The 53,036-nt window shown below is 49.6% G+C and carries 73 protein-coding genes and 3 tRNA genes (1 of these 76 running past the window's edge); 48 read left to right on the plus strand and 28 right to left on the minus strand.

Annotated elements, in window-relative coordinates; all coding sequences use genetic code 11:
- Position 1 precedes the first annotated feature (1 nt).
- A tRNA-Val gene (locus NA330_RS17370) sits at positions 2–77 on the minus strand.
- A 258-nt stretch (positions 78–335) separates the two neighbouring features.
- Here NA330_RS17370 and gltX point away from each other — a divergent pair.
- A complete protein-coding gene (gene gltX / locus NA330_RS17375; RefSeq protein WP_000695623.1) occupies positions 336–1,751 on the plus strand; it encodes a glutamate--tRNA ligase in 1,416 nt (471 codons plus the stop codon).
- 53 nt (positions 1,752–1,804) lie between these two features.
- Here the strand turns inward: gltX and NA330_RS17380 are convergent, their stop codons facing one another.
- Both NA330_RS17380 and NA330_RS17385 read right to left on the minus strand, forming a co-directional pair.
- A complete protein-coding gene (locus tag NA330_RS17380) occupies positions 1,805–2,197 on the minus strand; it encodes a MerR family transcriptional regulator (RefSeq protein ID WP_000826514.1) in 393 nt (130 codons plus the stop codon).
- 1 nt (position 2,198) lies between these two features.
- Positions 2,199–2,561, minus strand: coding sequence for a MerR family transcriptional regulator (locus NA330_RS17385; RefSeq protein ID WP_000472034.1), 363 nt, complete (start codon positions 2,559–2,561; stop codon positions 2,199–2,201).
- A gap of 221 nt (positions 2,562–2,782) precedes the next feature.
- Between NA330_RS17385 and NA330_RS17390 the strand changes: the two genes are divergently transcribed.
- From NA330_RS17390 to NA330_RS17400, 3 genes are all read left to right on the plus strand, one after another.
- Positions 2,783–2,858, plus strand: a tRNA-Ala gene (locus NA330_RS17390).
- A gap of 42 nt (positions 2,859–2,900) precedes the next feature.
- Positions 2,901–2,976, plus strand: a tRNA-Ala gene (locus tag NA330_RS17395).
- A gap of 190 nt (positions 2,977–3,166) precedes the next feature.
- Positions 3,167–5,356, plus strand: coding sequence for an EAL domain-containing protein (locus tag NA330_RS17400; RefSeq protein WP_023241539.1), 2,190 nt, complete (start codon positions 3,167–3,169; stop codon positions 5,354–5,356).
- A 52-nt stretch (positions 5,357–5,408) separates the two neighbouring features.
- Here the strand turns inward: NA330_RS17400 and nupC are convergent, their stop codons facing one another.
- Complete coding sequence (gene nupC / locus NA330_RS17405; protein ID WP_000376343.1) at positions 5,409–6,611, minus strand: nucleoside permease NupC; 1,203 nt, start codon at positions 6,609–6,611, stop codon at positions 5,409–5,411.
- A gap of 305 nt (positions 6,612–6,916) precedes the next feature.
- Here nupC and NA330_RS17410 point away from each other — a divergent pair, with 305 nt between their 5' ends.
- On the plus strand, positions 6,917–6,961 hold the full coding sequence (locus NA330_RS17410; RefSeq protein ID WP_418338175.1) for a hypothetical protein: 45 nt from the start codon (positions 6,917–6,919) through the stop codon (positions 6,959–6,961).
- Positions 6,954–8,195: an Nramp family divalent metal transporter gene (locus NA330_RS17415; RefSeq protein WP_000131734.1), complete on the plus strand. Its 1,242-nt coding sequence runs from the start codon at positions 6,954–6,956 to the stop codon at positions 8,193–8,195. The genes NA330_RS17410 and NA330_RS17415 overlap by 8 nt, the downstream gene beginning before the upstream one ends.
- Positions 8,196–8,255: 60 nt before the next feature.
- Here NA330_RS17415 and ypeC read toward each other — a convergent pair whose 3' ends face one another.
- A complete protein-coding gene (ypeC, locus tag NA330_RS17420) occupies positions 8,256–8,582 on the minus strand; it encodes a DUF2502 domain-containing protein YpeC (RefSeq protein ID WP_000490091.1) in 327 nt (108 codons plus the stop codon).
- 113 nt (positions 8,583–8,695) lie between these two features.
- Entirely contained in the window at positions 8,696–9,694 is a 999-nt protein-coding gene (gene mgrA / locus NA330_RS17425; RefSeq protein ID WP_020899059.1) for an L-glyceraldehyde 3-phosphate reductase, read from the minus strand.
- A gap of 179 nt (positions 9,695–9,873) precedes the next feature.
- On the opposite strand from mgrA, the gene NA330_RS17430 reads away from it, so the two are divergent.
- A complete protein-coding gene (locus NA330_RS17430) occupies positions 9,874–11,526 on the plus strand; it encodes an alpha-keto acid decarboxylase family protein (RefSeq protein WP_001180856.1) in 1,653 nt (550 codons plus the stop codon).
- Between the two features lie 19 nt (positions 11,527–11,545).
- Here the strand turns inward: NA330_RS17430 and NA330_RS17435 are convergent, their stop codons facing one another.
- Complete coding sequence (locus NA330_RS17435) at positions 11,546–12,781, minus strand: ion channel protein (RefSeq protein WP_000468920.1); 1,236 nt, start codon at positions 12,779–12,781, stop codon at positions 11,546–11,548.
- Positions 12,782–12,984: 203 nt separating this feature from the next.
- Between NA330_RS17435 and glk the strand changes: the two genes are divergently transcribed.
- Positions 12,985–13,950 (plus strand): glucokinase, encoded by a 966-nt coding sequence (glk, locus tag NA330_RS17440; protein WP_000170380.1) that lies wholly within the window; start codon positions 12,985–12,987, stop codon positions 13,948–13,950.
- 722 nt (positions 13,951–14,672) lie between these two features.
- Positions 14,673–15,911, plus strand: a complete 1,239-nt coding sequence (gene alaC, locus NA330_RS17445; protein WP_000763118.1) for an alanine transaminase — start codon at positions 14,673–14,675, stop codon at positions 15,909–15,911.
- Between the two features lie 49 nt (positions 15,912–15,960).
- Here the strand turns inward: alaC and ypdK are convergent, their stop codons facing one another.
- Entirely contained in the window at positions 15,961–16,032 is a 72-nt protein-coding gene (gene ypdK, locus NA330_RS17450; RefSeq protein ID WP_010723117.1) for a membrane protein YpdK, read from the minus strand.
- Positions 16,033–16,434: 402 nt separating this feature from the next.
- A complete protein-coding gene (gene lpxP / locus NA330_RS17455; RefSeq protein ID WP_000484431.1) occupies positions 16,435–17,355 on the minus strand; it encodes a kdo(2)-lipid IV(A) palmitoleoyltransferase in 921 nt (306 codons plus the stop codon).
- A gap of 521 nt (positions 17,356–17,876) precedes the next feature.
- Here lpxP and NA330_RS17460 point away from each other — a divergent pair.
- Positions 17,877–18,119 (plus strand): YfdY family protein, encoded by a 243-nt coding sequence (locus NA330_RS17460; RefSeq protein ID WP_000639889.1) that lies wholly within the window; start codon positions 17,877–17,879, stop codon positions 18,117–18,119.
- A 275-nt stretch (positions 18,120–18,394) separates the two neighbouring features.
- On the opposite strand, the gene pgtP is transcribed toward NA330_RS17460, so the two are convergent.
- Positions 18,395–19,786: a phosphoglycerate transporter PgtP gene (gene pgtP, locus NA330_RS17465; RefSeq protein WP_000955747.1), complete on the minus strand. Its 1,392-nt coding sequence runs from the start codon at positions 19,784–19,786 to the stop codon at positions 18,395–18,397.
- 435 nt (positions 19,787–20,221) lie between these two features.
- Between pgtP and pgtC the strand changes: the two genes are divergently transcribed.
- The 4 genes from pgtC to pgtE all read left to right on the plus strand — a co-directional run bounded on the left by pgtC (position 20,222) and on the right by pgtE (position 25,861).
- Positions 20,222–21,415: a phosphoglycerate transport regulator PgtC gene (pgtC, locus tag NA330_RS17470; RefSeq protein ID WP_000467985.1), complete on the plus strand. Its 1,194-nt coding sequence runs from the start codon at positions 20,222–20,224 to the stop codon at positions 21,413–21,415.
- Positions 21,412–23,418 carry a two-component system sensor histidine kinase PgtB gene (gene pgtB / locus NA330_RS17475; protein ID WP_000678493.1) on the plus strand — a complete coding sequence of 669 codons (2,007 nt, stop codon included), beginning with the start codon at positions 21,412–21,414 and terminating at the stop codon, positions 23,416–23,418. Before pgtC ends, pgtB begins: the two co-directional genes overlap by 4 nt.
- On the plus strand, positions 23,408–24,655 hold the full coding sequence (pgtA, locus tag NA330_RS17480) for a two-component system response regulator PgtA (RefSeq protein WP_000930843.1): 1,248 nt from the start codon (positions 23,408–23,410) through the stop codon (positions 24,653–24,655). The genes pgtB and pgtA overlap by 11 nt, the downstream gene beginning before the upstream one ends.
- A gap of 267 nt (positions 24,656–24,922) precedes the next feature.
- Positions 24,923–25,861 (plus strand): omptin family outer membrane protease PgtE, encoded by a 939-nt coding sequence (gene pgtE / locus NA330_RS17485; RefSeq protein ID WP_000716007.1) that lies wholly within the window; start codon positions 24,923–24,925, stop codon positions 25,859–25,861.
- A 261-nt stretch (positions 25,862–26,122) separates the two neighbouring features.
- Here pgtE and NA330_RS17490 read toward each other — a convergent pair whose 3' ends face one another.
- The 18 genes from NA330_RS17490 to NA330_RS17575 all read right to left on the minus strand — a co-directional run bounded on the left by NA330_RS17490 (position 26,123) and on the right by NA330_RS17575 (position 33,956).
- Entirely contained in the window at positions 26,123–26,326 is a 204-nt protein-coding gene (locus tag NA330_RS17490; RefSeq protein WP_001749406.1) for a helix-turn-helix transcriptional regulator, read from the minus strand.
- Between the two features lie 96 nt (positions 26,327–26,422).
- Positions 26,423–26,773: a hypothetical protein gene (locus NA330_RS17495; protein WP_016049827.1), complete on the minus strand. Its 351-nt coding sequence runs from the start codon at positions 26,771–26,773 to the stop codon at positions 26,423–26,425.
- A gap of 71 nt (positions 26,774–26,844) precedes the next feature.
- A complete protein-coding gene (locus tag NA330_RS17500) occupies positions 26,845–27,129 on the minus strand; it encodes an ASCH domain-containing protein (RefSeq protein WP_016049828.1) in 285 nt (94 codons plus the stop codon).
- Positions 27,122–27,757: a DUF551 domain-containing protein gene (locus tag NA330_RS17505; RefSeq protein ID WP_023241538.1), complete on the minus strand. Its 636-nt coding sequence runs from the start codon at positions 27,755–27,757 to the stop codon at positions 27,122–27,124. The genes NA330_RS17500 and NA330_RS17505 overlap by 8 nt, the downstream gene beginning before the upstream one ends.
- Positions 27,754–28,167, minus strand: coding sequence for a hypothetical protein (locus NA330_RS17510; protein ID WP_023241537.1), 414 nt, complete (start codon positions 28,165–28,167; stop codon positions 27,754–27,756). The genes NA330_RS17505 and NA330_RS17510 overlap by 4 nt, the downstream gene beginning before the upstream one ends.
- On the minus strand, positions 28,164–28,556 hold the full coding sequence (locus NA330_RS17515; protein WP_023241536.1) for a hypothetical protein: 393 nt from the start codon (positions 28,554–28,556) through the stop codon (positions 28,164–28,166). The genes NA330_RS17510 and NA330_RS17515 overlap by 4 nt, the downstream gene beginning before the upstream one ends.
- Complete coding sequence (locus tag NA330_RS17520; protein ID WP_001214452.1) at positions 28,553–28,717, minus strand: DUF2737 family protein; 165 nt, start codon at positions 28,715–28,717, stop codon at positions 28,553–28,555. The genes NA330_RS17515 and NA330_RS17520 overlap by 4 nt, the downstream gene beginning before the upstream one ends.
- A 16-nt stretch (positions 28,718–28,733) precedes the next feature.
- Positions 28,734–29,048 (minus strand): hypothetical protein, encoded by a 315-nt coding sequence (locus NA330_RS17525; protein WP_000753555.1) that lies wholly within the window; start codon positions 29,046–29,048, stop codon positions 28,734–28,736.
- 11 nt (positions 29,049–29,059) lie between these two features.
- Positions 29,060–29,542: a siphovirus Gp157 family protein gene (locus NA330_RS17530; protein ID WP_080164356.1), complete on the minus strand. Its 483-nt coding sequence runs from the start codon at positions 29,540–29,542 to the stop codon at positions 29,060–29,062.
- Positions 29,526–30,428 (minus strand): RecT family recombinase, encoded by a 903-nt coding sequence (locus NA330_RS17535; protein WP_006786550.1) that lies wholly within the window; start codon positions 30,426–30,428, stop codon positions 29,526–29,528. The genes NA330_RS17530 and NA330_RS17535 overlap by 17 nt, the downstream gene beginning before the upstream one ends.
- On the minus strand, positions 30,425–30,733 hold the full coding sequence (locus NA330_RS17540) for a hypothetical protein (RefSeq protein WP_000604102.1): 309 nt from the start codon (positions 30,731–30,733) through the stop codon (positions 30,425–30,427). The genes NA330_RS17535 and NA330_RS17540 overlap by 4 nt, the downstream gene beginning before the upstream one ends.
- An 84-nt stretch (positions 30,734–30,817) precedes the next feature.
- Complete coding sequence (gene kil / locus NA330_RS17545) at positions 30,818–30,970, minus strand: host cell division inhibitory peptide Kil (protein WP_001191777.1); 153 nt, start codon at positions 30,968–30,970, stop codon at positions 30,818–30,820.
- The gene (locus NA330_RS17550) at positions 30,955–31,089 is read right to left on the minus strand and encodes a hypothetical protein (protein ID WP_000983400.1); all 135 of its coding nucleotides are present in this window, start codon (positions 31,087–31,089) and stop codon (positions 30,955–30,957) included. Before NA330_RS17550 ends, kil begins: the two co-directional genes overlap by 16 nt.
- 207 nt (positions 31,090–31,296) lie before the next feature.
- Positions 31,297–31,497 (minus strand): DUF7167 family protein, encoded by a 201-nt coding sequence (locus tag NA330_RS17555; protein WP_001539177.1) that lies wholly within the window; start codon positions 31,495–31,497, stop codon positions 31,297–31,299.
- A gap of 68 nt (positions 31,498–31,565) precedes the next feature.
- The gene (locus NA330_RS17560) at positions 31,566–32,333 is read right to left on the minus strand and encodes a DUF7666 domain-containing protein (RefSeq protein ID WP_369546130.1); all 768 of its coding nucleotides are present in this window, start codon (positions 32,331–32,333) and stop codon (positions 31,566–31,568) included.
- Between the two features lie 81 nt (positions 32,334–32,414).
- Complete coding sequence (locus tag NA330_RS17565; RefSeq protein ID WP_080164338.1) at positions 32,415–32,723, minus strand: regulator; 309 nt, start codon at positions 32,721–32,723, stop codon at positions 32,415–32,417.
- A 20-nt stretch (positions 32,724–32,743) separates the two neighbouring features.
- Positions 32,744–32,926 carry a hypothetical protein gene (locus NA330_RS17570; protein ID WP_125866875.1) on the minus strand — a complete coding sequence of 61 codons (183 nt, stop codon included), beginning with the start codon at positions 32,924–32,926 and terminating at the stop codon, positions 32,744–32,746.
- Between the two features lie 367 nt (positions 32,927–33,293).
- Positions 33,294–33,956, minus strand: coding sequence for a LexA family protein (locus tag NA330_RS17575; protein WP_023135942.1), 663 nt, complete (start codon positions 33,954–33,956; stop codon positions 33,294–33,296).
- 118 nt (positions 33,957–34,074) lie between these two features.
- Between NA330_RS17575 and NA330_RS17580 the strand changes: the two genes are divergently transcribed.
- The 34 genes from NA330_RS17580 to NA330_RS17745 all read left to right on the plus strand — a co-directional run.
- Positions 34,075–34,290, plus strand: a complete 216-nt coding sequence (locus NA330_RS17580; protein ID WP_000067726.1) for a helix-turn-helix transcriptional regulator — start codon at positions 34,075–34,077, stop codon at positions 34,288–34,290.
- A gap of 107 nt (positions 34,291–34,397) precedes the next feature.
- Positions 34,398–34,676 (plus strand): lambda phage CII family protein, encoded by a 279-nt coding sequence (locus tag NA330_RS17585; protein ID WP_000424167.1) that lies wholly within the window; start codon positions 34,398–34,400, stop codon positions 34,674–34,676.
- Between the two features lie 34 nt (positions 34,677–34,710).
- The gene (locus NA330_RS17590) at positions 34,711–34,857 is read left to right on the plus strand and encodes a DUF2740 family protein (protein WP_001125981.1); all 147 of its coding nucleotides are present in this window, start codon (positions 34,711–34,713) and stop codon (positions 34,855–34,857) included.
- The gene (locus NA330_RS17595; protein WP_001531205.1) at positions 34,850–35,683 is read left to right on the plus strand and encodes a replication protein; all 834 of its coding nucleotides are present in this window, start codon (positions 34,850–34,852) and stop codon (positions 35,681–35,683) included. The genes NA330_RS17590 and NA330_RS17595 overlap by 8 nt, the downstream gene beginning before the upstream one ends.
- Complete coding sequence (locus tag NA330_RS17600; protein WP_057951302.1) at positions 35,680–37,056, plus strand: replicative DNA helicase; 1,377 nt, start codon at positions 35,680–35,682, stop codon at positions 37,054–37,056. The genes NA330_RS17595 and NA330_RS17600 overlap by 4 nt, the downstream gene beginning before the upstream one ends.
- Positions 37,053–37,331, plus strand: coding sequence for a hypothetical protein (locus NA330_RS17605; RefSeq protein WP_000158322.1), 279 nt, complete (start codon positions 37,053–37,055; stop codon positions 37,329–37,331). Before NA330_RS17600 ends, NA330_RS17605 begins: the two co-directional genes overlap by 4 nt.
- A gap of 72 nt (positions 37,332–37,403) precedes the next feature.
- Positions 37,404–37,610 carry a hypothetical protein gene (locus tag NA330_RS17610; protein WP_023241528.1) on the plus strand — a complete coding sequence of 69 codons (207 nt, stop codon included), beginning with the start codon at positions 37,404–37,406 and terminating at the stop codon, positions 37,608–37,610.
- 12 nt (positions 37,611–37,622) lie between these two features.
- A complete protein-coding gene (locus NA330_RS17615) occupies positions 37,623–37,949 on the plus strand; it encodes a hypothetical protein (protein WP_000796282.1) in 327 nt (108 codons plus the stop codon).
- Entirely contained in the window at positions 37,946–38,146 is a 201-nt protein-coding gene (locus NA330_RS17620) for a hypothetical protein (protein WP_000049638.1), read from the plus strand. The genes NA330_RS17615 and NA330_RS17620 overlap by 4 nt, the downstream gene beginning before the upstream one ends.
- Positions 38,147–38,157: 11 nt before the next feature.
- Positions 38,158–38,427 carry a hypothetical protein gene (locus tag NA330_RS17625; RefSeq protein ID WP_023241527.1) on the plus strand — a complete coding sequence of 90 codons (270 nt, stop codon included), beginning with the start codon at positions 38,158–38,160 and terminating at the stop codon, positions 38,425–38,427.
- 42 nt (positions 38,428–38,469) lie between these two features.
- Positions 38,470–38,880, plus strand: a complete 411-nt coding sequence (locus NA330_RS17630; RefSeq protein WP_000814600.1) for a recombination protein NinB — start codon at positions 38,470–38,472, stop codon at positions 38,878–38,880.
- Positions 38,877–39,053 (plus strand): NinE family protein, encoded by a 177-nt coding sequence (locus NA330_RS17635; RefSeq protein ID WP_001254255.1) that lies wholly within the window; start codon positions 38,877–38,879, stop codon positions 39,051–39,053. The genes NA330_RS17630 and NA330_RS17635 overlap by 4 nt, the downstream gene beginning before the upstream one ends.
- Before the next feature lie 2 nt (positions 39,054–39,055).
- Positions 39,056–39,415, plus strand: a complete 360-nt coding sequence (locus tag NA330_RS17640) for a phage protein NinX family protein (protein ID WP_001363895.1) — start codon at positions 39,056–39,058, stop codon at positions 39,413–39,415.
- Complete coding sequence (locus NA330_RS17645) at positions 39,408–39,584, plus strand: protein NinF (RefSeq protein ID WP_023241526.1); 177 nt, start codon at positions 39,408–39,410, stop codon at positions 39,582–39,584. Before NA330_RS17640 ends, NA330_RS17645 begins: the two co-directional genes overlap by 8 nt.
- Positions 39,577–39,795: a hypothetical protein gene (locus NA330_RS17650; RefSeq protein ID WP_001283993.1), complete on the plus strand. Its 219-nt coding sequence runs from the start codon at positions 39,577–39,579 to the stop codon at positions 39,793–39,795. Before NA330_RS17645 ends, NA330_RS17650 begins: the two co-directional genes overlap by 8 nt.
- Positions 39,796–40,086 carry a DUF1364 domain-containing protein gene (locus NA330_RS17655; protein WP_023241525.1) on the plus strand — a complete coding sequence of 97 codons (291 nt, stop codon included), beginning with the start codon at positions 39,796–39,798 and terminating at the stop codon, positions 40,084–40,086.
- The gene (locus tag NA330_RS17660; RefSeq protein ID WP_023241524.1) at positions 40,083–40,445 is read left to right on the plus strand and encodes a RusA family crossover junction endodeoxyribonuclease; all 363 of its coding nucleotides are present in this window, start codon (positions 40,083–40,085) and stop codon (positions 40,443–40,445) included. Before NA330_RS17655 ends, NA330_RS17660 begins: the two co-directional genes overlap by 4 nt.
- Positions 40,442–40,630 (plus strand): protein ninH, encoded by a 189-nt coding sequence (locus NA330_RS17665; RefSeq protein WP_000994516.1) that lies wholly within the window; start codon positions 40,442–40,444, stop codon positions 40,628–40,630. Before NA330_RS17660 ends, NA330_RS17665 begins: the two co-directional genes overlap by 4 nt.
- Positions 40,627–41,250 carry an antitermination protein gene (locus NA330_RS17670; protein WP_001235461.1) on the plus strand — a complete coding sequence of 208 codons (624 nt, stop codon included), beginning with the start codon at positions 40,627–40,629 and terminating at the stop codon, positions 41,248–41,250. The genes NA330_RS17665 and NA330_RS17670 overlap by 4 nt, the downstream gene beginning before the upstream one ends.
- A gap of 436 nt (positions 41,251–41,686) precedes the next feature.
- Positions 41,687–41,890 carry a phage holin family protein gene (locus NA330_RS17675; protein WP_000286100.1) on the plus strand — a complete coding sequence of 68 codons (204 nt, stop codon included), beginning with the start codon at positions 41,687–41,689 and terminating at the stop codon, positions 41,888–41,890.
- The gene (locus NA330_RS17680; RefSeq protein WP_023241523.1) at positions 41,868–42,365 is read left to right on the plus strand and encodes a lysozyme; all 498 of its coding nucleotides are present in this window, start codon (positions 41,868–41,870) and stop codon (positions 42,363–42,365) included. The genes NA330_RS17675 and NA330_RS17680 overlap by 23 nt, the downstream gene beginning before the upstream one ends.
- Positions 42,362–42,829, plus strand: coding sequence for a lysis protein (locus NA330_RS17685; protein WP_023241522.1), 468 nt, complete (start codon positions 42,362–42,364; stop codon positions 42,827–42,829). The genes NA330_RS17680 and NA330_RS17685 overlap by 4 nt, the downstream gene beginning before the upstream one ends.
- 216 nt (positions 42,830–43,045) lie before the next feature.
- Complete coding sequence (locus tag NA330_RS17690) at positions 43,046–43,576, plus strand: KilA-N domain-containing protein (protein ID WP_023241521.1); 531 nt, start codon at positions 43,046–43,048, stop codon at positions 43,574–43,576.
- A 256-nt stretch (positions 43,577–43,832) separates the two neighbouring features.
- A complete protein-coding gene (locus tag NA330_RS17695; protein WP_000807788.1) occupies positions 43,833–44,075 on the plus strand; it encodes a DUF2560 family protein in 243 nt (80 codons plus the stop codon).
- A 3-nt stretch (positions 44,076–44,078) separates the two neighbouring features.
- Positions 44,079–44,468 carry a hypothetical protein gene (locus tag NA330_RS17700; protein WP_023241520.1) on the plus strand — a complete coding sequence of 130 codons (390 nt, stop codon included), beginning with the start codon at positions 44,079–44,081 and terminating at the stop codon, positions 44,466–44,468.
- The gene (locus tag NA330_RS17705) at positions 44,468–44,872 is read left to right on the plus strand and encodes a hypothetical protein (protein ID WP_024149211.1); all 405 of its coding nucleotides are present in this window, start codon (positions 44,468–44,470) and stop codon (positions 44,870–44,872) included. Before NA330_RS17700 ends, NA330_RS17705 begins: the two co-directional genes overlap by 1 nt.
- Before the next feature lie 12 nt (positions 44,873–44,884).
- The gene (locus tag NA330_RS17710) at positions 44,885–45,343 is read left to right on the plus strand and encodes a hypothetical protein (RefSeq protein WP_001629224.1); all 459 of its coding nucleotides are present in this window, start codon (positions 44,885–44,887) and stop codon (positions 45,341–45,343) included.
- Positions 45,343–46,803: a hypothetical protein gene (locus tag NA330_RS17715; protein ID WP_023217188.1), complete on the plus strand. Its 1,461-nt coding sequence runs from the start codon at positions 45,343–45,345 to the stop codon at positions 46,801–46,803. The genes NA330_RS17710 and NA330_RS17715 overlap by 1 nt, the downstream gene beginning before the upstream one ends.
- Entirely contained in the window at positions 46,803–48,980 is a 2,178-nt protein-coding gene (locus tag NA330_RS17720) for a portal protein (protein WP_023241519.1), read from the plus strand. Before NA330_RS17715 ends, NA330_RS17720 begins: the two co-directional genes overlap by 1 nt.
- Positions 48,981–48,993: 13 nt before the next feature.
- Positions 48,994–49,905, plus strand: a complete 912-nt coding sequence (locus NA330_RS17725) for a scaffold protein (RefSeq protein WP_000433856.1) — start codon at positions 48,994–48,996, stop codon at positions 49,903–49,905.
- Positions 49,905–51,197, plus strand: coding sequence for a P22 phage major capsid protein family protein (locus NA330_RS17730; RefSeq protein WP_023241518.1), 1,293 nt, complete (start codon positions 49,905–49,907; stop codon positions 51,195–51,197). The genes NA330_RS17725 and NA330_RS17730 overlap by 1 nt, the downstream gene beginning before the upstream one ends.
- Before the next feature lie 40 nt (positions 51,198–51,237).
- Positions 51,238–51,798, plus strand: a complete 561-nt coding sequence (locus NA330_RS17735) for a WDGH domain-containing protein (RefSeq protein WP_023241517.1) — start codon at positions 51,238–51,240, stop codon at positions 51,796–51,798.
- Entirely contained in the window at positions 51,782–52,282 is a 501-nt protein-coding gene (locus NA330_RS17740; RefSeq protein WP_023241516.1) for a packaged DNA stabilization gp4 family protein, read from the plus strand. Before NA330_RS17735 ends, NA330_RS17740 begins: the two co-directional genes overlap by 17 nt.
- Positions 52,242–53,036 carry the 5' portion of a packaged DNA stabilization protein gp10 gene (locus tag NA330_RS17745; protein WP_023241515.1) on the plus strand. The gene runs 624 nt beyond the window's last position, so the window shows 795 of its 1,419 coding nt (coding positions 1–795); it begins with the start codon at positions 52,242–52,244; its stop codon lies beyond the right edge, outside the window. The genes NA330_RS17740 and NA330_RS17745 overlap by 41 nt, the downstream gene beginning before the upstream one ends.

The following is a 53,036-nucleotide window of genomic DNA, read 5'->3' on the forward strand; positions in this document are numbered from 1 at the left end:
GTGGTGGGTGATGACGGGATCGAACCGCCGACCCCCTCCTTGTAAGGGAGGTGCTCTCCCAGCTGAGCTAATCACCCCCGCTGTGTGGAGTCGCATTATAGGGAGAGTTGAAAATGAGTCAACGCATTTTCTAAAGTTTTTGTTTGTTCGTCGTAAAATTAAACAAAACGATCGTGAATTACCCCGCACTGCATGATTTCTATACGGAAATAGCAAAGCGCAGCGTTCTGACCGGATCAACATTGAGGAATCAAGCCACAGTGATAGAATACAAGGCTATTCATCTTTCCAGGATTTGCCGGTTGTCGGCATCTTTATAAACGTAAGGCCATTTCATGAAAATCAAAACTCGCTTCGCGCCTAGCCCGACAGGTTATCTGCACGTCGGCGGCGCGCGTACTGCTCTTTATTCCTGGCTTTTCGCACGTCACCACGGCGGTGAATTCGTGCTGCGTATTGAAGACACCGATCTTGAGCGTTCCACGCCGGAAGCCATTGAAGCCATCATGGATGGTATGAACTGGCTGAACCTGGAATGGGACGAAGGCCCATATTTCCAGACCAAACGTTTTGATCGCTATAACGCGGTGATTGACGAGATGCTGGAGGCGGGAACAGCCTATAAATGCTACTGCTCTAAAGAGCGTCTGGAGCAACTGCGTGAAGATCAGATGGCGAAAGGCGAGAAGCCGCGTTATGACGGGCGTTGCCGTCACAGCCACGAACATCATGCCGACGATGAGCCATGCGTGGTGCGCTTTGCCAACCCGCAGGACGGTTCCGTTATTTTTGATGATCAGATCCGTGGCCCGATCGAATTCAGCAATCAGGAGCTGGACGATCTGATCATTCGTCGTACCGACGGTTCCCCAACCTACAACTTCTGTGTGGTGGTGGACGACTGGGATATGGAAATTACCCATGTGATTCGTGGCGAAGACCATATCAACAATACTCCGCGCCAGATTAACATTCTGAAAGCGTTAAACGCGCCGGTGCCGATGTACGCACATGTGTCGATGATTAACGGCGACGACGGTAAAAAGCTGTCTAAACGTCACGGTGCGGTGAGCGTGATGCAGTATCGCGATGACGGTTATCTGCCGGAAGCGTTGCTGAACTATCTGGTGCGTCTGGGCTGGTCCAGCGGCGATCAGGAAATCTTCACCCGCGAAGAGATGATCAAGCTGTTCTCCCTCGGTGCGGTGAGCAAGTCTGCGAGCGCGTTCAACACCGATAAACTGCTGTGGCTGAACCACCACTATATCAATACGCTGGCGCCGGAATATGTGGCGACGCATTTGCAGTGGCATATCGAGCAGGAAAATATCGACACCCGTAACGGCCCGCAGCTTGCTGAACTGGTGAAGTTGCTGGGCGAACGCTGCAAAACTCTGAAAGAGATGGCGCAGAGCTGCCGCTACTTCTATGAAGACTTCAGCGAGTTTGACGCCGATGCGGCGAAAAAACACCTCCGCCCGGTGGCGCGTCAGCCGCTGGAAGTGGTGCGCGACAAGCTGTCGGCGATTACGGACTGGTCAGCAGAAAACGTCCACCACGCGATTCAGGCCACGGCGGATGAGCTGGAAGTGGGGATGGGTAAAGTAGGGATGCCGCTGCGTGTGGCTGTGACCGGTGCCGGGCAGTCCCCTGCGCTGGATGTCACCGTACATGCGATTGGTAAAACCCGCAGCATTGAGCGTATCAACAAAGCGCTGGGCTTTATCGCCGAGCGTGAAAGTCAGCAGTAACGCCAGCTGAAACAGAATAAACGGCAGGGCAGACGCCTGCCGTTTATTCTTTGTTAGTCCGCCTCATTGATACCTAAACGCGTCAGAAATCCGCGAATACCTTCCCGTGATAAAAACAGCGCCAGTTTTTCCTGTTCCTGAGCAGACATATTTTCAACGGCATCAATAATTTGTCGATAAGCGTGACTGTGCGCCGCGTTCGCATATTCTGCGAAAGCCTCTTCCGCCTGATAAAACGCAGGCAGTTTGCGAAAAGCCGGAATATTGAGAATAAACTCCCGCACGCTGGCATCAATATGGATGAGTCTTGCGCGTCCGCCTTTGACGCCGGGAAATTTTTCGGTTTTCCAGTGTTGTTCTCTGATCCAGCGATTGACGGTTTGTCTGGCCACGCCGAGGCATTCAGCCAGCTCTTCAGTGGTCATTTTACTGCGTAATCTTTTCATATTATTTGCTATCGCGTATCCCTAAGCGTTGTAACAAACCGGTAATCCCTTCACGCACGAGGAGAGAGGTAAATTGTTTCTGCTCGGATGAGGTCATCTCTTTGGCAAGCGTCATGAGCAGCGCTTCAAGCGATGCGTTGCTGGCAGGCGTGAATGTGTCTGCGTGATGGTCAACTGAACGTTCAGCGCTGCGGATATATTCACGAACCTGTTCGTTTACATGAACCAGACGGGCTTTACCGCCCTGGACGCCAGGTTTGGGCGATGTTGCCCAGCCTTCTTTCCGTACCCATTTATTGATGGTTTGTCGGCTGTAACCGGTGAGATTAGCGAGTTCTTCTGGCGTCATCCGTTCCTTGAACATAACGATTCCCTGAATAGTCGTGGGGTTAATTAGTGGTTCATTTTATAGCACCATTTTAGTCGAAACCGTGACGTGTTTAACTACTGAATGCGAGTTGTGCCGCAATGTCCTTTATTTGAATGCTTTTTCAGCGATTGAATTCGGCAAGTTCATTTTGCCGTTGACACATGCCGAGGGAATTCATATGATGCCGCCCGTCAACTCGACAAGCTTTACGTAGTGGGGCTATAGCTCAGCTGGGAGAGCGCTTGCATGGCATGCAAGAGGTCAGCGGTTCGATCCCGCTTAGCTCCACCAAATTTACTCCCGATAAATTTGGCGTATACGTAAAAGCACTATGGGGCTATAGCTCAGCTGGGAGAGCGCTTGCATGGCATGCAAGAGGTCAGCGGTTCGATCCCGCTTAGCTCCACCAACATTCAAACCCTCGCTGAAAAGCGGGGGTTTTTGCTTTTTGTCACAAAATTTATGGCCTCTGATCTGCTCTTCAGGTGCGTTTGTTTGCCGCTGCTTTTGCGGTCAATATGAGCTTTTGTTAGATTGCTTCATAATGCGAATATACTTATTATTCATGCGCCTTATATAATGATGTGAGCATTAAAGCAATGCCGGATAAGTGTAACGTATTAAAAAATATAAAAATATTCTTACTGGCCTTCTGCCTGACCGTTCCGGCTATTCTGCTATCTCGTCTCATTTCTCCCCGCGCCACAATTGATTCCAGCTATATCTTTCTGGCCTGGCTACCGCTCTGCGTCATGTTTTCCGTGCTGTTTTTATTTGGCCGCCGTGGCGTCGCGCCGATGGTAGGCGGAATGATGTTGACTAATGAATGGAATTTTCATTTACCTCTGCCACAGGCGATGGTGCTGCTATTTTGCCAGACGTTTCCCGTGTTGCTGGTTTGCGCTATCGTACGCTGGCAGCTGGGCGCGCGCTGGCGCTACGGAATACCCAACCAAGGCATCTGGCTACGCGTTTTCTGGTTAGGGTTAATGACGCCGTTTGGCATAAAAATCAGTATGCATCTGGCGGGGCACTACCTGGCTTTCCCGGTGACAATCTCTACCTTCTTTGGCACCGGCACCGCTATTTTCTCGATTGTTGATTTATTGAGTCTGATTTCTGCCGCGCTTATTTTTACCCTCTTTTTCTATTATCCGCTGCGGATGATAGTCAGCCCGCACTATATTCGTATTTTCTGGCGGAGGGATGTCGCTCCTTATCTCGCCAAAGAAAAACGCCTGTTTACGCTTCTCTGGTTTGCCACTCTGGCGACGCTATTAGCGGTGCTGTGTACGCCTTTCGAGACAAAGTATATTGCTGGCTATCTGGTGCCAGTTCTGTTCATTGGATTTACAATCGGCGTGGGGAAAATCAGCTATCCGCTGTTGAATTTTAGTTGGGCTCTCACTGCGCTATTCCTGCTTAGCTATAACCGCAATTTTCTGCAGGGCGTGGGCTCAGAATATTCGCTGGCATTTATCCTTTCAGTTCTCATTTCTTTTAGTATTTGTTTGTTGTACATGGCGCGGATTAATCAGCGCAGCGAATGGTTGAATCGACAGTGGCACTCGCAGGCATTGACCGATCCGTTGACGCAACTGCCTAACCTGCGTGCGCTGGAGCAGTTTCTTTTACAGGATGCCGGGCAAAGCGTGTGTTATCTACGCATGGAAAACCTGGAATTTCTGAGCCGTCATTACGGTATGCAGATGCGCGTGCATTGCGAACGCGAGGTGTTTCGCGTGTTGCAGCCGCTGCTGCTGGAAAAGGAGAAAATTTTCCATCTGCCGGGCAGTGAATTATTGCTGGTATTGACGGGACCGGAGACGGAAGCCCGCCTGCAATATATGCTCAATGTGCTTAATAACCGCAAAATTTACTGGAACAATACCGGTCTGGACATGGAATACGGCGCATCGTGGGGAACATTCGATGGTCGCCAGGAAACCTTGCAACCGCTGTTGGGGCAATTAAGCTGGCTGGCGGAGCAATCCTGCTCGCATCGTCGGGTGCTTGCACTGACCCAGAGTATTGAAGCCGCTTCCGGGCAGACGACGGAACGGGTGCTGCGGTTGCAGAAAATCCGTCAGGCGCTGGAGCGCGGCGCGCTGGTTTTGTATGCGCAACCCATTCGCGACGCGCAGGGAAAAGGGTATGACGAAATTCTGACGCGGCTTCGGTGCGACGACGGTATCATGATGCCCAATCAGTTCATTCCGCTTATCGCCCAGTTTAACCTGAGCGTACGGTTTGATATGCAGGTGATGGAAGCGCTCCTGCAATGGTTGTCCGCGCATCCTTCGGCGGAGCAGGGGGCGCGTTTCTCGGTTAATTTGATGCCGCTGACGCTGCTGCAAAAAGAGACGGCGTCGCGCATTATGCAGCTTTTTAAACGCTATGGCGTCCCGCCTGCTTCGGTCATCATCGAAATTACTGAAGAACAGGCCTTCTCTCATTCCGAAATCAGTATGCACAATATCAACCAGTTGCGTAAGTTTGGCCTAAAAATCGCCATTGATGATTTCGGCACCGGCTATGCAAACTATGAACGGCTAAAACGCCTCAAGGCGGACATCATTAAAATCGACGGTTGTTTCGTAAAAGATATTCTGACGGACTCCCTGGATGCGATGATCGTGAAATCCATCACTAATTTAGCGAAAGCGAAATCGTTGAGCGTCGTGGCTGAGTTTGTTGAAACGCCTGCGCAGCGCGATCTGCTATTGCAGCTTGGCGTACACAGTTTGCAGGGATATCTGATTGGCCGCCCGCGCCCGTTAGGTAAATAAGCGGCATAAAAAAACCGGGGATAGCTCCCCGGTTTCTACATTAAACCCAGACTTACAGTACCAGCGCCGCGATAGAGGCGGACAGTACGCTCACCAGCGTAGAACCGTAAACCAGTTTCAGACCAAAACGGGAAACCACGTTGCCTTGCTCTTCGTTCAGGCCTTTAATCGCACCCGCAATAATACCGATGGAAGAGAAGTTCGCGAAGGACACCAGGAAGACGGAGATAATGCCTTCAGCGCGTGGAGAGAGGGTAGAGGCGATTTTCTGCAGATCCATCATCGCCACGAATTCGTTGGAAACCAGTTTGGTCGCCATGATACTTCCTACCTGCAGCGCTTCACTGGACGGTACGCCCATTACCCATGCGACCGGGTAGAAGATGTAACCCAGAATGCCCTGGAAGGAGATGCTGTAGCCGAACCAACCGGTAACCGTTGCGAACAGCGCATTCAGCGCCGCGATCAGCGCGATGAAACCGATCAGCATCGCCGCGACGATAATCGCCACTTTAAAACCTGCCAGAATGTACTCGCCCAGCATTTCGAAGAAACTTTGGCCTTCATGTAGGTTCGACATCTGAATATTTTCTTCGCTGGCATCAACGGTATAGGGGTTGATCAGCGACAGAACGATAAAGGTGCTGAACATGTTCAGAACCAGCGCTGCGACCACATATTTAGGGTCCAGCATGGTCATATACGCGCCCACAATAGACATGGAAACGGTCGACATCGCCGTTGCAGCCATGGTGTACATGCGGTTACGGGACATTTTGCCGAGGATATCTTTATAAGCGATAAAGTTCTCAGACTGGCCGAGGATCAGCGAGCTGACGGCGTTAAAAGATTCCAGTTTGCCCATACCGTTTACTTTGGACAGCAGGAAACCAATAGCGCGGATGACCACTGGCAGAACACGGATATGCTGGAGAATACCGATCAACGCGGAAATAAAGACGATCGGGCACAATACTTTCAGGAAGAAGAACGCCAAACCTTGATCGTTCATACTGCCGAAGACGAAGTTTGTCCCTTCGTTGGCAAATCCGAGCAGTTTTTCAAACATCTCGGAGAAACCTTTTACGAAGCCAAGGCCAACATCAGAGTTCAGGAAGAACCAGGCCAGTAATACTTCGATAACAAGTAACTGAATGACATAACGAATGCGAATTTTTTTACGGTCACTGCTAACCAGCAGTGCGAGTACCGCAACAACGGCAAGCGCCAGGACAAAATGAAGGACGCGGTCCATATTTGCTCCAAATATGAGGCAGGTTTAATTTTCGTGCACATTCTATGCAACAGCCGTAAAGAAAACGAGATCCAACACACACTATAATAAGGACCTGTGACGAGATTCAAAATTAGTGATCTGTAATACACTTTTACTGTACTGAATATGAAAATGAAAAGTTATATCAGTGTGCTAATCTTGTAATGTTAAGCCAAACTGTTCTGATACAGGTCGTCATCGTATCGGTCTATCGTTTCACACTATCAAAGTAATCACCCGTACCCATTGAAATGCACTTGATAATCATTATCAATAAACATAGCATGAAACATAGCAAAGGCTATGTTTTTGAGGCAAAAGATGACTGACAATCGCGTAGAGAATAGCAGCGGACGGGCGGCGCGCAAGCTAAGGCTCGCATTAATGGGACCTGCGTTCATTGCCGCGATTGGTTATATCGATCCCGGTAACTTCGCGACCAATATTCAGGCCGGCGCCAGCTTTGGCTACCAGCTACTCTGGGTGGTGGTCTGGGCGAACCTGATGGCGATGCTGATTCAAATTCTCTCGGCAAAACTCGGAATCGCCACGGGCAAGAACCTGGCGGAGCAAATTCGCGACCATTATCCGCGCCCGGTAGTCTGGTTTTACTGGGTACAGGCGGAAATCATCGCGATGGCCACCGATTTAGCTGAATTTATCGGCGCAGCAATAGGTTTTAAGCTGATCCTGGGCGTCTCTTTATTACAAGGCGCGGTATTGACCGGTATCGCGACGTTTCTGATTTTAATGTTACAGCGCCGCGGTCAAAAACCGCTTGAAAAAGTCATCGGCGGTTTACTGCTTTTTGTCGCCGCTGCTTACATTGTGGAGCTGTTTTTCTCTCAGCCTGATATGGCGCAGCTCGGCAAAGGAATGGTTATCCCGGCGCTACCGAACCCGGAAGCCGTATTCTTAGCCGCCGGCGTGCTTGGCGCGACGATTATGCCGCACGTGATTTATCTGCACTCGTCATTAACACAGCATCTGCACGGCGGAACGCGGCAACAACGGTACTCAGCAACGAAATGGGATGTCGCTATTGCTATGACGATTGCCGGTTTTGTCAATCTGGCAATGATGGCGACCGCCGCGGCGGCGTTTCATTTTAGCGGCCACACCGGCATCGCCGACCTCGATCAGGCATACCTGACGCTGGAACCGTTACTAAGCCATGCGGCGGCAACGGTGTTTGGTCTTAGTCTGGTAGCGGCAGGGCTTTCCTCCACTGTGGTAGGGACTTTGGCGGGGCAGGTGGTGATGCAAGGGTTTGTCCGTTTTCACATTCCGCTGTGGGTACGGCGCACCATTACCATGCTGCCCTCATTTATTGTGATTTTGATGGGGCTGGACCCTACCCGAATTCTGGTGATGAGTCAGGTGCTGCTGAGTTTTGGTATTGCGCTGGCGCTGGTGCCGCTCCTGATTTTCACCAGTAACGCTACGCTAATGGGCGAGCTGGTGAACACGCGGCGGGTAAAACAGATTGGCTGGATAATTGTCGTGCTGGTCGTCGCCCTGAATATCTGGTTGCTGGTTGGAACGGTAATGGGATTGTCATAAAGACAGAAAGATAGCAGGCCCGATGCGTGGGTGTCATCGGGCTATTATTCAGCAGGAGGCTTAGTGATGATGTTTGTGACCCCGGCCTCGCCCGCGATGATCGTCGCGATCGCGCCAGCCTTCCCGATAACCACGTTCATACGCTTTACGCTTATCCCAGCCGCGATGATAGCCGTTGTCATGGCGCCACCAGCGATTTTTACGCCATTCATAATGGTTGTGCCAGTAATCACGGTCGCGCCAGCGACCACCGTCCCAGTAGTTGCCGTAATCATCGCGATCGCCAATCTGTAATTTTATTGAGGGCAACAGGGTGATTTCGCCCGCATTCGCGGCAAGCGGTGTAAAAGCCAGCAAGGCTGCCGCCAGAATCAGTGACCTGAACATACTTTCTCTCCTTCACGATCGAGCCGTCGCCGGCCTGTTAATGCAATATTACAAAGCAGTAAAGATTTGTTTCATCGCCTTAACTCTTAAATCATGAAGGAGAGCATTTTTTGCTAAAACCGGCCCTCCAGAATAGCGTCAATTTCTGCACATTCCGCCGCCGAAAAACGGCGATTGGCCAGCATTCCTACGGCGTCTTCGATTTGCGACGGTTTGCTGGCGCCAATCAGTACCGAGGTAACGTTATCGTTACGCAGCACCCAGGCGAGCGCCATCTGAGACAATTTTTGGCCCCGTCGTGCAGCCAGTTCATTCAACCGGCGAACTTTTTCCAGTTTGTCGGCGGTAATCTGTTCTGGTTTAAGGAAACGGCTTCCGCTCGCCGCGCGGGAATCTTCCGGAATACCATTCAAATAACGGTCAGTGAGCTGCCCGCCCGCCAGCGGCGAGAAGGCAATACTACCGACGCCTTTTTCCTGCAACAGCGCCAGCAGCCCGTCCTCTACCCAACGCTCAAAAAGCGAATATTTAGGCTGATGAATCAGGCAAGGCGTGCCGAGATCCTCCAGAATATCGATAGCTTGTCTGGCCAGATCGGCAGGATAGTTAGAGATCCCCACGTACAACGCTTTGCCCTGGCGCACAAGGTGATCTAACGCTTTCATCGTCTCTTTAAGCGGCGTTTCGGGATCGGGACGATGGTGATAAAAGATATCGACATACTCCAGCCCCATACGTTTCAGGCTTTGATCGAGGCTGGCGATAAGGTATTTCCGTGAACCCCAGTCGCCATAAGGGCCATCCCACATGGTGTAGCCCGCTTTGGTGGAGATGACTAACTCATCGCGCCACGGTAAAAAATCTTCCTGCAGAATGCGGCCAAAATTGCATTCTGCGGAGCCCGGCGGCGGCCCATAATTATTGGCGAGATCAAAGTGGGTAATGCCCAGATCGAACGCGCGTTGCAGCAGCGCCCGGCTATTTTCTATCCGTGTCGCATCGCCGAAGTTGTGCCATAACCCCAGCGAAATAGCGGGAAGTTTGACGCCGCTACGCCCGCAGCGACGATACTCCATTGTGTGATAACGATTTTCATCGGGCTGATAAATCATGACCTTTCCCCCTGTGGCGTGAATAAATAGTGTATACGGTTACACTCGCCAGGCGGTATCCGGATTTTACTGTTTGCCGCTGTAAACATTGTTTTCCAGGCTTTCATCCCCACCGTGCTGGACAGCCATCGGCATTCCTTAATACTCAACATAATGTCAACGTCAGAAGGAAAGCTGTCATGCAAAACCCCTATACCGTGGCCGACTATTTGCTGGACAGACTGGCAGGATGCGGCATTGGCCATCTTTTTGGCGTACCGGGCGATTATAACTTGCAGTTTCTTGACCATGTGATTGACCACCCGACCTTGCGTTGGGTGGGATGCGCCAATGAGCTGAACGCCGCTTATGCCGCGGACGGTTATGCGCGCATGTCGGGCGCTGGAGCGCTACTCACCACCTTTGGCGTGGGAGAACTTAGCGCTATTAACGGTATCGCGGGCAGTTACGCGGAATATGTACCGGTCTTGCATATCGTCGGCGCGCCCTGTAGCGCTGCGCAGCAGCGTGGCGAATTGATGCACCATACCCTCGGTGACGGCGATTTTCGTCATTTTTATCGCATGAGTCAGGCGATATCCGCTGCCAGCGCAATATTGGATGAACAGAACGCCTGTTTCGAGATTGACCGCGTATTGGGTGAAATGCTTGCCGCACGCAGGCCAGGATACATCATGTTGCCCGCCGACGTGGCGAAAAAAACGGCCATCCCGCCTACGCAGGCGCTGGCGTTGCCCGTGCATGAAGCGCAAAGCGGCGTGGAGACGGCTTTTCGTTACCACGCCCGTCAGTGCCTGATGAACAGTCGGCGCATTGCGCTATTGGCCGACTTTCTTGCCGGGCGTTTTGGTTTACGACCACTGTTGCAGCGCTGGATGGCGGAAACGCCCATCGCTCATGCGACACTACTGATGGGGAAGGGGCTTTTTGATGAACAGCACCCGAACTTCGTTGGCACCTATAGCGCAGGCGCCAGCAGCAAAGAAGTGCGTCAGGCCATAGAGGACGCCGATAGGGTTATCTGCGTCGGCACCCGTTTTGTCGATACCCTTACGGCCGGATTCACCCAACAATTGCCGGCGGAACGCACGCTGGAGATTCAGCCTTACGCGTCGCGCATCGGTGAAACCTGGTTCAACCTCCCGATGGCGCAGGCGGTGTCTACGCTGCGCGAACTGTGCCTGGAATGCGCTTTTGCGCCGCCGCCGACGCGTTCCGCCGGACAGCCAGTGCGGATTGATAAGGGAGAACTGACCCAGGAAAGCTTCTGGCAAACCTTACAGCAGTATCTCAAACCCGGCGATATTATCCTTGTCGACCAGGGGACTGCAGCTTTTGGCGCTGCCGCGCTGTCGCTTCCTGACGGCGCGGAAGTTGTGGTTCAGCCGCTGTGGGGGTCTATCGGCTATTCCTTGCCCGCCGCGTTTGGCGCGCAAACCGCCTGCCCCGATCGGCGGGTAATTCTGATTATTGGCGATGGCGCGGCGCAGCTCACGATTCAGGAGATGGGCTCGATGTTACGCGACGGGCAGGCGCCGGTCATCCTGCTGCTCAACAATGACGGCTATACCGTAGAGCGCGCCATTCACGGCGCGGCCCAGCGGTATAACGACATCGCGAGCTGGAACTGGACGCAGATACCACCGGCGCTAAACGCGGCGCAACAGGCGGAGTGCTGGCGGGTGACGCAGGCTATCCAACTGGCGGAGGTCCTCGAACGGTTGGCGCGCCCACAACGTCTGTCATTTATTGAAGTGATGTTGCCAAAAGCCGATCTGCCGGAATTACTGCGTACCGTGACCCGGGCGCTGGAAGCCCGCAACGGGGGATAATAGCCCCCGCTGCGCCGGATTAGGGTTCGTGACGGTTGGCGGCCAGCAACGGTTTTCCCGCCAGCAATAGCCAGGCGGGGAGCATCACAATGCAGAGCAGCGGCAGCAGATTGGTATCCGGTACGACGACTGCCGCCATAAACAGACTGAGCCAGCCGTCACGCGTCACTACCAGCACTAAGCCAAGAATCGCGCAGGAGACGGTAATCGCCGCGGGTACGGCCTCAACATGGGCATGGAGCATGAGCCCCAGCGCCGCGCCGATAAACACAGCCGGAAAAATGCGCCCGCCGCGAAAGCCGCTCGCCGCCGCGATGACCAGCGCGGCGAGTTTGACGACGGCTAAGGTAAAATAATCTCCCGCGCCCAACGTCTGGCTAAACGCCATTTGTTGCATTTCGTCCAGGCCTTTAAACAGGGTAAGCGGCCCGCCAATGACGCCCAGAATACCCAGTATAAAACCGCCAATGCCGAGAATCAGGACCGGATTTTTCAGGCGGTGCAGCAACTCATGCAGACGCGGAAGGCACCAGACGGCGACCATCCCGGCGGCAATGGCGATCGCCGCGACGATCGCTCCGCTGGCAATGTCCACCAGCCGCATCTGCGTGTAATGGGCGATGGGTAACGAAAAATGCGGATGAAAGAACAGACTGGTGGTGAGTGACCCCGCCGCTGCCGCCATTAACGGCGCAAACAGGCGATCCCACATGGGAATATCGTTAGAGCCGCTAAGCGTTTGCGAAAAAATCAGCGCTGCGGCGACGGGCGTGCCGAACAGCGCGCCGATGGTGCCCGCTGAGGCCAGAATCGTCCAGTCTAACGCCGTGATACGCGGAAACAGGCGGGAGCCGAAAGCCGCCGCCAGCGCGATATTTATTGTCATTATCGGATGCTCTGGCCCCAAACTTACCCCACCAGCAAGGCCGATGATTAAGGCGAGAAGCAGCCCGGGTAGCGCAGATGGCGAGACCGGCATACTGATTAACGGTTCGATGGCCGGATCGGGGCCAGCGTGTCCGGGACTGTAACGGATAATCAAACCCACCACGATCCCGGTTAGCGTGAGCATACCCACTATCCAGAACGGCGAATCATAAGCGATGCCGATGCTGGTGGGCAGTCGTTGCCAAAGAAATTGCTGAAAAACCGACGCGACTTTCATCGCAGCGATTAAAACCAGGCTTGACGCTACGCCAATAATCAGCGCGGGGAGCGACAGCAGCAGCATCGTTCGGGCACGCGGGTGGAACATAATCTCTTCCTTACACGGGGTCGTATACCTATTTTGCACAGCCTGCCCGACGGCATTGCTGCAATTGGTGCTGAAACAAGAAAGTAATTCTGTGATGAAGATCTATATTTATAGGCAGTCAGCCTGATGGCCGTTGTTGTTATGCCCCCATGAATTTACAGTGTGACAAAGACTTATTTTGACTTTAGCGGAGCAGTAGAAGAATGACAAAGTATGCTTTAGTAGGAGATGTAGGCGGCACGAATGCGCGTCTTGCCCTGTGTGATATCGCCAGTGGAGAAATCTCGCAGGCCAAAACGTATTCCGGCCTGGATTATCCGAGTCTTGAGGCCGTGGTGCGCGTTTATCTCGATGAGCATAGCGTCAGCGTGGAAGATGGTTGTATCGCCATAGCCTGCCCGATTACCGGTGACTGGGTAGCGATGACTAACCATACCTGGGCTTTTTCTATTGCGGAAATGAAAAAAAATCTCGGCTTTAGCCATCTGGAAATTATCAACGATTTCACCGCCGTGTCGATGGCGATCCCGATGCTGAAAAAAGAGCATTTAATTCAGTTCGGCGGCGGCGAACCGGTAGACGGCAAACCTATTGCGGTGTATGGCGCGGGAACCGGCTTGGGCGTGGCGCATCTGGTGCATGTGGATAAGCGTTGGATTAGCCTTCCGGGCGAAGGCGGGCATGTCGATTTTGCGCCTAATAGCGAAGAAGAAGCTATGATTCTGGAAATATTGCGCGCCGAAATTGGCCACGTTTCCGCCGAGCGCGTGCTGTCTGGCCCGGGGCTGGTGAATCTTTACCGGGCGATTGTTAAGTCCGACAACCGTCTGCCGGAAAATCTGCGCCCGAAAGATATTACCGAGCGTGCCCTGGCGGATAGCTGTATCGATTGTCGCCGCGCGTTGTCGCTCTTTTGCGTCATCATGGGGCGATTTGGCGGCGATCTGGCGTTAACTATGGGGACATTTGGCGGCGTTTATATCGCTGGCGGTATTGTCCCGCGCTTCCTGGAATTTTTTAAAGCGTCCGGCTTCCGTGGTGGCTTTGAAGATAAAGGCCGCTTTAAAGATTATGTACACGGTATTCCGGTCTATCTGATTGTCCATGATAATCCTGGCTTGTTAGGTTCCGGCGCGCATCTGCGTCAGACATTAGGCCATATTCTATAAGTCAGATGGCGGCATAAACGCCTTATCCGGCCTACAAAAGTGTGTCATCTGTAGGCCTGATAAGCGCAGCGTCATCAGGCAATTAATCATTCTCTTGTCAGCCTCAAACCGCGTGCCTCACGCGGTTTTTTTTCATTGCCTTTCCTGTGCATGAATGCTTCAACTGTCTGAATTATTTCACTTTACTCTTGCTGAGCGAAAGGTCAAACACCAGTGCGTTGAGTCATCATGTCGTGGCGGTTAGTCAGGCGAAAACAGGGATTTATTTTACTATACGTATCCGGTTCGCTGCCTTATTTACGCTTTCATCACGGCAGCTTGCCGGAAAGGATCTTTATTTTCGGGGAAATGTCCCTGAAAAACACCGCAATATGACATGATTGAATACCATTATTTTTAGTAAGGGCTTTAATTAAAGAGGAAAAACCACAAAATCAAAAGGGGATTATTTGAGATAAGGTTTATTGACAGGAAACTATCGTCGGCTTTACCACGTTAGGTAAATTTAAAGATATCAATTTGTTAATAATATGATTTGTATGATGCTATAACTGACACGCTTAAAAAGTAAATTTTTACGGTTGTTCCTCTTTTTCGTCGCTAAAAAATATTTTCATTAGCCTCTCGACAGGAAGAAAATTTTCAGGCTATTTTCTAAAGGAGCCACCATCGTGGCAGCGTCGCTCGGACGGTCCGGGCGCTAACGTTAATCTGAGGATATTATGGCTGACTTCCGCCCTGAACGTCGCTTTACGCGTATCGATCGCCTTCCGCCCTATGTTTTTAACATCACCGCTGAACTCAAAATGGCTGCGCGTCGGCGCGGTGAAGATATTATTGATTTCAGTATGGGTAATCCTGATGGCGCAACCCCTCCCCACATTGTCGAAAAACTTTGCACCGTCGCGCAGCGTCCGGATACGCACGGTTATTCCACGTCCCGCGGCATACCGCGTTTACGCCGCGCGATTTCTCACTGGTATCAGGAACGTTATGATGTCGATATCGATCCGGAAACCGAAGCGATTGTGACCATCGGTTCCAAAGAGGGACTGGCGCATTTAATGCTGGCGACGCTGGATCATGGCGATACGGTTCTGGTGCCGAACCCCAGTTACCCGATTCATATCTATGGCGCCGTTATCGCCGGGGCGCAGGTGCGTTCGGTTCCATTGGTAGAGGGAGTGGATTTCTTCAACGAGCTGGAGCGCGCTATTCGCGAAAGTTATCCGAAACCGAAAATGATGATTTTGGGTTTTCCGTCTAACCCTACGGCCCAGTGCGTCGAACTGGAATTTTTTGAAAAAGTGGTCGCTCTGGCTAAACGTTATGATGTGCTGGTGGTGCACGATCTGGCGTATGCCGATATCGTGTACGACGGCTGGAAAGCGCCATCCATTATGCAGGTGCCCGGCGCGCGCGACGTGGCGGTTGAATTTTTCACACTGTCGAAAAGCTATAATATGGCGGGCTGGCGTATTGGGTTTATGGTGGGCAATAAAACCCTGGTCAGCGCGCTGGCGCGCATTAAAAGTTATCACGATTATGGCACCTTTACCCCGCTTCAGGTGGCGGCTATCGCCGCTCTGGAAGGCGATCAGCAATGCGTGCGCGATATCGCCGAGCAGTATAAACGTCGTCGCGATGTACTGGTGAAGGGGCTGCATGAGGCGGGCTGGATGGTTGAAATGCCGAAAGCCTCAATGTACGTCTGGGCGAAAATCCCGGAGCAATATGCGGCGATGGGGTCGCTTGAGTTTGCCAAGAAGCTGCTGAATGAGGCGAAGGTTTGCGTTTCTCCAGGGATAGGCTTTGGTGACTATGGCGACACCCATGTACGCTTTGCATTAATAGAGAATCGCGACCGCATTCGCCAGGCCGTCAGAGGGATTAAAGCGATGTTCCGCGCCGATGGCGTGCTGCCGTCACATCCAAAACCCGTTGAGGCGAGCACGGAGTAGAAAAGCAAACAGGAGCCCCATGGCTCCTGTTTTTCTTTGCATTGTACTTTTAAATCATCAGGGCGAAAGTACCGGCCCAAACGATGACCATAAATGAAATGCCCATAAAGAAATATTTCACGTTTCATCTCTCCGCGTACCTGTCGTACGCCTAAATGAACTTACACTTACCTGATTATAGAGAGTTGATGCCGGACAATACGAAATTGAGAATTATTCGTGTTTCGGCCGCCTGCATCACCTCAGAATTCTGCGCGTCATCGCTCCAGACGGCGCTAATGTACGCCTAAAAATGAGGTGAAACAAGAGGCATTTTCTTATTTACTTTTAGTAACTTACAAGTGTCGGGAATCGGCGACAGTTTAATTTCTGACAGTGATGAATCGCTATTGAGCGACGCCGCCGACACAGTAAAAAATCGCCTGTAAACAGGGGACTTATCGCTAAAAGCAGGAATGAGTAATTTACGATATGAATATTATGGCAATGCGAAATGCCAAAATAAAAGGCCTTGCGGCCTTTTTCAGATGTAGAGTGACGCTTCCCCCAACGGGCGAGTCTTGAAACGGCGATGGATCCAGAGATATTGCTCCGGGGCGCGCATGATCTCTTTCTCAATAATTTTATTCATATAGGCAGCGGCTTGATTTTCATCTGCCGGGTAACCTTCCATTTCAGGGGTAATATACAGACGATAACCCGAGTTATCGGATTTCCTGACCATTGTAACGGTCAACATGGCGGCGCCAGACAGCCTGGACAGTACATAGGTGCCGTTGGTGGTGGCGACGTTTTCAACCGCGAAGAATGGCGCAAAGGAGCTGCCTTTAGGGCCGTAGTCCTGGTCGGGAGCAAACCAAACGGCTTCCCCTTTTTTTAGCGCGCCCACAATGCCGCGCAGATTGTTTCTGCCGATCATCGCTTTATTTGAGCGCATACGACCGCGCGTCTGCACCCACTCCATGAGCGGATTGTTATGCGGACGATAGGTCGCCATCATCGGCTGGCAGAGACCCATTACCCGGCCTCCCAATTCCAGCGACATAAAATGCACGCCAACGACCATTACGCCGCGATTTTGCGCCTGCGCACGGGTAAGGTTGTCCAGCCCGTCCACATCAAACCATTTGCGAACCCGGCTATCAGGCCAGAACCAGGCCATGCCCGTTTCAAGCAGCGCCATGCCAAGAGAGTGGAAATTCTCGGCGATCAGTTTTTCCCTTTCTTCCCGGGAGAGGGTCGGAAAACAGAGTTCAATATTTTTCTGGGCGATCGACTCACGTCGCTTCAGGAAGGGGCGCGCCAGCTTACCGGTGCGGGTGCCCAGAAAACGCAAAACCGGGTAGGGAAGCTGCACCAGTAACCAGAGGACGCCAACGCCAAACCACGTCAGCCAGTAGCGCGGGTGCAAAAACGCGCGTGAAAATTTGCTTTGAGGAAACATAAAATACCTTCTGTAGATACGAAAATAATGTATCGCAGAAGAGTCATTATCCGCAGCGGTACACTCTGAAATACGCATCATCCTTCAAGTTGCGTTCGCTTATTCGAAGCACTTACTTGAGTAAGCTCATCAGGGTAACTTGAATGATTTACGTATAGTTAGGCCATCATGTACGACAATGGTTCCCGTAAGGAGTGTAAAACTAAGTCAGTACTAAACCACGAGGGCATGAACGCCAGGCAGGCTAATGTACCACCAGTTATTTACTCGCGCCCAGAAATTCTTTATCAAGAAGCGTAAATATTTCTCCCGTAGCAAAAATAAGCTAATCATTATTTTTAATGCATTGTTTTTACAGTGATAATTTTATTTCAGACGAAGGTCATTGAAAAATGATTAAAAAAATAAAATGTGAGATAAATGTTATGGAAATGACGGGCTGATAAGGTTTATCTTAAAGGAGAAGTAAGAGGGACCGTAAGGCTATATGGAAGCCTTGCCATAGACAGGAGGTATTATAGATGATCTATTTATGGACATTTCTTGCAATAAGTATACTTGCCGTGAGTGGCTATATCGGTCAGGTGATGGGGGCTTTTTCTGCGGTTTCTTCTTTTACGGGAATGGTTATCCTTGCCGCGCTGATTTATTTACTCAATGTATGGCTGCAGGATGGCGATGACATCGTTAGCGGATTATTGCTTTTTCTCGCACCGGCATGTGGGTTAATTATTCGCTTTATGGTGGGATACGGTAAGCGTTAGTCAGTACATACCCTTCATACTTCAAGTGGCTCATGTGTTGGCTACGGATTACTCGGCCCATTCATGGGCCTCGCCCTGACGGGCCGTCGCACGCGACGTTCAAATCTGCTCCCGGCAGATTTGTCGTTCACCCCAGTCACATCGTTATCTATGCTCCCGGGGACTCACTCCCTTGCCGCCTTTAAGCAACTCGAATTATTTTGGGTATACACGATGTCAGCGAATAGATAGCGCCGACAATGTCGGCGCTTCTGTTCCCCGGGAAGGCTAATCGTTTATTGTGCGTCCGCAAGCTGCAGTGAGTCCTGATTATGTAACGCATTCTGGCGCTGGCGTTCCAGTTCCAGCGCGCCGCGATGGGAGAGGTAACAGAATAGAATGCAGCACACGATGCCGCCCATCAGAAGATAAAATCCGCCGTACCAGCCCAGTTTATCCACCATGACGCCAAACAGGCTGGTGCCCAACGAGGCGCCGAAAATATAGCTCATGAACCCACGTAATCCGACGGCGGAACCTACGGCAAAGCTGGGGACTATCTCCATTGTCTGTACGGACGCGAGGAATTGCGGGACGTAAATCAGACAACCTACAATGGCGGCGAAAATCGTTACCATCAGCAAAGATTCACTTTTCCAGTATCCGATCAGACAGACAAAAATCAGCGCCATGCAAATCATGGCTAACGGCATTCTGCGGCCCTTAAACAGTTTATCTGACAGCCAGCCTGCCAGTAGCGTGGAAGGAATCGCCGCCCACTCGAAAAAGAGAAACGCGACGCTCATCTGTTCTTTTGAAAAGTGTTTTACTGTCAACAGATAGATAGGCAACCAGCTAATCATGCCAAACCGCACCATATAGACGAAGACATCCACCAGCGAAATATACCAGGCATTTTTATTGCGCAGCACATAAGTACAGAAGATTTGCCATGCGCTCATATTTTCCGGCGCTTTTGCCGTATTCTTCGTTTTCAGTACGACTTTTTCTTCCGGCATCATCTGTTCCAGTGAGGGAAGACCTTCTTCGCGCGGCGAACCTTTTCCCAAGACCAGAACAATTAAGGCAAAAATGACGGCGACGCAGGCCGGAACGATATAACTGGCGCTTTGCCAGTGTTCGCTGCCCAATATCGCAAAAGCCGCACCGACGATAGGCGCGACGATCCCGCCGCCAACGTTATGCGAGATATTCCAGAAGGCGCCTACGCGTCCGCGTTCCCGGCGAGGGAACCAGTTTGCAATGGTAATAAACGAGGGGCCGACGCCCATGCCCTGAAAAAGGCCATTGAAGACCACCAGAGCGGCAAATATCCAGAATGCGCTACTGAATCCCAGCCCAACGTTAACAATCGCGCAGAGTACCAGACCGCACGCCATGAAGACTTTTGGGCTGGCTTTATCCGCCAGACTGCTCATTACGCCTTTACTGATTCCGTAAGCAATAAGCATACAGCTACTCAGCAGGCCGATTTGCGTAGCGCTGAGATCCAATTGCTCTTTTAAATAAGGCGTCGATAATGTGAAGTTGTTTCTGACTATATAGTAAGCGAGATATCCCAGAAATACGCTTAACAGTGCCTGTATACGATATCGACCATACGTAGCCTGGACTTTTTCCGGTGGGACTTTATGCGCCGATTGCCCTGTTTTTAATATTGTTAACATGGAGTCACCTGTATTTTATAGTGAGATGAACATCAGGAGGTTTTGTCGGTAGAGTGAAAGGAGTGACAATAAAATTCAAGTCGAAGAAATGTGTCAAAATTGACTCAATTGGGTGAATTTAAAGGTTGTTTTTGACCCATTCTGAAGGGTGTGGTGAAACTTTAATTATTGACATGGCCGTTTTATCGTTAGCATGTGCGGATATTAACAAATTTGCTGCCAGTGATCTGATACGCTTTATTGATGTTTTCGAGCGACGGACCCGTTATTATTCAAATAACGCTGTTCTGGATGCCAACAGAAATAAAAGGGTAAGTTTTGTCTCAATATTTTCTTTATGTGATATCGATATTTATGAACGGGATCACAAATCGACTTTTCTCATACTGTGGTTGTTTCGCCAGAGTGGGCGCTTTTACGCTATGGCTGGCGGCGATGTTCGGTTCTTGCCAGGCGTACAGCCGCGAGCTGGTGATGGCAACGACCTTTTCACCCAGCGCGACCGCCTGGATTATCCAGCGCTGGCAGACGGAGCCGGGTTCCGTCATGATTCGTACGCTCAACCGTACCAGCGGTTCTTTAGAGCAATTACTTGATACGGCGAATGCGGAAAATGTCGATCTGATCCTGACGTCATCCCCCATGCTGTTGCAACACCTTCAGGAGCACCAAAAGCTGGCGCTATTGGATAGCGCGCCTGCCGCCAGCCAGAAGCTGGTGCCGCGTTCTATCCGCTCAACTTCAGTGGCGGTAGCGGTATCCGGATTTGGGCTATTGATCAATCGTTCAGCGCTCGCTGCGCGCCATCTTCCGCCGCCTGCCGACTGGCAGGATATGGGCCTGCCCAGTTACCAGGGCGCTCTATTAATGAGCAGTCCGTCACGCTCAGACACCAATCATTTGATGGTGGAGTCGCTGTTGCAGCAAAAAGGCTGGACGGCAGGGTGGGCGACGCTGCTGGCAATCTCGGGTAATCTGGTCACGATTTCCTCTCGCAGTTTCGGCGTAGCGGATAAAATCAAAAGCGGGCTTGGCGTTGCCGGGCCGGTCATTGATAACTATGCTAATTTGCTACTTAACGATCCTAATCTTACTTTTACCTATTTTCCGTATTCTGCGGTGTCGCCCACTTACGTCGCGGTGTTGAAAAACAGCCGTCATGCAGACGAAGCGCGTGCTTTTATTCATTACTTATTAAGTCCGAAAGGGCAAAGGATACTGGCTGACGCGAATACCGGTAAGTATCCCGTCGCACCGCTTAGCGCCGATAATCCTCGCGCCGCGCAACAACAGCGTTTGATGGCCCAGCCGCCGTTGAACTATCGTCTGATCCTGAAGCGTCAGCAACTGGTACAACGCATGTTTGATACCGCGATCAGTTTTCGTCTCGCGCAGCTTAAAGATGCATGGCGAGCGTTGCACAGCGCAGAAACGCGGCTTAAACGCCCCTTACCTGAAATCAGAGCCTTATTGACCAGCGTCCCGGTGGATGCGGCAAGCAGCGAAGATGAAACCTGGCTGGCGCAGTTTGATAATAAAAGCTTTGCCGAACAAAAAATGATGGAGTGGCAGATCTGGTTTCTGAACAATCAGCGGCTGGCGATTCACAAACTGGAAGAGCTGAAATGAAGGGGAGATTATTGCAACGGCTTCGTCAGCTCAGTATCAGCAACAGTTTACGGGGTGCATTTTTAACGGGCGCATTACTGACGCTGATTGTCAGTATGGTCAGCCTTTATTCCTGGCATGAGCAAAGTTCACAGGTTCGCTATTCGCTTGATGAATATTTTCCTCGCATCCACTCCGCTTTTTTAATTGAGGGGAACCTGAATCTGGCCGTGGATCAACTCAATGAATTTTTGCTGGCGCCGAACACGACGGTACGTTTGCAGTTACGTACGCAGATTATTCAGCATCTGGATAAGATTGAGCGTCTCAGTCAGGGGCTTCAGCTTGCTGAGCGCCGGCAACTGGCCGTCATTTTACAGGATAGCCGGACCTTGCTGGCGGAGCTGGACAACGCCCTCTACAACATGTTTTTGGTGCGGGAGAAAGTCAGCGAGCTTTCCGCTCGCATTGACTGGCTCCATGATGATTTCACCACGGAGCTAAATTCGCTGGTACAGGATTTTACCTGGCAGCAGGGGACGCTACTCGATCAAATTGAGGCGAATCAGGGCGACGCGGCGCAGTACTTGCAACGTTCGCGCGAAGTGCAGAACGAGCAGCAGCAGGTATATACCCTGGCGCGAATTGAAAATCAGATTGTTGACGACCTGCGCGACAGATTGAATGAGCTCAAGTCTGGCAATAATGACGGGATGCTGGTGGAGACCCATATTCGCTATCTGGAAAACCTAAAAAAAACGGCGGATGAGAATATTCGTGCGCTGGATGACTGGCCCAGTACGATCACGCTGCGGCAAACCATCGACGAACTATTGGAAATCGGGATGGTAAAAAATAAGATGCCCGATACCATGCGCGATTATGTTGCGGCGCAAAAAGCCTTACTGGACGCCAGCCGCGCCAGAGAGGCTACGCTAGGGCGCTTTCGCACGCTGCTTGAGGCGCAGTTAGGTAGTAGTCACCAGCAAATGCAGACGTTCAATCAACGCCTGGAACAGATTGTTCGCGTTAGCGGCGGGCTTATTTTAGTGGCGACGCTCCTGGCGTTGCTGCTGGCCTGGGGACTCAACCACTATTTTATCCGTTCCCGGCTGGTAAAGCGTTTTACCGCGCTTAATCAGGCTGTGGTACAGATAGGACTGGGGAGAACCGACTCGACTATCCCGGTTTACGGGCGCGATGAGCTAGGACGGATAGCCCGTTTGCTACGTCATACGCTGGGCCAGCTCAATATGCAACGCAGGCAGCTTGAACAAGAGGTCGCCGAGCGCAAAGAGATAGAAGCCGACCTGCGCGCCATGCAGGATGAGTTGATTCAGACGGCGAAACTGGCGGTAGTCGGCCAGACCATGACCACGCTGGCGCATGAAATTAACCAGCCGCTGAATGCGCTTTCAATGTATTTATTTACGGCGGGACGCGCGATTGAACAAGGTCAGAGCGGACAGGCGAGAAATACGCTCACCAAAGCGGAAGGGCTCATTAACCGGATTGACGCCATTATCCGTTCGCTGCGGCAGTTTACCCGTCGGGCGGAGCTGGAAACGCCATTGTATCCCGTTGATCTGCGCCAAACCTTTGTGGCGGCATGGGAGTTATTAGCCATGCGCCACCAATCCCGGCAGGGAGCGCTTTCACTGCCAACCGACACCGTATGGGTTAGCGGCGATGAAGTGCGTATTCAGCAGGTTCTGGTGAATGTGCTGGCGAATGCGCTTGACGCCTGTTCGCATGATGCGGCGATCGCGGTGACGTGGCAGACGCAGGGAGAGGCGCTGGAGGTTTATATTGCAGATAATGGCCCTGGCTGGCCTGTGGCGCTGTTGCCCTCTTTACTCAAGCCGTTTACCACTAGTAAAGCTGTCGGGTTGGGTATTGGGCTGTCGATTAGCGTGTCGCTGATGGCGCAAATGAAGGGCGACCTGCGTCTGGCGTCGACGCTGACGCGTAACGCTTGCGTGGTGCTGCAATTCTCGGTAACGGATGTCGATGATGTTGAATGATGAATGTTCTATTTTGCTGATTGATGATGACGTTGATGTACTTGACGCCTATACCCAAATGCTTGAGCAGGCAGGCTACCGCGTGCGTGGCTTTACCCATCCTTTCGAGGCCAAAGAGTGGGTAAAAGCGGATTGGGAGGGGATCGTTTTGAGCGATGTGTGTATGCCGGGGTGTTCCGGTATCGATCTTATGACGCTGTTTCATCAGGATGACGATCAACTGCCAATCTTATTGATTACCGGACATGGCGATGTACCGATGGCGGTTGATGCGGTGAAAAAGGGCGCCTGGGATTTTCTGCAAAAACCCGTCGATCCGGGCAAGCTGTTGATATTAATTGAAGACGCGCTACGCCAGCGCCGGTCGGTCATTGCACGGCGGCAATATTGCCAGCAGACGTTACAGGTTGAACTGATTGGGCGCAGCGAGTGGATGAATCAGTTTCGACAACGGTTACAACAACTGGCGGAAACGGACATTGCCGTATGGTTTTACGGTGAGCATGGCACTGGACGTATGACTGGCGCCCGTTATCTCCATCAACTGGGGCGTAACGCGAAAGGGCCGTTTGTACGCTATGAACTGACGCCGGAGAATGCCGGGCAGTTGGAGACATTCATCGACCAGGCGCAAGGAGGCACGCTGGTGTTGAGTCATCCCGAATATCTGACACGCGAACAGCAGCACCATCTGGCGCGTTTACAAAGCCTGGAGCATCGGCCTTTTCGTTTGGTGGGCGTTGGCAGCGCTTCGCTGGTGGAGCAGGCGGCAGCTAACCAGATTGCGGCCGAGCTTTACTACTGTTTCGCCATGACCCAAATCGCCTGCCAGTCTCTTTCTCAGCGACCGGATGATATCGAACCGTTATTTCGCCATTATCTTCGAAAAGCCTGCCTGCGGCTCAATCATCCAGTGCCGGAAATAGCGGGGGAATTACTGAAAGGAATAATGCGACGCGCCTGGCCAAGCAATGTGCGCGAATTGGCTAATGCGGCAGAGCTTTTTGCTGTTGGCGTGCTGCCGCTGGCGGAAACGGTCAACCCGCAGTTGCTTCTGCAGGAGCCGACCCCGCTTGACCGGCGCGTTGAAGAGTATGAGCGACAAATTATTACCGAAGCATTAAATATTCATCAGGGACGAATTAATGAAGTGGCGGAGTACCTGCAAATTCCCCGTAAAAAACTTTATCTGCGCATGAAAAAATATGGTCTAAGTAAAGAGCATTATAAATTCTGATATTACAGTTACTTTCAATCTGGCTGACAACATCAGCAACGATGTCGTTAGCCAGATAACGTCGCATCACCGTAATGGTAAATCATTCCATCATGATTATAGATTGCTTATTATTCACCTGAGCATCAAATTCTATTTCTTAACTTCAATATAAGGTAAAAATGCGTCAAGTTCTCTGGCGTAATAAATGTACTCTTGTCCGACGATTTGACAAGATGAAAACTTCATCACCTCTCCAGATTACATCTGAATATGAGGACAAGAGAAATGAAAAAACATGCTATTGCAGTAATGATGATCGCCGTATTTTCTGAGTCGGTTTATGCGGAGTCTGCCTTATTTATTCCGGACGTCTCTCCTGATAGCGTCACGACATCCCTTTCCGTGGGTGTGTTAAATGGTAAATCCAGGGAGCTGGTTTATGATACCGACACCGGGCGGAAGCTGAGTCAACTGGACTGGAAAATAAAAAATGTCGCCACGTTGCAGGGGGATTTATCATGGGAACCCTATTCGTTCATGACGCTGGACGCCCGCGGCTGGACGTCTTTGGCGTCGGGATCGGGTCATATGGTTGACCATGACTGGATGAGCAGTGAGCAGCCAGGCTGGACCGATCGTTCAATTCATCCGGACACCAGCGTCAACTATGCTAATGAATACGATTTGAACGTGAAAGGTTGGTTATTGCAGGGCGATAACTACAAGGCGGGCGTAACAGCGGGCTATCAGGAAACCCGTTTTAGCTGGACGGCAAGAGGCGGGTCTTATATTTATGATAATGGTCGATATATTGGTAATTTTCCTCATGGCGTGCGCGGCATAGGTTATAGCCAGCGTTTCGAAATGCCCTATATCGGGCTGGCGGGTGATTATCGTATTAATGACTTTGAGTGTAATGTACTGTTTAAATACAGCGACTGGGTAAATGCGCATGATAATGACGAACACTACATGCGCAAACTTACCTTCCGTGAAAAAACGGAAAATTCACGATATTATGGCGCTTCTATTGACGCCGGATATTATATTACCAGTAATGCAAAAATCTTTGCTGAGTTCGCTTACAGTAAATATGAAGAAGGTAAGGGCGGTACGCAAATCATAGATAAAACCAGCGGTGATACGGCGTATTTTGGTGGCGATGCCGCAGGTATAGCTAATAATAACTATACGGTTACCGCGGGGTTGCAGTATCGCTTCTAGACCACATCGGGATGTCATCGGTCATAACCGGCCGATGACGACTTTTTGCTGAACGTATGGCATGTCCGGTGATATTGCATAGGGGCAATAAAAGCAACATGAAAGGGGAACCGCTCGAAAGGCTATACAGCAAGAAGAGAATGTCCTGGGTATCAATGGTGTCCCCTGCAGGCACCTAATGAATATGGTAAGTGCAGGGTATTTATAAGAAATTACAGAAGTGAAGAGTTTTATGCCCGCAATTATGCCCACAAAGGCAATTCATGATGCATTTTGGAGAGGGGAGAAGTGGCTGCGTTTCCAGTTTTGGTAGTCGGCATAAACCCATCTGGATGCGCTACCGATTTTGTGAGGGACAGGCAACCGGCCTTTCTTAATTTCTGAGTAAATGAAGGTCTTGCCCATTCCAGAATCCTCCATCATGAACTTCAAGTCAACAAGCGAGTCATCGCGTAATTCGCGCATAGGTTTTATCTCCGGTTTGGGAATCGAACTTGGAGGGAAGGGATATCTTGAGAAATGCACAGGCCTCATCGAGTGTGAGACTGTGTGATTCCATGGTTACTCCTGGTCAGAAAGAAGCTCTTTTATCCATTTATATGTTTTTGGTGCTCGCTTATCTGGCCTCTTAAGCTCAAGCTTAAGCAGAGCAATAAGTGAATCCCACTCACGTAAAATCGGAGAAAACCGCTTTACCTTTTTCGCTATGAGCGGAAAGCTATCTTTAATTTCAGGTATTTCATCTACGAGCATCATGCATCTTCGCAAATCGGCAGGATCGCTTGGTGCGTCAAACCGTCCGTGGTAGAAGCTCTTTTCCAGCCCAAGAGCAATAGAAGCCATAGTTGCGCTACTTATGCCAACGTGGCCTTTCGTTTGCCACTTCAATACCTTCATTGCTAAATCAGACATCATTCACTCCATAAAACAAAACCCGCCGTAGCGAGTTCAGATAAAAGAAATCCCCGCGAGTGCGAGGATTGTTATTCAGTGCCGATATTTACCTTTATCGCGAACACCTTTACCGGCTTATCACCGAAGTGCGGATGTGTGATTGTCTTGATTTCATATCCGCCATACGGAATATCAATTCTGCGGCTGGAATCGTCGCGCTTCGGATATCCCTTTGTGATAATCAGTCGGTCATACTCGCGGAACATAATTCGCTTATTCCAGTAGTCATTATACAGGCGATACTCTTCCGTTTTCTCTCCGCGAATCATGGCATCGAAGTATTCACCTTTAACGGCAAGTCGCAGGTTAGCCACGGTTAACCTCCTGCGGCGGTTCCGGCAGCGGCATCCAGTGTGTGACATTGCTAATCAGGTCATATTCATTAGTTTGAGGATGGTTGCCGCTATCATCTCCATATTTAAGACTCTCCATAAAACCATAATGCTTATTCCCATTAACTCTCACAAAGCCGTAATAAGCAGGTATAACGCCGATCTCACACGTAACCAGTAAAGGAAAACTAGTTCTCCAATTTAGCTCGCCAATTACAGGCATTCGCTCACTACATCTTATCCAACCATCCGGAGTAACCGGATAGTTGCGCATTGCGACCTTAAATGCCTCATAGAAGCAACCTTTCAGATTGTTGAACTGACGCCCATTTAGCGGGCCGTGTTCAGTCAGCATGTTGTGTAATTTCCATGCCGCGTCGTTTACTTCGTTGGATGACAGGGGAGGCAACTTGTAAGTTTGGCTTACAGGCTCGTCACCATTAAGCATGGCAGCGCGGAGTTTCTGTATCTCCCGTGCCATTATTGCGTCCTGACGAGGAGTGAACATATCACCTGCAATAATTCTGTTTAGTTCCTCGTTAGTGAACTCATAATCATCAGGAACATTGTTAACCTCAGCATAAAGAGGCTTTTTGGTAGAAATGGTCATCGTAAAACACCCTCCACACTTACCAGTCCGTTCCGCAAAAGATAATCCATCGCCCTTTCTGGTAATTTGCAATCAGGTTTTGCTTTTTTCAGTTGGCTGACCAATTGTTTAACCAGCATTGTTAATTCGATAACCTGGTAGCGCGGCAATGGTGAATTATCGGATTTGTCCTGACTGTCATCACTGCATGAATGCCCTTCCAGCCAGGCCAATGCTTGTCGCATGAAATACGCAATATGTTTGCCGTGGTAATCGTAATATTTCCCCATCAGATACCATGCCCCGAGACGAAACTGCATTTCGTAGCTGAATCCATTGCCGACTTCGCACTCAACGTCATCAACGGTGAACCAATCAAGTGAGTAGCGGAAACGCTTAATCTTCACAGTTTTTTTCGGCTCTCTTTTCATGACTGCACTCCTTTGCGAAGCTGGGCAGCAAAGTCACGGATAGTGTCATCAAGGTTTGGGCACAACAGATGGTCAGCAAACATCTCCACGCCCTGCGCCCGTACTTCAGCCAAGAAAGCGTCGGTGGCTGTGGTTTCGATATCGTTAAGTGCATCACTGAATCCACCACGCTCCATACCTAGCTCTGCTTCGTAATCGGCATCGAATGCAGCGTCTTTGCAGAACTTCTTCAGTGCCGCATTCTCCGCAGCCAGCGCCGCGCACTTGGCCTCCGCTTCAGCAAATTTACGCACCAGATATTCAGCGTTTGTTTCGTTAACCTTTAAATCTCGTGGGATGCATTTACCTTTCAGAAAACCATCCATCTCAATTAGTGACATTTGTTTCATTTCTTCCCACTCCGCAACATCGCATTCAGATATTTGTTTTGATTCACTGATGGAAAAGAATTTCTCTTAAGCAATTCCTCTCTCGATGGCATTGGCTTTACGCGTTGGCGAATAATCATTTCTGCCGGAAGAATTCCGGGATTGTATGCAAGTCCTCTCATGGTAAATTCCTCTTTGTTAATTTATTCGTATGCCTGCTCTTTCTTCATCGAGTTTTTTTAGCTTGTATCGCATAGCCCTTACTGAATAAATTGAGCGGCAGGTTGCAATTGCTATTTCTTCTGCGGAGAACTTACCGAAAAGTGATACTTCGGCTCTTGTCCAGCGTCTTCCACGAAGTCGGCTAACAATGTCAGCGCCAATCCTTGTTGCTTTCGCCATTACTGCTTTTTCAGTCCTTTCCAGTTTTTCAGCGATAACTTCAACTGGCATTGTCGCCGCTACTTCGCGCAAGAAATCGACTTCCCATTTCTCCCATGGAGTCTTTTTCATAGGCGATACCGTTATTTGATAAGAAGTGAAGGTTTCCCAACTTTGAGTTGAGCGCCGGGGATATTTATTCCTGCTTTTAGTTGGTGTTTGATTGCCAACTTGTCGGCTTTAATTGTTGTTTCAAACTCAACGTATTCAGGAGGAAGGGCGCTTGAGTCGATGATTTCTACAGTTTCTGACGGTTTGCGGATTGTTACCTGGTGAATACCTGCTCGCATCTTTTTCTTGCCAACCATTTCAAGCGATGACGCTATATACGCCATAATGCTGTCAATCTTATTTTGAATTACTGCGGCTCGCTCATTTAGTGACTTTGCCTCTTCCTTGAGGCGCTCAGCATAGCCAGACTCATTTTTAATAATGGCAAGAAGTTGCTCTATTTTATCGGTAAATTCTCCTTCCATGCCTTCTATTGTGTCAGCAATCATCTCTGGTTCTAAATCTGAATCCATCAATTTTGCGTATTCATTAGCTATTTCATACAGTTTGCTCACTGGCAACCTCCAGTTTCGCTTTGCATTCTGCGTAAATTGCTTGTACGTTCTGCTGCAATTTCATTCCAGATGTCAGGCGATACGCTTCTGCAAAATATCGCTTCAAATCATCCATGTTTTCAGCCTGAGCAATTTCATCGCAAAGTAGTTGTGCCTTATCCATTATTTCCTGCTGGCGTTTCCGTTCATCTTCGCGGATATCTTCCTCTGATTTATGCGGCATAACTGGTTCCTGATGCATGCCTTCATCTTCGTTAAGCAGGTGAATGGCATTATCCAGTCGCTGGGCTTTAGGCCAGTATTTGCTGGCGCGTTTAACTATTGTTTTGCGCGCCATCTCTTCCCAGAATGTCTTCCACGGTCCATTCTTTGCCTTGCTCGTTGCTTCCACAGCTTTAATTTCTGCCAGACTCATTTCTTCAGTCAGGTAGTCACCATCTGCTGTTTTAACCGTGCAATAACCACCAACAATAGAGCCTCGCTCACCAAATGCGTTGTATTTGTGGGTTGGTGCTGAATCAAGGCCGTTTGATTCATAGGTGTCGTTTGAGTACACCAGTTTGCATTGACCCCACTTAATTGAGCCTGTCGACTGTGCAAGGTGAAGTAATCCCATGTAACTGATATCAAGGCAAACCATGCCATCACGTGGCACAAGGTAAGCAAGTTTGCTCGCCGGGTTTAATGTGATTCCTATGGCGGCAACATTGATGATGGCGTTCTGTGCGCTGGTTGGATTTGCCAGTGCCGTTTTAGCCAGGTAATCGTTTTTCTGGAAATACTGAATTGCAAACTGGCTTTCCTTAGCCCATGTCACCGTCTGTTCAGTCAATGCCCCGCAGAATAAGTGCTCCTGCTGTTTAACGAATTCAACGATATTGCTCATGCTGCTTCTCCATAAATGTGTCTGCGTTTGAATATTGCGAAGGCATATTCAGCCTTAACTCTATCGGTTATTGCATCCCAGAACCATTCAGCGGCTTTTTCCTGGTAGTTACAATCATCATCTTCCAGCCAGTCGATAGCGTCCTTAGTGTGCTCATCTGGTTTATATGAGCGAAGCATTTCGCTTATTGGGTCGCAACGTTTGCAAAGGCGATCAACTTCACTGTTAATTCGTTCATAATCATCATCGGTAAAACTTGCGATGATTTGCGATATTTCACGCTTATCATTCAGAGTCAGAATCATCATCGTTCTCCTGTTCTTTCTGCTGATTGAGCATGTCCTGCATTAATCGGATAAAAGCATCATCTGTCCATGCGTCAGCGATGCTCATTTCTTGCGGTACCATGGAAAGTTGATTGCTGATTTCATTTCCTCGGTAGCTTGTTTCCACATGTGTCCGTCACCAAGAAAACGAGCGATAACAGCCTTGCTTTGTGCTGCAATTAACTTCTGGTGATTGATTGTTATTTGGCTTTGCATAACGCCTCCAGTTGCTTACGGACAGAGCGAATAAGGCGACGAATACGTTTTGATAATTCGGATTCAGCGGGGTAAAAAGCGGACATGACGCCGCTTCCCGCAAAGCTGAGTTGCATCATGGGAAGTTCCTTATGTTTATTTATTGGCATAGCGAAAACGCCTCGATATGAAGCGCTGTGGATATGCGATAAAAAAGCCGCCCTGACTGCGAGCGGCAAATAACATCAAGGGATGATTTTTCGATTAACCAGAACGAGTCGTCGTCCTCGTTTGGTTACGAGCGATATTGCTCCGTGTATTCACTCACTGGAATGAATACACAGTGCTTATTCGCTTTCTATCTCTTCAAACCCCCAATCCATTCTTTCCCATGCAACATCCTTCATAATTTCATCCTTATCCCCTTCACTGTATGAGTCCCATTCATCATCAGAGATACCAAGATCCTCTTCAATGTCAATTTCCTGCTTATAGCAGGAATGAATATTTGCGCCTGAATCTAGCCAAACTTTAAATTTTCTGCCCATTTAAAATTTCTCATCATATTTATGCGATATTGCTCACATAGCAGACTGCGCAATCTGCTATAGGTGCATCACTCACACGCTACAAACTCACCATCTTCATTCAGTTGATACCATGTATTCGGCATAATACCGTTCTCGCCAACTTTGCTTGCGCGGATGTGAATCAGTTCGCCATCTTCATCGCGATAACAGAGGACGATTGCCCCACCTTCTGATGCGCGAGCTTTTCCTTCAATGCCGAACGCCGCTGCTACGGATTGTGATCCAGAAACTTCTGCCGCTGACCAGTTGCCAGTGTTAGTTGCCGCTGACCAGTCGCCAGTGTTAGTTGCCGCTGACCGGTTGCCAGTGTTAGTTGCCGCTGACCGGTTGCCAGTGTTAGTTGCCGCTGACCAGTAGCCAGTGTTAGTTGCCGCTGACCAGTAGCCAGTGTTAGTTGCCGCTGACCGGTTGCCAGTGTTAGTTGCCGCTGACCGGTTGCCACACATGATCTGCTGCTCAAGAGACTTATCTATCTTGCTCCAAATCCATTCGATACCACGTTGAATGAACTGAGGAAGCGTTAACTCTGCCTTAATCGTTATGCTGGCGCTGGCGATTTTGGTGTCACCATCTTCTTCGCGGTTAGTAATACCGAAGGAGATGGTTTCTGCAAAGCGGCTGTCTGCAGGAGAGTAATAACTGAAAACATCGAAAGGACATTCACAGGCGTGGAATCCAGAAACGCAAGCCTCCACTTTTCCATCGTGATGGAAGGTCTTGCCAATTTCAAACTGAAAGTCACGGCACTTTAGGTCTTTGTTAAATCCCTTGAATGTCACAATTTCTTTGGTCATGTTGTTATTCCTTAAATTTTGGCAATAAAAAAGGCCGCATTGCGACCTGATTAGATGAAAGGCTTGCTGCTGCCTGAATAATTATCTAGCGGTAATTTGCCCACACTTACGATGACCAGCCGCGTAAAGTGCTACGTCTGGCAGGCAAACCGACCCGCGCTCAACTTCCTGCTGCTTAACCTTGTTCACGGCACGTGAAACTGCTTTTGTAACTCTGTCAACACGCTGCGCTTTGACCTCATGAGAAGCATCAGGAGCATCGCAGCCAAAAATTGAATCGATGATATTGCAGATGGTGTCGCGCTCTATGGCTAGCTTTCTGCGCCGTTCATGACGGCGAGTTTTAGCATTGCCTGCAAACGTTGACTTCCCGTACACGATTACCGTCATGATTGATCCCTAAAGATATTTTATTGGTTGAAGTTAAAAGAAAGACGACGTAACAGGCGTGGTGCCCGGTAAAATGGTTTATCTAAAAACGAATATTTGTGAAACCAAACACGACCTCGCTCGTCTCCATTTCTGTTGCCTTCAGGACGACGCTTTAAGGTGAAATGAATAATTGTTTTTGTAGTGGTTTTTGGCTTACGCATCTGTTTACCCTCATGTGAAATGGCTTTGGTACTGGCGCAGGAACCTGTCTCAATTTCCTGATTTCAAGTGGCTTCTCAGTCCGGCCCGATCGGTACAGCTAGGCCTAAGCTCCACCACACGCCAGTCCAAACCCATCTCGTTTGGTATTTGTTCGCGCTTTGTCAGCGCATTATCGAAGTTAAAGAGCGTTGCCTTTCCGTTTGGCTACCAGCGTCCTGCTGATGGCTAAACAATACAAAATGTACTTAATATCGTCAATACAAAATGTACTGAAAATTGATAAATAAATACTATGTGTATGAAACTGAATGGAAAAAAGATTTTAGTATTAAAAAACCCGCATAAGCGGGCTGGGGGAGGGAATTGTTAGAGGCCTTGCCATTTTGCTTCAATGACAACACCGATAATGCGGCAATTTCCGTTTATGGGGATCATGTGATAGCTGGGGTTTAACGGTTTAAGATATTTCTGTCCAGCGTCAACAATATATTTCTTGAAGGTTGCCTCGTTTTCAGACTCAAGCTTTGCCACCACGAGTCTTCCATTAGTCGGTTCGATAGCCGGATCAACAAGAATTTGCATTCCTTCCGGTATGCTTAATCCTGTAGGAGATGTCATAGAGTCGCCACGAACGGTTAGCCAGAATGACCTTTCGCTTGCATGTGCAGTTGTCTCAGGCCACACCTCTATTTCTCGGAGTTGGTAAGGTTCAACAGCCTCACACCAGTTACCTGCGCTCACCCAGCTAATCAGGGGAAATCTCCTTATTTCTGTGTGTGGACGAGGACTTGAAACATTGTTCAGGTTGGAGTCTGGATAATCAACCATCCCATCAGAACTTAATACAAGCTCCTTCAATCCTAGCTGCTTCATGATCGCTGCAATATCTTCAATACTTGGTTCGCGGCGGCCATTAAGCCAATGACCTATCGCCCCCTGAGTCTTACCGAGAGCTTCAGCAAGTTTATCCTGGGTTAGGCCTATTTGTTTCATTCTGGCTTTCGCCAGCTCATTCCACGGTGTTTTCATGCGCCGATTATTACGAGATGTATTGACTGTGACAACACACATATTGTATTAATTACCTTGCTTTTATTTAGTACGAAATGTATTATTAAGTTACGTACCATCCTGAGGAGATATACCGATGAGCAATCTTCGGAAAATCCGGGAAACCATGAAGGTATCCCAGGCCGTTCTGGCCGAAAAGGTTGGGTGTACTCAGGGAGCAATTGGTCATTACGAATCAGGGCGACGACATCCAGATTTGAGAATGTGCCGCCAGCTCGTAGAGGCGCTCAATAGTTTTGGCGCGAATGTTCAGCTAGACGATGTGTTTCCACCTGAACTTAATGCTGCCTAAGTAGTACCGCTCTTTACCAATCTGAACCGCCGACAACGCGGTAAACCTATTTCAAGGCGCATCAACGAATGCGCACAACTAACTATTAACTACAGGAATGTTCACATATGGAACTCACAAGCACTCGCAAGAAAGCCAACGCAATTACCAGCAGCATCCTTAACCGGATAGCTATTCGTGGACAGCGTAAAGTCGCTGATGCGTTAGGCATTAACGAATCTCAAATTTCACGATGGAAAGGCGATTTCATTCCGAAGATGGGGATGTTATTGGCGGTTCTGGAGTGGGGTGTCGAGGATGAGGAGTTGGCAGAACTGGCAAAGAAAGTTGCGCATCTGCTGACAAAAGAAAAGCCTCAAGACTGCGGGAACAGTTTTGAGGCCTGATGTAGAAAGACTGGATCAATCCACAGGAGTAATTATGCCAAAACAACTCAGTCCTGACCAGGACAAATTACACAAAAACATACTACGTGATCGGTTCTTATCCAGCTTCAAACAGCCTGGTCGATTTCGGGCTGAGTTGGAGAAAGTGAAGCTAATACTGAAGAGGAAAGGTCATGAGTAATCTTGCAACAGTTACACCGATAAAACCTCATCTGGAGGTTGTGGAGCATCGCGTGGCAGAACTCGACGATGGCTACACCCGGACTGCAAATACACTGCTGGAAGCTGTCATGCTTTCTGGGCTTACTCAACATCAGCTACTGATTGTTATGGCTGTGTGGCGCAAGACATACGGTTATAACAAAAAAATAGATTGGATCGGAAATGAACAGTTCGCTGAACTCACTGGCATGGCACCAACCAAATGTTCTACCGCCAAAAACGAGCTTATCAGAATGGGGGTTCTCACTCAGGTGGGGCGTCAGGTTGGTATGAATAAAAATATTTCCGAGTGGAAGACGAAGGTTAACGGATTCGGTAAAACATTTACCAGATCGGTAAAACTAACCTTCACCAAATCGGTAAAAACCAATTTACCGAATCAGTCAAACACAAAAGACAATATACAAAAGACAATAAATACAAATACCCCCTTACCCCCTAACGGGGGCGGCAATGAGCAGGTTAAACCTGAACGTCGCAAGGCAGAACGAATCGACTATGAATCCTTCCTGAACGCCTACAACACCGAAGTTGGTGACAGACTTCCACATGCTGTTTCGGTCAACGAGAAACGGAAACGCCGCCTGAAGAAAATCATCCCGCAACTGAAAACGCCAAACGTGGACGGTTTCAGGGCGTATGTCAGGGCGTTTGTGCATCAGGCCAAGCCGTTTTACTTCGGAGACAACGACACAGGCTGGACGGCTGATTTTGATTACCTGCTGAGGGAAGATTCGTTAACGGGAGTTCGGGAAGGGAAGTTTGCAGACAGGGGGATTGCATGAGACAGGATATCGAAGCGAGCGTTATCGGTGGCTTGCTGATTGGTGGATTAACACCAACCGCGAGTGACGTTCTGGCAACGCTGGAGCCTGAAGCATTCTCAATTCCGCTTTACCGGAAAGCTTTTGAAGTTATTCGAAAGCAGGCCAGAAACAGGAACCTGATTGATGGTCTGATGGTGGCCGAGGAGTGCGGGGATGAATACGCAACGGCGGTGATGATGACTGCGCGGTCATGTCCAAGCGCTGCAAACCTGAAAGGTTATGCCGGTATGGTTGCAGACAGTTATCAACGGCATCAGGTTTTACAGCTACTGGATGAGATGCGGGAGCCAATCAGTAACGGCACGCTGGACGCATCAGGAAGAGCGATGGACGAGCTTGTAAAGCGCCTGTCAGCCATCAGGAAGCCGCGTAACGAGGTTAAACCTGTGAGACTGGGGGAAATCATCAATGACTACACTGACACGCTTGACAGGCGTCTGAGGAACGGAGAAGAGTCGGATACCCTGAAGACAGGAATCGAAGAGCTTGACGCTATCACCGGAGGAATGAACGCAGAAGACCTTGTGATTATTGCTGCTCGTCCAGGTATGGGTAAAACCGAACTGGCGCTGAAGATAGCCGAAGGCGTGGCAAGTCGTGTTATTCCTGGTTCTGGCGTCCGGCGCGGTGTGTTGATTTTCTCGATGGAAATGAGCGCCATTCAGGTTGTTGAGAGAGGGATTGCCGGCGCAGGAATGATGTCGGTCAGTGTGCTGCGTAACCCGTCACGTATGGACGATGAAGGATGGGCGAGAGTTGCAAGCGGGATGAAGTTGCTGGCAGAGCTGGATGTGTGGGTAGTTGACGCATCGCGTTTGTCTGTCGAAGAAATCAGGTCCATTTCCGAACGCCACAAGCAGGAGCATCCTAATCTGTCACTGATTATGGCTGACTATCTCGGGCTAATTGAGAAACCAAAAGCGGAACGTAATGACCTCGCCATAGCACATATCTCCGGTAGCCTGAAGGCGATGGCGAAAGACCTGAAAACTCCAGTTATCTCACTAAGCCAGCTTTCACGCGATGTTGAGAAGCGACCAAACAAACGCCCGACAAACGCAGATTTGCGTGATTCAGGAAGCATTGAACAGGACGCAGACTCAATCATCATGCTCTATCGGGAAGCGGTATATGACGAGAACAGTAGCGCCGCGCCATTTGCTGAAATCATCGTGACGAAAAACCGTTTTGGCTCGCTTGGTACGGTTTACCAGCGGTTCTGCAACGGACACTTTGTTGCATGTGACCAGGACGAAGCCAGACAGATTTGCACGGCATCAAATGCACCTGCTGGACGCAGAAAGCGATATGCACAAGGGGCTGACGTATGACCATCTACAAAATACCTGAAATGCTTTTGAATCCCCGCTTCATTGCTGTTTTGAACAGATGTATCGACGAAGAAGAATTAATTATTCAATTCGAAAGGCTGTCAGGAGTAAGCCGACCACCAAAGAGGCAGCATCCAATAGAACTGATGGTTGATAAAGCGACAGGATTTTATGATGAGCAGTGGAAACTGTTTTTTGAAGCATTTATCCCGTTCGTCTATGAGTTTATATGGCTCACATGGGAAGACCGTGACAATGAGGAGTACTGGCAATGACCATCTACATCACTGAGCTAATAACAGGCCTGCTGGTAATCGCAGGCCTTTTTATTTGGGGGAGAGTAAATCGTGGCTGAGTTAATTTTCTCTGCATTGATGATTCTCGGTGCCATGTGGATGGTGGCGACGTTCATTGTTGTTGCCAGCAGTTTTGTCCGGTTGGTAGGCGAAGGTAAAGACTCGGTGGGTGTGCTTTTCGGTAGCATTTTCCTGTGGGTGATTATCGGTGTTATGCCTGTTGTCGTAGCAAAAGTGGCGTGGCGTTTTGTGAGTTGAGCGGAGGTAAACGTGGCTGACTGGCAAATTCCAATCATCATTCTTGCCGGAGCTTCGCTGGTTGCTGGCTTTATCCTGCTGAAGAAGCATAAAGACCGTGATCAAAAAGTCGAAGTTCTCTATGGGTATCCAGCGAACAGCACAACATGGCTGACCATTTACCACTACCGAAAATCAGGCCGCTGGGTATTCGAATGGGATGATCTGTTCGCTGAAAAGCGACCAAAGTCATGGGGAGACATCAGCGAATGCATGATGTTTGAAGAAAGAAAATCCGGCGCAACCCGAGAAGAGTTTAACGAAGCGTGGGCGCGATTAAGTGAGAGAGGGTATTTGTGAGCAAGTACGAAAAATTAGATCAAAACATTCTTTCAATGCTGAGTGAAAGACCAACACCTGTTTTTGATATCTGGCTTAAATGGCGGAGCAATGGAATGTATATCGAAACCATCGATCGTCGTATGCAATACCTGAGAAAGAAAGGGCTTGTTGCAAATGTGCGTGGGAAGGGTTGGGTGAAAATTAACCTGTCATAACGGGGATTGATATGGACGAATCAAGAAAGCAGTTTGAAGAATACGTTGCCAAAAAATTGAGATTACCATTCGAGATGATAACCGAGGCAAGAAATGGTGATAGGTACTTCGCATTTTCAAGTATGGATATTCGTCACTCCTTAAATGAGTGGTGGACTTTATGGCAGGCATCACGAGCAGCTATTGAAATAACCGCGCCAAAGTTTATCGACAGCAGAGAAGCATTATCCAAAGGGTTTACTGTTGACCAATGGCTTCGGCGATGGAATGGATGCTTATGAGGAAAACATCCGCGCCGTTGGAGTCAAAGTGAAGGAGTGACGATGAAGCAAACAATCTTCCTCCGTGGTAAACAACAACAGCAAGCCGCAATCAACGCCATCCTCGCAACACCACTCGATAAAGACAAGCCAGTTACCATCCGCATTACTGACTACAAGCGCAACCTTGACCAGAACGCAAAATTTCACGCGATGCTGGCGGATATCGCTCGTCAGGTTCAATGGTGCGGCAAATGGTTAAAACCGGAACAATGGAAGGTTTTGTTAATTAGCGGTCATGCAGTGGCAACAAAACAGGAAGCTGATGTTTTGCCCGGCCTTGAAGGTGAATACGTCAACATTCGCGAAAGCAGCGCACAGATGAGCGTGAAGCGCATGGCAAGCCTGATTGAGTACACGACAGCATGGGCTATTGGTCAGGGTGTCAGATTTACCGACAGGAGGTACGAATGAGACGACAGCGACGAAGTATCACCGACATCATCTGCGAAAACTGCAAATACCTTCCAACGAAGCGCTCCAGAAATAAACGCAAGCCAATCCCAAAAGAATCTGACGTAAAAACCTTCAACTACACGGCTCACCTGTGGGATATCCGGTGGCTAAGACATCGTGCGAGGAAATGACAATGGATTATTCACAGTTAAGTGATTTTGAAATTAACAAGCGAGTGGCAATTTGCTGTGGATTTGCTCCCGAAGATTGCGAAATCGCAAAGTTGGGAACATCAATCGTTGGTGTTGAGTGGGATGACGAAACTGGTTATGCAATAAAAACGGTTGATTACTGTAAAAGCCCATCAGACGCAGAGCCGATTATCGTAGAGAACAGAATTGGCATTATTCCAGCGCCAGAAAATGGATTATGGAAGGCAGCGCATAGAAAAGTTGGCAGTGATAGTACCCCATATCATATGACTCAAGATGAAAACCCACTCCGCGCTGCCATGATTGTCTTTCTCATGATGCAGGACGCCAATAATGCTTAGCCCATCCCAATCCATTCAATACCAGAAAGAAAGCGTCGAGCGGGCTTTAACGTGCGCTAACTGCGGTCAGAAGCTGCATGTGCTGGAAGTTCATGTATGTGAAGCGTGCTGCGCAGAACTGATGAGCGATCCGAATAGCTCAATGTACGAGGAAGAAGACGATGAGTGATTCGTTTAGTAGCTCTGATTATTTGTATTTTGTTTTAGTGCCTGTGGCAGAAGTATTCCGCTCTCGATTTCCTGAAGGCTCAGCACCATTTAATGCCATTCGCACTTACTCAAAATGCAGAGTGAAATTTACAGGTAAGCGGCTGGAAAGAGAGTGGCAGGAATTCTGCAAAAAACATGACCTAAAAAATGACCCTGAACTGGAGTATTAAATGGCTAACTTACGCAAAGAAGCGCGCGGCAGAGAATGCCAGGTACGTATTTATGGCGTATGTAATGGCAATCCTGAAACTACAGTTCTGGCACATTACCGGATGGCTGGAATTTGCGGAACGGGGATGAAGCCTGACGACCTGATCGGTGCATGGGCTTGTAGCGCGTGTCACGATGAAATCGATCGACGAACCCATATTCTCGACAACAAAGACGCCAGACTTTACCACCTCGAAGGCGTGATCAGGACGCAGGCGATACTGCTGAAGGAGGGGAAGATTAAGCCATGAACGAATATCAGTTTGTGCTTCCATACCCGCCGTCGGTGAATACCTACTGGCGAAGACGTGGAAGCCAATATTACATCAGCGATAAAGGCCAGAAATACCGAAAAGACGTTCAGCAAGTCATCCTCCAACTTAAGTTAGACATTTTCACCAAATCACGACTTCGCATCAAAGTCATCGCAGACGTTCCAGACTCCCGCCGCCGCGACCTCGACAACATCCTGAAAGGTTTACTCGACTCCCTTATCCACGCCGGATTTGCGGAAGACGACGAGCAATTCGATGACATTCGCGTAATTCGTGGTGTGAAAGTACCAGGCGGACGGCTTGGAATAAAAATCACCGAACTGGAGAACGTATGAACGCCACAATTCAAACGATACCAGAACTGCTTATACAGACACGAGGCAATCAGACCGAAGTGGCGAGGATGCTTTCCTGCGCAAGAGGAACAGTGCTCAAGTACAACCGAGACAGCAAAGGCGAGCGTCACGTAATAGTTAACGGCGTCCTGATGGTCAAACAGGGCAAGAGGGGAAGACGATGAGACTCGAAAGCGTAGCTAAATTTCATTCGCCAAAAAGCCCGATGATGAGCGACTCACCACGGGCTACGGCTTCTGACTCTCTTTCCGGTACTGATGTGATGGCTGCTATGGGGATGGCGCAATCACAAGCCGGATTCGGAATGGCTGCATTCTGCGGTAAGCATGAACTCAGCCAGAACGACAAACAAAAGGCTATCAACTATCTGATGCAATTTGCACACAAGGTATCGGGGAAATACCGTGGTGTGGCAAAGCTCGAAGGAAATACTAAGGCAAAGGTACTGCAAGTGCTCGCAACATTCGCTTATGCGGATTATTGCCGTAGTGCCGCGACGCCGGGTGCAAGATGCAGAGATTGCCACGGTACAGGCCGTGCGGTTGATATAGCCAAAACAGAGCAGTGGGGGAGAGTTGTTGAGAAAGAGTGCGGAAGATGCAAAGGTGTCGGCTATTCAAGAATGCCAGCAAGCGCCGCATATCGCGCTGTAACGATGCTAATCCCAAACCTTACCCAACCCACCTGGTCACGCACTGTTAAGCCGCTGTATGACGCTTTGGTGGTGCAATGCCACAAGGAAGAGTCAATCGCAGACAATATTTTGAATGCGGTCACGCGTTAATTGCATGATTGCTACGGATGGCAACATATTAACAGCATGATATTGACTTTTTGAATAAAGTTGGGTAAATTTGACTCAACGATGGATAAATGCACTCGTTAAATAAAGCCCTGAGTTAATAGCTCGGGGCTTTTTGCGTTTTAAGCACGGCCTTTCTGAAAGCACATCAAACCAAATACCAGACAGACAAAAATAATCACCTTATCCGCTGTGGCTACGGTGCGGTGTGCTTTGCATAAAAGAAAACCAGTTCAATGGCTGGCTTCGTGAAAGCGGGTGGCAAGAGGCTGCGCTAACAACCTCCTGCCGTTTTGCCCGTGCATATCGGTCACGAACAAATCTGATTACTAAACACAGTAGCCTGGATTTGTTCTATCAGTAATCGACCTTATTCCTAATTAAATAGAGCAAATCCCCTCAATAAAGGGGGTAGAGCATGTACCGTATGGACAAAATCAGAGAATGGTTCAGTTACAGCTTCGGAGGACTGACTGCGATGGGTGGCATTCTCTCCCTGAATGACTGGGCTGTAATCATTGGTATTCTTTGTACTGTCGGCACATTTGGCATCAACTGGTACTACAAACGCAAAGAGCGTGAGGACAGATTGAATGGCAATGTCACCGGCACTACGAAATAGCGTAATAGCGGCGATAAGTGGCGGGGCTATTGCCATAGCATCTGTGTTAATCACTGGCCCCGGTGGTAACGATGGTCTGGAGGGTGTCAGATACAAACCATATAAGGACGTAGTTGGTGTGTTGACTGTGTGTTATGGCCACACCGGAAAAGACATCATGCTCGGTAAAACGTATACCGAAGCAGAATGCAAAGCCCTCCTGAATAAAGACCTTGCCACGGTCGCCAGACAAATTAACCCGTACATCAAAGTCGATATACCGGAAACAACGCGCGGCGCTCTTTATTCGTTCGTCTATAACGTGGGCGCAGGCAATTTCAGAACATCGACGCTTCTTCGCAAAATCAACCAGGGCGATATCAAGGGCGCATGTGACCAGCTACGTCGCTGGACATACGCTGGCGGTAAGCAATGGAAAGGGCTGATGACTCGCCGTGAGATTGAGCGTGAAGTCTGTTTGTGGGGGCAGCAATGAGCAGAGTAACCGCGATTATCTCCGCTCTGGTTATCTGCATCATCGTCTGCCTGTCATGGGCTGTTAATCATTACCGTGATAATGCAATCGCCTACAAAGAGCAGCGCGATAAAAAAGTCAGTGAACTGAAGCAGGCGACCGCCACCATTACTGACATGCAGCAGCGCCAGCGTGATGCTGATGCACTCGATGCTAAATACACGAAGGAGTTAGCTGATGCGAAAGCTGAAAATGATGCTCTTCGGCGCAAGCTTGATAATGGTGGTCGGGTGCTCGTCAAAGGAAAATGCCCTGTGCCATCCTCAGCCGAAACCTCCAGCGCCTCCGGCATGGGCAATGATGCCACCGTCGAACTCTCTCCAGTTGCTGGACGAAACGTTCTCGGTATCCGGGATGGAATCATCAGCGACCAAACAGTACTGAGAACGCTTCAGGAATACATCGTGACGCAATGCCTGAAATAATTTCCATCACATAGAAATTTGACAAGTGACTTTCATGAAAATGCCTCGTAATGCGGGGCTTTTTTGTTTCGGTATTTCACCGCGCACCGCAGCGCACAATAACCACCGAACCTGACCTTTTGGAATGGGCCTTTGAGGATACCAGTTAGTGCTGGCGAGCCTCGGTGGGCTGGTTTCCTATGCGGCAAAGGTTCATTTCAAAATAAGGAAAACGTAATGAAGTATCCAACTGTCATTGTCAATGGTGTGTCCGTTCGTGTTGATGAGGACGGACGCTACAACTTAAACGATCTCCATGCAGCAGCAGTTGCAAACGGAGAGGCTACAGAGTCTCAACGCCCCAGTAATTTTCTGAGGAGTGCGCAGATTAAACGGTTCATTTCAGCACTAAAAGCCAAAGCTCAAAAAAGAGCTTTGGAAGAAATTCAACCACTTAAAGTAATAAAGGGTGGGGTTGATTCTGGTGTGTGGGGTGTTGAACTACTGGCAATCAGATATGCAGCATGGATTAAGCCGGAATTTGAAATCGAAGTTTATGAAGTTTTCAAAACGATTGTCCGTCTCGGCGTTGGTGCCATGTCTCGCCTGAACAAAATTGACCACATCATCAACACGGAAACCAAAGCGATAAGCCAGTGCGCAAGCCAAATGGCTAAGTGGGGCGTTGGTGGGCGTAAAAGATTGCTTCACGTTGCTCGTGAGCGAGTAGTGAATGAAGTGCAAATGTATTTGCCCGGAATGGTGTGATTTCGCAGGTTAATCCAGTTTGTACATTACGGCAGTACCACGAAACAACCCAAGCCAGTAAGTGGGGAAATAACACTGGCAGCCACTGAAAGATGAACCTCCAGCCTTATGGCAAAAAAGATTCTTTGTAGTGGCGGACTGATGGAAAGACATCGGTTATTGCAGAGGCCATTCAATGAGTGGTCTCGACAATGGCTTATACCCTACACGGGATAACTTAACTGATATCCCTTTTAACGGATAAACGGAGCCAACAATGGCAGAGATTATTCCCATGACTGAAGAACAGAAATTCCAGTTAGAGATTTACAAACTGGTCATGAACCAGAACGCAGCCGCAGAAGAAGCATTTCAATTCATCGGCACGGACGAACTGAAGCTTGAGCTATTCAAAATTCACTTTCAGTCAGGCGGCGCTAATTCTGATATCACGACCCGCACTATCGAAGCGGTGCGTAAATCGAAGGAAGCGTTAGACCTGTTCACTACCGGAGCATAACGAATGGCAAAGACGAAGTGGCCTAAACTTCCCCGGTTCTTCGTGCCATTGTTCCATAGCGCCAATGTCTACCTGTGTCGTTCAAAGGAAGAGTGGGATCAGGCTTGCATTCATCTTGGCGTTGATAGCGGCGGGAATGAGATGCTGGCGGGGGCTACACAGTCATATTGCAATACCGAAACAGGCGAGAACCTTTACCTGCTTGGGGTATTCAATGGAGATGCTGCCACACTGGTTCATGAATGTGCTCACGTCGCATTCTATGTCTGCCGAGATGTTGGTGTAACCACTTATCCTGGCGACGCAAACGAAACCTACTGCTACATGCTTGACAGAATGTTCAGTCACTTCCTGCCGTTCTTTCATGAACCAGAAAAAGAAGGAGCCAAGTAATGGCAAACCAAAACTTCACGCCATCATGGCCTCTCTACAAAGATGCTGATGGTGAATATGTGTCTGCTCTTCCGATTAAAGCTATCAAATACGCTAATGACGGAAGTGCAAACGCAGAATTCGACGGTCCGTATGCTGACCAGTACATATCAGCGCAAACAGTAGCCGTATTCAAGCCGGAGGTCGGTGGATATCTGTTCCGAAGCCAGTACGGCGAGCTCCTCTATATGAGCAAGACAGCATTTGAAGCTAAGTACACTTCCGCAAGCGGTTCAGTAACGAATGCAGAGACAGCGGATAAGTTATCTACTGCTCGCACTATCACACTAACCGGCGCTGTCACAGGTTCAACTTCATTCGATGGTTCTGCTAACGTGACTATCGCAACTACCCAAGGAAGTTAACAAGGAAATGATATGGCGGCTGAAGATAAGAAAATTGGTCGCCCATCGGCTTACAAACCAGAGTATGCCGAGCAGGCGAGAAAACTTTGTCTGTTAGGGCATACAGATGCGGAACTGGCTTCTTTCTTTGATGTTAGCGAGCAAACAATCAATGCGTGGAAGCACGCGCATCCTGATTTTCTTGAGTCCATAAAAAAGGGTAAGGCTGTTGCGGACAGTGAAGTCGCCGCAAAGTTATTCCACCGCGCCACCGGGTACGAACACCCAGAAGATGATATTCGCGCTGTCGATGGTTCGATCGTCATAACTCCTACTGTGAAACATTATCCACCCGATACGACTGCTGCCATTTTCTGGCTTAAGAACAGGCAGCGAGATAAATGGCGTGACAAACAGGAAGTAGAACACACCGGAGAGGTTAGCCTGATTCAGCGCATTCAGGAGGCCCGTAAACGCGCAAGGGGTGAGTGATGTCATCAGAATTTGAGGCAATGCTTGCCGACGATATGGGGCGATTCTTCTATGACCCACTCGGATTTGTGATGTATGCATTTGAGTGGGGAGCTGGCGAGCTTGATGGCTTCGACGGTCCAGATGAGTGGCAGAAAGAGTTTCTCACTGATTGGGGTGAGGCGATTCGCACTAACAACTTTGATGGTGTAAAGCCAGTAGAAGCATACCGCTGCGCAACAAGCTCAGGTCACGGCATCGGGAAAAGTGCACTCACTGCATGGGTAATTCTCTACATCATGAGCACCCGCCCGTTCTGCAAGGGTGTTGTAACAGCTAACACCTCAGAGCAGCTTCGAACCAAAACATGGGGCGAGCTTGGCAAATGGAAGAAGCGCTGCATTACCGGGCACTGGTTCGAGTACAACAATGGCAAAGGTAATATGAACATCTACCATGTAGACCACATGGAGTCATGGCGTTGTGACGGCCAGACCTGTCGCGAGGAAAACAGCGAATCATTTGCTGGTCTTCATGCTGCAAACTCAAGCCCATTCTACATTTTCGATGAAGCTTCTGCGGTGCCTGACAAGATTTGGGAGGTGGCAGAGGGAGGCCTGACAGACGGAGAGCCTTTCTGGTTCGCGTTCGGCAACCCGACACGTAACACCGGGCGCTTCCGTGAATGTTTCCGTAAATTCAAGCATCGCTGGAGGCGCAAGCAAATTGATAGCCGTCTGGCGAAGATGACGAACAAAGAGCTCATTGAAGAATGGCGAAACGATTACGGTGAGGATAGCGACTTCTTTAAAGTACGCGTTCGTGGCCTCTTCCCGTCTGCGTCTGACCTGCAATTTATTCCCCAAAGCTATGCTGATGCCGGTATGTCAAGAAAGCTGGAGCACAGTCAATATGGATTCGCTCCAAAGATTATCGGCGTTGACCCGGCATACTCAGGCAGTGATGAGGCGTGTATCTATCTGCGGCAGGGGCTTTATTCAAGGCTTTTAGGCTCTTACCCTAAAACAGACGACGATGTGAAGTTTGCTCAGGTAGTGGCTGCTATCGAGGATGAACACAAAGCTGACGCGGTGTTCATTGATTTCGGTTACGGCACGGGTATTCATTCTGTTGGTAAGTCGTGGGGCAGAAAGTGGCAACTTGTGAGCTTCGCGGGAGAATCGAAAGACCCGGCAATGCTCAATAAGCGCGGCGAGATGTGGAACGCAATGAAATCCTGGCTGAATGAAGGCGGAAGCATTGATGACCAGCAGACCGCTGATGAGATTGTCGCCCCTGAATACAAAGTAAAGCTAGACGGTAAGATTGTTCTGGAGTCGAAAGACGATATGAAACGCCGTGGCGTTCCATCACCCAATCGGGCCGATGCACTGGCGCTGACGTTTGCATTCCCGGTAGTTAAAAACAAACCTTCAAAAGTAATCCCCGCACCGATTAGACCAGTACGCAGAGGACGATAATGGCCGACAATAAAAACAGGCTGGAGAGCATCCTGTCGCGCTTTGATGCGGACTGGACAGCCAGCGATGAAGCCAGAAGGGAGGCCAAGAATGATCTCTTCTTCTCCCGCGTATCTCAGTGGGATGACTGGCTATCACAATACACAACCCTGCAGTATCGCGGGCAGTTCGATGTTGTACGTCCAGTGGTGCGCAAGCTCGTTTCTGAGATGCGTCAGAACCCTATTGATGTTCTGTATCGTCCAAAGGATGGAGCAAGTCCTGACGCTGCTGATGTGCTGATGGGCATGTATCGCACAGACATGCGACACAATACGGCAAAAATCGCGGTCAACGTCGCTGTTCGTGAGCAGATTGAATCTGGTGTAGGTGCGTGGCGTCTGGTCACTGACTACGAAGATCAAAGTCCGACGAGCAACAATCAGGTTATCCGTCGAGAGCCTATCCATAGTGCCTGTTCCCATGTTATATGGGACAGCAACAGCAAGCTGATGGATAAGTCTGACGCCCGTCACTGCACAGTTATCCACTCAATGAGCCAGAATGGCTGGGAGGATTTCGCAGAAAAATACGACCTCGATGCTGATGATATTCCATCATTCCAGAACCCCAACGATTGGGTATTTCCATGGCTGACGCAGGACACAATTCAGATCGCTGAGTTTTACGAAGTGGTCGAGAAGAAAGAGACGGCGTTTATCTACCAAGACCCGGTTACGGGTGAGCCGGTAAGCTACTTTAAGCGCGATATTAAAGACGTCATCGACGACCTGGCTGATAGTGGATTTATCAAAATTGCAGAGCGCCAGATTAAGCGTCGCCGGGTATACAAATCGATTATCACCTGCACCGCTGTACTCAAAGACAAGCAGCTCATTGCTGGCGAACATATCCCCATTGTTCCGGTATTCGGCGAGTGGGGCTTCGTTGAAGATAAAGAAGTGTATGAGGGGGTCGTCCGCCTGACAAAAGACGGTCAGCGTCTGCGCAACATGATTATGTCGTTCAACGCCGACATCGTGGCCCGTACTCCGAAGAAGAAGCCGTTCTTCTGGCCTGAACAGATTGCAGGCTTTGAGCATATGTATGACGGTAACGACGATTACCCGTATTACCTGCTCAATCGCACGGATGAGAACAACGGAGAAATGCCAACTCAGCCGCTGGCATATTACGAAAACCCGGAGGTCCCGCAAGCCAACGCCTACATGCTGGAAGCAGCAACCAGCGCAGTAAAAGAGGTTGCTACTATTGGTGTAGATGCTGGGTCGGTTAATGGTAATCAGGTTGCATTCGATACCGTAAACCAACTCAATATGCGGGCAGACCTTGAGACATATGTGTTTCAGGATAATCTTGCTACCGCTATGCGCCGTGACGGTGAGATTTACCAGTCGATAGTTAATGACATCTACGATGTTCCTCGCAACGTGACAATCACCCTTGAGGATGGCAGTGAAAAAGAGGTTCAGCTAATGGCTGAGGTTGTTGACCTTGCCACTGGTGAGCGGCAGGTACTGAACGATATCAGGGGGCGCTATGAATGCTACACAGATGTTGGACCATCATTCCAGTCCATGAAGCAGCAAAACCGCGCAGAAATTCTTGAGTTGCTCGGCAAGACGCCACAGGGAACGCCAGAATATCAACTGCTGTTGCTTCAGTACTTCACCCTGCTTGATGGTAAAGGTGTCGAGATGATGCGTGACTATGCCAATAAGCAGCTTATTCAGATGGGTGTTAAGAAGCCAGAAACGCCCGAAGAGCAGCAATGGTTAGTAGAGGCGCAACAAGCCAAACAAGGTCAACAAGACCCGGCAATGGTTCAGGCTCAGGGCGTACTCCTGCAGGGGCAGGCTGAACTGGCTAAAGCTCAGAACCAGACACTGTCCCTGCAAATCGACGCGGCTAAAGTCGAAGCTCAAAACCAACTTAACGCTGCGAAAATCGCAGAAATATTCAACAATATGGATCTCAATAAACAGTCCGAGTTTAGAGAGTTCCTCAAAACCGTTGCTTCATTCCAGCAGGACCGCAGCGAAGACGCTCGCGCAAATGCTGAGTTACTCCTTAAAGGCAATGAACAGACGCACAAGCAGCGAATGGACATTGCCAATATCCTGCAATCGCAGAGACAAAATCAACCTTCCGGCAGTGTAGCCGAGACACCTCAATAAGAGAGAGTTAATCATGGAACCAACCACCGAAATTCAGGCAACTGAAGACTTAACCCTGTCCGGCGATTATGCAGCGGCATCTGCTGATAGCTTAGTTGTCGATAATGCCAACGACAATGCAGGTCAGGAAGAGGGCTTTGAGATTGTCCTGAAGGACGATGAGACAGCACCAAAACAAGACCCGGCAAAGAACGCAGAATTCGCCCGCCGCCGCATCGAGCGCAAACGACAGCGCGAGCTTGAGCAGCAGATGGAGGCAGTTAAACGCGGAGAATTGCCGGAGAGTTTACGGGTAAACCCTGACCTTCCTCCTCAGCCAGACATTAACGCCTATCTGTCAGAAGAAGGCCTGGCTAAATATGACTACGACAACAGCCGTGCGCTTGCCGCTTTCAATGCTGCTAATACCGAATGGCTAATGAAAGCGCAGGACGCCCGCAGCAATGCCGTAGCAGAACAGGGCCGCAAGACTCAGGAGTTTACCCAGCAATCAGCGCAATACGTCGAAGCTGCCCGCAAACACTATGACGCGGCGGAAAAGCTCAATATCCCTGACTATCAGGAGAAAGAAGACGCATTTATGCAACTGGTTCCGCCTGCGGTTGGGGCCGACATTATGCGCCTGTTCCCGGAGAAGTCCGCCGCGCTCATGTATCACCTGGGTGCAAACCCGGAGAAAGCCCGCCAGTTACTGGCGATGGATGGGCAGTCCGCGCTGATTGAACTCACTCGACTATCCGAACGCTTAACTCTCAAGCCTCGCGGTAAACAAATCTCTTCCGCTCCCCCTGCTGACCAGCCGATTACCGGTGATGTCAGCGCAGCAAATAAAGATGCCATTCGTAAACAAATGGATGCTGCTGCGAGCAAGGGAGATGTGGAAACCTACCGCAAGCTAAAGGCAAAACTTAAAGGAATCCGATAATGGCTTTGAACGAAGGTCAAATTGTTACACTGGCGGTGGATGAGATTATTGAAACCATCTCCGCAATCACTCCAATGGCGCAGAAAGCCAAGAAATACACCCCTCCTGCTGCTTCTATGCAGCGCTCCAGTAATACCATATGGATGCCTGTAGAGCAGGAGTCTCCCACTCAGGAGGGCTGGGATTTAACTGATAAAGCGACAGGCTTGTTGGAACTCAACGTCGCGGTAAACATGGGAGAGCCGGATAACGACTTCTTCCAGTTACGCGCCGATGACTTGCGAGACGAGACTGCGTATCGTCACCGCATCCAGTCAGCCGCTCGCAAGCTGGCGAATAACGTTGAGCTGAAAGTCGCAAACATGGCCGCCGAGATGGGGTCATTGGTTATCACTTCTCCGGATGCAATCGGCACTAATACCGCAGATGCATGGAACTTTGTGGCCGATGCAGAAGAAATCATGTTCTCCCGCGAACTTAACCGCGGCATGGGCACATCGTACTTCTTCAACCCGCAGGACTACAAAAAGGCGGGTTATGACCTGACCAAGCGTGATATCTTCGGGCGCATCCCTGAAGAAGCATACCGCGATGGCACCATTCAGCGTCAGGTTGCTGGCTTCGATGATGTCCTGCGCTCTCCGAAACTTCCTGTGCTGACCAAATCCACCGCAACTGGCATCACTGTATCCGGTGCGCAGGCCTTCAAGCCTGTCGCATGGCAACTGGATAACGATGGCAACAAAGTTAACGTTGATAACCGTTTTGCTACCGTCACCCTGTCTGCAACCACCGGCCTGAAACGCGGCGACAAAATTTCGTTTACTGGCGTGAAGTTCCTTGGTCAGATGGCTAAGAACGTACTGGCGCAGGACGCGACTTTCTCCGTAGTTCGCGTTGTTGATGGTACTCACGTTGAAATCACGCCGAAGCCTGTAGCACTGGATGATGTTTCTCTTTCTCCTGAGCAACGGGCATACGCCAACGTTAACACCTCGCTGGCTGATGCGATGGCGGTGAACATCCTGAACGTTAAGGATGCTCGCACCAACGTGTTCTGGGCTGATGACGCCATCCGTATTGTGTCTCAGCCCATTCCTACTAATCACGAATTGTTTGCAGGTATGAAAACTACCTCATTCAGCATCCCGGATGTCGGCCTTAACGGTATCTTCGCTACGCAGGGTGATATTTCCACCCTGTCCGGCCTGTGCCGTATTGCGCTGTGGTACGGCGTAAACGCGACACGACCTGAAGCAATCGGTGTTGGCCTGCCTGGTCAGACTGCGTAACTAACAGGGGCTTCGGCCCCTTTCTTATTTGAGGTGACATATGGGCGTAATGCTATATAAGCAGGGTCGTGGAACGAAGGTATGGGGCAAGGAAGTTCAGGCTAAAGTTGTCGACGACAGCGATGTAGAAGATCACCTTGCCGATGGTTGGGTTAAGCACCCAAATGAGGTGCCGGAGACTAATGACGAACCAATCGGCGAGTCAGGAGTGGCCAAGAAAGACATGGGTGAAGTATCTGATGGATACCACACCTTTAACGAACTATATGCACATCGAGTGCGCCTGTTTTCAACACTAATGAATGCCTTCCCAGAAAGCGCATGGTGGAGCTTCCAGCATCATGACGGCGAGCAATGGGATGGATGGGTGTTAGCTGGCATCGACACCCCAAAAGGCGCGGTAACATACCACCTCCCAGAGAGTGAAATTGAACGTCTGCCTAAAGGCACAGAAATTGAGTTTGGCAAGGAATGGGACGGCCACACGGCAGATGATGTGTTGAATCGTCTGCTAAGCCTGCGACCGAAAGAACCGGCAACCAAAGAACGCAAAAAGCCAGGACCAAAGCCTAAGGCGGAAAGCGATGAAGATAAAGACTAAAGGCGATCTGGTCAGGGCGGCGCTGCGTAAGCTTGGTGTAGCATCAGATGCAACTCTCACTGATATCGAACCTCAGTCTATGCAGGATGCTGTTGACGACCTTGAAGCGATGATGGCTGAGTGGTATCAGGACGGAAAGGGCATCATCACCGGCTATGTATTCTCAGATGATGATAATCCTCCCGCTGAAGGTGATGATCACGGTCTTCGCTCAAGCGCAGTCAGCGCAGTATTCCACAATCTGGCCTGCAGAATTGCTCCGGATTATGCGCTTGAGGCTACCGCCAAAATTATCGCAACCGCTAAATATGGGAAGGAACTTCTCTATAAGCAGACCGCCATCGCCAGAGCTAAACGAGCGCCTTACCCGTCACGTATGCCAACTGGCAGTGGAAACAGTTTCGCCAATCTGAACGAATGGCATTATTTCCCCGGAGAGCAGAATGCCGATTCAACAACTCCCCATGATGAAGGGAATGGGTAAAGACTTCAAGAATGCCGACTATATTGATTACCTACCAATCAATATGTTGGCTACACCGAAAGAAGTCCTCAACTCATCGGGTTATTTACGCTCATTCCCCGGCATAGCGAAGCGCAACGATGTAAATGGTGTATCGCGTGGTGTTGAATACAATACCGCGCAGAACGCTGTATATCGCGTTTTAGGCAGCAAGCTCTACAAAGGGGAAACCGTAGTAGGTGATGTTGCCGGAAGCGGTCGCGTATCTATGGCACATGGTCGCACATCACAGGCGGTAGGCGTTAATGGTCAACTGGTCGAGTATCGCTATGATGGCACCGTTAAAACCGTCTCAAACTGGCCTGCAGACAGCGATTACACGCAGTATGAGTTAGGTTCAGTACGTGACATTACTCGCTTACGTGGGCGTTATGCATGGTCAAAAGACGGCACTGATTCATGGTTTATCACTGACCTTGAAGACGAATCGCACCCTGACCGATACAGCGCACAATATCGTGCCGAGTCGCAGCCTGACGGCATCATCGGCATCGGCACATGGCGAGACTTCATTGTCTGCTTTGGTTCATCGACGATTGAATATTTTTCCCTGACTGGTGCAACCACCGCTGGCGCTGCGTTGTATGTCGCACAGCCATCGTTGATGGTACAGAAGGGCATTGCCGGAACATGCTGTAAAACGCCATTCGCTGATTCATATGCATTCATCAGTCACCCGGCTACTGGCGCACCTTCCGTCTACATCATCGGGTCA

Source organism: Salmonella sp. NW722 (genome assembly GCF_051702785.1).
Taxonomy (GTDB): Bacteria; Pseudomonadota; Gammaproteobacteria; order Enterobacterales; family Enterobacteriaceae; genus Salmonella; species Salmonella enterica.

Bases quoted from the DNA above. Each gene is read 5' to 3' on its own strand.
- pgtP (WP_000955747.1), bottom strand. From the start codon at position 19,786: ATGTTAACAATATTAAAAACAGGGCAATCGGCGCATAAAGTCCCACCG.
- NA330_RS17730 (WP_023241518.1), top strand. From the start codon at position 49,905: ATGGCTTTGAACGAAGGTCAAATTGTTACACTGGCGGTGGATGAGATT.
- NA330_RS17560 (WP_369546130.1), bottom strand. From the start codon at position 32,333: ATGACCAAAGAAATTGTGACATTCAAGGGATTTAACAAAGACCTAAAG.
- NA330_RS17590 (WP_001125981.1), top strand. From the start codon at position 34,711: ATGCCAAAACAACTCAGTCCTGACCAGGACAAATTACACAAAAACATA.
- NA330_RS17710 (WP_001629224.1), top strand. From the start codon at position 44,885: ATGGCGGCTGAAGATAAGAAAATTGGTCGCCCATCGGCTTACAAACCA.
- NA330_RS17675 (WP_000286100.1), top strand. From the start codon at position 41,687: ATGTACCGTATGGACAAAATCAGAGAATGGTTCAGTTACAGCTTCGGA.
- alaC (WP_000763118.1), top strand. From the start codon at position 14,673: ATGGCTGACTTCCGCCCTGAACGTCGCTTTACGCGTATCGATCGCCTT.
- glk (WP_000170380.1), top strand. From the start codon at position 12,985: ATGACAAAGTATGCTTTAGTAGGAGATGTAGGCGGCACGAATGCGCGT.
- NA330_RS17665 (WP_000994516.1), top strand. From the start codon at position 40,442: ATGAACGCCACAATTCAAACGATACCAGAACTGCTTATACAGACACGA.
- NA330_RS17415 (WP_000131734.1), top strand. From the start codon at position 6,954: ATGACTGACAATCGCGTAGAGAATAGCAGCGGACGGGCGGCGCGCAAG.
- pgtE (WP_000716007.1), top strand. From the start codon at position 24,923: ATGAAAAAACATGCTATTGCAGTAATGATGATCGCCGTATTTTCTGAG.
- NA330_RS17575 (WP_023135942.1), bottom strand. From the start codon at position 33,956: ATGAAAACACCGTGGAATGAGCTGGCGAAAGCCAGAATGAAACAAATA.
- NA330_RS17735 (WP_023241517.1), top strand. From the start codon at position 51,238: ATGGGCGTAATGCTATATAAGCAGGGTCGTGGAACGAAGGTATGGGGC.
- NA330_RS17495 (WP_016049827.1), bottom strand. From the start codon at position 26,773: ATGTCTGATTTAGCAATGAAGGTATTGAAGTGGCAAACGAAAGGCCAC.
- gltX (WP_000695623.1), top strand. From the start codon at position 336: ATGAAAATCAAAACTCGCTTCGCGCCTAGCCCGACAGGTTATCTGCAC.
- NA330_RS17645 (WP_023241526.1), top strand. From the start codon at position 39,408: ATGCTTAGCCCATCCCAATCCATTCAATACCAGAAAGAAAGCGTCGAG.
- NA330_RS17600 (WP_057951302.1), top strand. From the start codon at position 35,680: ATGAGACAGGATATCGAAGCGAGCGTTATCGGTGGCTTGCTGATTGGT.
- NA330_RS17400 (WP_023241539.1), top strand. From the start codon at position 3,167: ATGCCGGATAAGTGTAACGTATTAAAAAATATAAAAATATTCTTACTG.
- NA330_RS17460 (WP_000639889.1), top strand. From the start codon at position 17,877: ATGATCTATTTATGGACATTTCTTGCAATAAGTATACTTGCCGTGAGT.
- NA330_RS17490 (WP_001749406.1), bottom strand. From the start codon at position 26,326: ATGCGCGAATTACGCGATGACTCGCTTGTTGACTTGAAGTTCATGATG.
- NA330_RS17635 (WP_001254255.1), top strand. From the start codon at position 38,877: ATGAGACGACAGCGACGAAGTATCACCGACATCATCTGCGAAAACTGC.
- NA330_RS17720 (WP_023241519.1), top strand. From the start codon at position 46,803: ATGGCCGACAATAAAAACAGGCTGGAGAGCATCCTGTCGCGCTTTGAT.
- NA330_RS17625 (WP_023241527.1), top strand. From the start codon at position 38,158: ATGGACGAATCAAGAAAGCAGTTTGAAGAATACGTTGCCAAAAAATTG.
- NA330_RS17690 (WP_023241521.1), top strand. From the start codon at position 43,046: ATGAAGTATCCAACTGTCATTGTCAATGGTGTGTCCGTTCGTGTTGAT.
- NA330_RS17435 (WP_000468920.1), bottom strand. From the start codon at position 12,781: ATGTTCCACCCGCGTGCCCGAACGATGCTGCTGCTGTCGCTCCCCGCG.
- NA330_RS17595 (WP_001531205.1), top strand. From the start codon at position 34,850: ATGAGTAATCTTGCAACAGTTACACCGATAAAACCTCATCTGGAGGTT.
- NA330_RS17515 (WP_023241536.1), bottom strand. From the start codon at position 28,556: ATGAAACAAATGTCACTAATTGAGATGGATGGTTTTCTGAAAGGTAAA.
- NA330_RS17510 (WP_023241537.1), bottom strand. From the start codon at position 28,167: ATGAAAAGAGAGCCGAAAAAAACTGTGAAGATTAAGCGTTTCCGCTAC.
- NA330_RS17525 (WP_000753555.1), bottom strand. From the start codon at position 29,048: ATGAAAAAGACTCCATGGGAGAAATGGGAAGTCGATTTCTTGCGCGAA.
- ypeC (WP_000490091.1), bottom strand. From the start codon at position 8,582: ATGTTCAGGTCACTGATTCTGGCGGCAGCCTTGCTGGCTTTTACACCG.
- NA330_RS17585 (WP_000424167.1), top strand. From the start codon at position 34,398: ATGGAACTCACAAGCACTCGCAAGAAAGCCAACGCAATTACCAGCAGC.
- pgtC (WP_000467985.1), top strand. From the start codon at position 20,222: ATGTTCGGTTCTTGCCAGGCGTACAGCCGCGAGCTGGTGATGGCAACG.
- NA330_RS17555 (WP_001539177.1), bottom strand. From the start codon at position 31,497: ATGGGCAGAAAATTTAAAGTTTGGCTAGATTCAGGCGCAAATATTCAT.
- NA330_RS17580 (WP_000067726.1), top strand. From the start codon at position 34,075: ATGAGCAATCTTCGGAAAATCCGGGAAACCATGAAGGTATCCCAGGCC.
- NA330_RS17540 (WP_000604102.1), bottom strand. From the start codon at position 30,733: ATGATTCTGACTCTGAATGATAAGCGTGAAATATCGCAAATCATCGCA.
- pgtB (WP_000678493.1), top strand. From the start codon at position 21,412: ATGAAGGGGAGATTATTGCAACGGCTTCGTCAGCTCAGTATCAGCAAC.
- NA330_RS17565 (WP_080164338.1), bottom strand. From the start codon at position 32,723: ATGACGGTAATCGTGTACGGGAAGTCAACGTTTGCAGGCAATGCTAAA.
- NA330_RS17670 (WP_001235461.1), top strand. From the start codon at position 40,627: ATGAGACTCGAAAGCGTAGCTAAATTTCATTCGCCAAAAAGCCCGATG.
- NA330_RS17430 (WP_001180856.1), top strand. From the start codon at position 9,874: ATGCAAAACCCCTATACCGTGGCCGACTATTTGCTGGACAGACTGGCA.
- NA330_RS17660 (WP_023241524.1), top strand. From the start codon at position 40,083: ATGAACGAATATCAGTTTGTGCTTCCATACCCGCCGTCGGTGAATACC.
- NA330_RS17650 (WP_001283993.1), top strand. From the start codon at position 39,577: ATGAGTGATTCGTTTAGTAGCTCTGATTATTTGTATTTTGTTTTAGTG.
- NA330_RS17685 (WP_023241522.1), top strand. From the start codon at position 42,362: ATGAGCAGAGTAACCGCGATTATCTCCGCTCTGGTTATCTGCATCATC.
- pgtA (WP_000930843.1), top strand. From the start codon at position 23,408: ATGTTGAATGATGAATGTTCTATTTTGCTGATTGATGATGACGTTGAT.
- NA330_RS17605 (WP_000158322.1), top strand. From the start codon at position 37,053: ATGACCATCTACAAAATACCTGAAATGCTTTTGAATCCCCGCTTCATT.
- NA330_RS17380 (WP_000826514.1), bottom strand. From the start codon at position 2,197: ATGAAAAGATTACGCAGTAAAATGACCACTGAAGAGCTGGCTGAATGC.
- NA330_RS17725 (WP_000433856.1), top strand. From the start codon at position 48,994: ATGGAACCAACCACCGAAATTCAGGCAACTGAAGACTTAACCCTGTCC.
- NA330_RS17680 (WP_023241523.1), top strand. From the start codon at position 41,868: ATGTCACCGGCACTACGAAATAGCGTAATAGCGGCGATAAGTGGCGGG.
- NA330_RS17655 (WP_023241525.1), top strand. From the start codon at position 39,796: ATGGCTAACTTACGCAAAGAAGCGCGCGGCAGAGAATGCCAGGTACGT.
- NA330_RS17695 (WP_000807788.1), top strand. From the start codon at position 43,833: ATGGCAGAGATTATTCCCATGACTGAAGAACAGAAATTCCAGTTAGAG.
- NA330_RS17700 (WP_023241520.1), top strand. From the start codon at position 44,079: ATGGCAAAGACGAAGTGGCCTAAACTTCCCCGGTTCTTCGTGCCATTG.
- lpxP (WP_000484431.1), bottom strand. From the start codon at position 17,355: ATGTTTCCTCAAAGCAAATTTTCACGCGCGTTTTTGCACCCGCGCTAC.
- NA330_RS17570 (WP_125866875.1), bottom strand. From the start codon at position 32,926: ATGCGTAAGCCAAAAACCACTACAAAAACAATTATTCATTTCACCTTA.
- kil (WP_001191777.1), bottom strand. From the start codon at position 30,970: ATGCAAAGCCAAATAACAATCAATCACCAGAAGTTAATTGCAGCACAA.
- nupC (WP_000376343.1), bottom strand. From the start codon at position 6,611: ATGGACCGCGTCCTTCATTTTGTCCTGGCGCTTGCCGTTGTTGCGGTA.
- NA330_RS17535 (WP_006786550.1), bottom strand. From the start codon at position 30,428: ATGAGCAATATCGTTGAATTCGTTAAACAGCAGGAGCACTTATTCTGC.
- mgrA (WP_020899059.1), bottom strand. From the start codon at position 9,694: ATGATTTATCAGCCCGATGAAAATCGTTATCACACAATGGAGTATCGT.
- NA330_RS17505 (WP_023241538.1), bottom strand. From the start codon at position 27,757: ATGACCATTTCTACCAAAAAGCCTCTTTATGCTGAGGTTAACAATGTT.
- NA330_RS17705 (WP_024149211.1), top strand. From the start codon at position 44,468: ATGGCAAACCAAAACTTCACGCCATCATGGCCTCTCTACAAAGATGCT.
- NA330_RS17630 (WP_000814600.1), top strand. From the start codon at position 38,470: ATGAAGCAAACAATCTTCCTCCGTGGTAAACAACAACAGCAAGCCGCA.
- NA330_RS17520 (WP_001214452.1), bottom strand. From the start codon at position 28,717: ATGAGAGGACTTGCATACAATCCCGGAATTCTTCCGGCAGAAATGATT.
- NA330_RS17715 (WP_023217188.1), top strand. From the start codon at position 45,343: ATGTCATCAGAATTTGAGGCAATGCTTGCCGACGATATGGGGCGATTC.
- NA330_RS17550 (WP_000983400.1), bottom strand. From the start codon at position 31,089: ATGATGCAACTCAGCTTTGCGGGAAGCGGCGTCATGTCCGCTTTTTAC.
- NA330_RS17385 (WP_000472034.1), bottom strand. From the start codon at position 2,561: ATGTTCAAGGAACGGATGACGCCAGAAGAACTCGCTAATCTCACCGGT.
- NA330_RS17740 (WP_023241516.1), top strand. From the start codon at position 51,782: ATGAAGATAAAGACTAAAGGCGATCTGGTCAGGGCGGCGCTGCGTAAG.
- NA330_RS17640 (WP_001363895.1), top strand. From the start codon at position 39,056: ATGGATTATTCACAGTTAAGTGATTTTGAAATTAACAAGCGAGTGGCA.